The following is a 55,838-nucleotide window of genomic DNA, read 5'->3' as shown; positions in this document are numbered from 1 at the left end:
GATTCCTGGCGGGATTTCGAGAGCGGCAAGGTCGACGTGATCGTCGAGAATTGGGGCCACCCGCACCTGAAGAAGGAGTTCATCGACGAGAAGAAGGTCGCCCTGTCGGCCGGCCTCACGGGGAACAAGGGCGTGATCGGCTGGTACGTCCCCGAGTGGATGACGGAGAAATATCCCGGCATTACGGACTACCGAAACCTCAACAAGTACGCCCACCTTTTCCGGACCGAAAAGACGGGGAACGCCGGCCAGATCCTGGACGGCGATCCGACGTTCGTCACCAATGACGAGGCTCTCGTCAAGAACCTCGGCCTCAATTACAAGGTCGTCTACTCGGGCAGCGAGGATGCGTTGATCAAGGCCGCCCAGGCGGCGACGAAGAATCGGACGCCGCTGCTCATGTATTTCTACGAGCCGCAATGGCTGTTCACCAAGGTCAAACTCGTGAAGGTGGCGCTGCCCCCGTACGCCATCGGCTGCGACGCGGACCCGGCCAAGGTCGCCTGCGACTACCCGCCGTACCTGCTGGACAAGATCGTCAGCAAGACGTTCGCCGAGACCGGCGGCAAGGCGTACGAACTGGTCCGCAACTTCAGCTGGACCAACGACGACCAGAACGCGGTCGCCAGCGACATGATCAACGAGAAGATGACCGCCGAGGAGGCCGCCGCCCGGTGGGTGGCGGAGAACAAGATCGTATGGGAGGACTGGATCCCCCGCTGAGGCGGGAAAACGGGCCTAGCGGTCGAGGCGCTGGTAGCGGCGGACCGACAGGACGAAGAAGACGGCGGTGATCGCCAGCGGCCAGAGCACGGCCAGCAGGATCGCGTGCCGCGCCGCCCACGAGTCCCCTCCCCAGCCCGGGTTGCCGAACAACTCCCTGGCCGCGGCCACCGTGGAGGACAGCGGGTTCCATTCGGAGATCGCGCCCAGCCAGCCCGGCATCGTGTCCGGGGCGACGAAGGCGTTCGACAGGAACCCGATGGGGAACTCCAGCGTCTGGAGCGCCACCACGCTGCCCGGGTCCCTGGTCAGCAGCCCGAGGTACATCCCCAGCCACAGCAGCGAGAAGCGCAGGAGCAGCAGCAGCCCCACCGCGCCCAGCGCGCCCGGCACCGTGGCCGGGCGCCAGCCGACGGCCAGCCCGCACGCCAGGAGAGCGGCCAGGACGAGCACCGAGTGGAGCAGGTCGGCGATGCAGCGGCCGACGAGCACGGCCGACGGCGCCATGGGCATCGAGCGGAAGCGGTCGGTGACGCCCTTGGCCGCGTCGGTGGTGACAGCGATCATGGTGGCGCTCAGCCCGAAGAGCATCGTCATGCCGTACATGCCGGGCATGAGGAACGTGAAGTAGTCCGTCCCCTCCGGCACCTTGACGGCGCCACCGAACAGATAGCCGAAGGCCAGCGTGATCATCACTGGGAAGATCACCCCGAAGACCACGGTCGCCGGCTGGTTCCCCCAGTGGATCAGGTCGCGGCGGGCCACCGTCCAGCCGTCGGCCAGCGCCCACCGCAGCCGCCCCTCTGTCATCGAGATCTCGGTCATTTCGCGTCGCCTCCGGTAGCGGTGAGGGAGAGGAAGACTTCGTCCAGCGTCGGCCGTCGCACCGCGACGTCCTCGGCCTCGATCCCGGCGGCCGACAGCGCCGCGAGCACCTCCGTGAGCGCCTGCACCCGCTCGCTCACCGGAGCGGACACGTGCCGGGTGTCGTGGTCGACCTCGGGCGGCCCCGACGTCACCCGGCGCACGATCCCGGCGGCCTCCCCGAGCCGCTCCGGGTCGTGGATGACCACGTCGAGCCGGTCGCCGCCGAGCTTGGACTTGAGCTCGTCGGGCGTGCCCTCGGCCACCACCCGGCCCGCGTCGATCACCGAGATCCGGTCGGCCAGCTGGTCGGCCTCCTCCAGGTATTGGGTGGTCAGCACCACGGTGGTGCCGTCGGCCACCAGGTCGCGGACCGCCCGCCAGATCTCCGCGCGGCTGCGGGGGTCGAGCCCCGTGGTCGGCTCGTCCAGGAAGAGCACGGGCGGCGCCAGGATCAGGCTCGCGGCCATGTCGAGCCGGCGCCGCATGCCGCCCGAATACTCCTTCGCCGGGCCCTGATGCTCCAGTCCGAAGCGTTCGAGCAGCTCGTCCGCCCTGGCCCGGGCGGCCGCCGCGCCCAGGTGGTGGAGGCGGCCGAACAGCTCCAGGTTCTGCCGCCCGGTCAGCAGCTCGTCCACGGCCGTGTGCTGGCCGACGAGGCCGATGTTGCGGCGCACCTGGCGCGGCTGGGTCGCCACGTCGAACCCGGCCACCTCCGCGCGCCCGCCGGAGGCCCGCAGGAGCGTGGTGAGGATCCGGACGGTGGTGGTCTTGCCGGCGCCGTTGGGCCCGAGCAGGCCGAAGACCGTGCCCCGGCGCACGTCCAGGTCGACGCCGTCGAGCGCCGCGTGCTCGCCGTACGTCTTGCGCAGTCCTTGCGCGAGTACTGCTGACATATCGCTCTCCCTGATGTCGTACGCCGTACCGTACAGTATACGGCCCAAGTGGGCAACCGTACGGTGTACCGTACGAGAGTGACCGTCGAATACTCGGGAAGAGGCGACCCCGCGCGCAGCCTCGCGCTGCTCTGGCGCACCAGCGAGCGGGCCAGTCGCAAGGGAAAGCCGGAGCTGAGCGTCGACCGCATCGTGCGCGCGGCCATCGAGGTGGCCGACGCGGAGGGGTTGCAGGCGCTGTCCATGCGCCGCGTGGCCGAGCGGCTGGGCGTGGGGACGATGTCCCTCTACACGTACGTGCCGGGCAAGCCGGAGCTGTTCGACGTCATGCTCGACACGGTCTACGGCGAGACCGCCAGGCCGGCGGACGTCCCCGGCGGCTGGCGGGGCAGGCTGGAGCAGATCGCCAGGGAGAACTGGGCTCTCTACCTGCGCCATCCCTGGCTGCTGCAGGTGGCGGCGAGCCGGCCGGTGCTCGGCCCTAACGTCACGGCCAAATACGACTACGAGCTGAGCGCCGTGGACGGCATCGGCCTGACCGATCTGGAGATGGACTCGGTGATCACGCTGATCACCGGATTCGTGCACGGCGCCGCGAGAGGCGCGGTGGAGGCCGCGCAGGCCGAGAGCCAGACGGGCATGAGCGACCAGGAGTGGTGGGCCGCGCACGCGCCCTTCCTGAGCCGGATCGTCGACCCCCGGCGTTTCCCGACGGCGTCCAGGGTGGGCCAGTCGGCGGGCGAGGCGCTCAACGCGGCCTACAGCCCGGAGCACGCCTTCGAGTTCGGCCTGCAGCGCGTGCTCGACGGCATCGAGGCCCTGGTGAAGAGCCGGGCCCCGGACACGGGGTCCTAGTGACGTCCTGGTGACGTCCTGATGACGGGGGCCCGCGGCTAGACGGCGGCGCGCAGGCGGACGACGTGCTCGACGAGCGCGATCAGCGTCGCCTTGACCGACTCGCGGTTGCGGGCGTCCGTACGCACGACCGGCACGTGCGACGGGAGGGCGAGCGCCTCCCTGACCTCGTGGTCGGAGTGCGGGAACTGCCCGTCCCAGCCGTTGATGCCGATCACGAAGGGCAGCTTGGCCTCTTCGAAGTAGTCGATCGCGGGGAAGCTGTCGGCCAGGCGGCGGGTGTCGGTCAGCACCACCGCGCCGATCGCGCCCCGCACCAGGTCGTCCCACATGAACCAGAACCGGTGCTGCCCCGGCGTGCCGAACAGGTAGAGGATCAGGTCCCGGTCGAGGGAGAGGCGGCCGAAGTCCATGGCCACGGTCGTGGTCTGCTTGTTGGGGGTCATCCCGAGGTCGTCGATGCCCGCGGACGCGTCGGTCATCACCGCTTCCGTGGTGAGCGGAAGGATCTCCGACACCGCCCCCACGAACGTCGTCTTGCCGACGCCGAAGCCCCCGGCCACGACGATCTTCGTCGAGGTCAGCCCGGGGCTAGAGCCTGCGTAGTCCACTGAGCACCCTTTCGAGCATGTTGAGGTCTGGCTGTCCCTGGTTGAGGCGTGGCTGGTGCAGGCGGACAAGCCCTTCGTCGGACATGTCCGCCACGAGCACCCGGGCCACGCCCAGCGGGACGCGGAGCAGGGCCGAGATCTCGGCGACCGACCGGAACGTTCTGCACAGCTGCATGATGGCCTCCTGCTCGGGGGTGAGCAGGGCCATCTCGTCGTCCGGGATCGACATGGACGAGACCAGCGTCTCCATCGCGAGTGGATAACGCGGCTCGGAACGGCCGCCGGTGACCGCGTAAGGACGGAACAGGGGCTCGTCGTCCCCGATCCCGTCAGCGCCGTACACGGCCCTCTCCCATCAGTTCCATCACATCACCGCGCCCTGGCGGCCTGGAGTTCCGCGCGCAGGGCCGGTGTGAGCGCCTGCCCCGCTCTGTCTACCAGCAGCGTCATCTGATACGCCACCAACCCCATGTCACAATCAGGACCCGCCAGCACCGTCAGCACCGAGCCGTCGCTGATCGCCATGACCAGCAGCAGACCCCGCTGCATCTCGACGACGGTCTGCGTCACGGCGCCGCCCTCGAACACCCTGGACGCGCCCACGGTCAGGCTCAGCAGACCGGCGGAGACCGCCGCCAGCTGGTCGGCCCGGTCCGGTGGGAACCCCTCGGAGGCGGCCAGGCAGAGGCCGTCGGCGGAGACGACGACGGCGTGCGCGACTCCCGGAGTGTTCCGGACGAAGTCGGTGATCAGCCAGTCGAACCTGTGCGCCTCATGGCTAAGGGTTGTCACGCATCCTCCCCGGCGGGACGCTTACTCACTCTTGTCCTCCTGTCCACGTACTTCCTGGCGAGCCCGGCGCACACCCTGCTGGTAGCTCGCCATCCGGCTGCGTAGCCGGTCGGCGGAGACCGGAGGCGGCGCCGGCCGCTGCGGCTGCTGTTGCGGCGCAGACTGGCCGGCCGTGCCCGGCACGAGGTTCGCCTTGGGGGTGCGCTTCGGAAGCCCGGCGGCGGTGATGCCGCCGAGGCTGGGCTCGCTGGCTTTGGCCGCCGCCTGCCATCCGGCATCTGCGGCCGTTCGCCACGTTTCCTCCCCAGAGGGTACGGCGTGCGCGGGCGTAACCTCTCCACCACCCTCCGCGTGGGCGGGCGTCGCCGGCGGCGCCTGCTCGCCCGGCGGCCGCCGGAACCAGGCGGACTCCACCGACGCGAAGATCGGCAGGTACTCCTCCTGCTCCGGCTCCATCGGCGAGACCTCGACCGACGGCGTGGGGTCTGACCTGCGCACATCGTTCGTCGCGTACGACGGCGGCGGCGTCTGGAACGCGCCATTTCCGGAGGGGTGCGAAGGGTAGGCCCCCGAGTCGAACGAGGGCGTCGGCCTGCGGTACGAGCCGCCGTCGGTGTCGGCCGTGAATCCTGTCACAGCGGGCTCCGAGCCGAACGGGCCGAAGGCGGGCCGGGGCGTGCCGGGCGTGCTGTCGTACGGGCCGGGGCGGGCGGGACCGCGGTCCACGGAGTCGAAGCTGCCGAACGAGCGGAACGTCCCGTTCGGCGCCGTGGGCTGGCTGGGCACGCCGCCGGGGCCCGGCGTCCCGCCGAACGCCGGGGTGGGAACAGTGCCACCGCCGAACGCCGGGCGCTGTGGCAGCGGCTGCTGCGTGCCGTCGGCGATCAGCGCGGGCGGCAGCAGCACCATCGCGATGAGACCGGCGCCCTCGCCCCTCCTGAGCTGCACCCTGATGCCGTGGCGCAGCGCCAGGCGGCCGACCACGAACAGGCCCATGCGCCGCGACACCGACACGTCCACGACGGGGGGCTCGGCCAGACGGCGGTTGGCGTCGGCCAGCTCCTCCTCGGTCATGCTGATGCCGGTGTCGCTCACCGACAGCAGCGCGCCGCCGCCTTCGATGAGGCTGCTGGTGACCACGACCTCAGCGGTGTTCGGGGAGAACTGGATGGCGTTCTCGACCAGCTCGGCGACGAGGTGGACGAGGTCGTTGGCGCAGCTGCCGAGCACCGACGTGGCACGGTGGACCCGGACCTGGACGCGCTCGTAGCCCTCGACCTCCGACAGCGCGGCGCGGACCACGTCGACGAGCTTGGCGGGCTGGGTGCGCCGGCGGGTGGCCTCGTGACCGGCGAGGACCAGGAGGTTCTCGGAGTTGCGGCGCATGCGGGTGGCCAGGTGGTCGAGCTTGAACAGGTCGGCCAGGCGGGCGCCGTCCTGCTCGCCCTTCTCCAGGCCGTCGATCAGCGAGATCTGCCGCTCGACCAGCGTCTGGGTGCGGCGCGAGAGGTTGACGAACATCGAGCTGATGTTGCCGCGCAGCTCGGCCTCCTCGCCCGCCAGGCGCACGGCCTGCCGGTGCACCTGGTCGAAGGCCCGGGCCACGTCGCCGATCTCGTCGTTGCCCTCGACCTCGATCGGTCGCACGTCGCCCACGGCCGCGTCGCCGCTGACGCGCAGCTGGCGCACCACGTCGGGCAGACGGAAGCCGGCGATCTCCAGTGCCTCGGTACGCAGCCGGCGCAGCGGGCCGACCATCGACCGGGCGATGACCACGGTCAGGAGCAGGACCGCCAGCAGCAGCGCGAGGATCAGCGCCCCCGTGATGACCGCGTTGCGGGTCTCTGCCCCGCGCAGCTCCTGGCTTCGCAGGTTCACCCGGTCGGCGAGCTCCCTCTCGATGCCGTGCAGGACGTCGACGACGATGCTGTTGTCCTGGAACCACTCCTGGCGGGTGGCCCTGGCCGAGATCAGGTTCTCGGTGATCCGCACGCCCGGCGCCCGGCCGCTGACCAGCGTGATCGCGCGCGACTTGGTGAGCTGGACCCTGACGTACTCGGTCCTGGCGGTCAGCGACTTGGACACTTCCAGGCCGATGTCGACGCCGGCCTCGGCGCCCACGGTCGAGATCTCGCTCTGCTGGCGGGCGTTGGAGGCGATGAACTGCTCGACGGTCTTGGCGTCCACGTCGCCGGAGTTGTAGGAGGCCTGGAGGAGCTGGACGCGCTGCCGGGAGACCTCCTCCTTCGCCCGCGCGAGCGCGCTCAACGCGCGGAACTGGCCGACGATCTGCGAGTCGTCGGACATGAGGCTCAGCTCGTCGTGCAGGGTGAGGAGGCTGTCGGTCAGGAAGTCGTACTCGACGGTGCGGGTCTGGCCCTCGGCCCTGATCCTTGACAGCCGGCTCAGGTCGCCCCGCGCCTCGTCGGCGGCCTTGACCACGCGCGGGCCGTAGGAGTCGTCGATCGTGTCGAGGTCGGCGCGGACGGTCGCGGCCAGCTTGTCGACTGCGGCCTTGCGCTCGGCGAACGGCGCGGCGAGCGTCTTGCGCATCGCCCGGGCGGCGCCGATCCAGCCGCCTGTGTCACGCTCCAGCCCGATGGCCTGGAGCAGGTCGCGGATGTGGCTGGCCTGCTGGGCGGCGGTGGCCGTGCGCTCGTGGTCGGAGATGCTCTGGATCGAGCGGACCACGTCGGCGCCGCCCAGGACGACGGTCGCGATGGTCGGCACCAGGATGAGCGCGGTCAGACGCCACCGGACGCGCCAATTACGCAGGCTCAGGCGCGACAGCGACCGCTTCCCGCGGTACTGCTTCGCGACGAAGCCGCTGTCGGAGTTCCCCGTAGTCACTGCTCCCAGTACCCCTCAATCGTCCCGCTCGGCAAACGGGCCTTCAAACCGCCCACAAGGTATCCGCAGCAACTGACTGAACCGGCATTTCGGACACAATTGTTACAAAGGTGACCGGCCAGCAGGTGCTGTTGGTTATCGCAGTGCGGCAAGCACGTGATCGCGGACTTGTGCCCTCTGCGCTTCGTCGCTGAGGGGGCGACCGGCGCGATCTACCACATAGAAGACGTCCACCGCCTCTGCGCCGAGAGTCTCTACGCGAGCAGCCCTCACGTCAAGACCACACTCGCCGAACGCCCGTCCTATACGCCACAGAAGTCCCGGTCTGTCATGGGCCCTGACTTCCACCACGGTGGCGGTCGCGGAGGCGTCGTCGACCAGTGTCACCCGAGGTGGGGCCACGGGTACGCGAGGCGGCCGCAGGCCGCGGGTGCGACGGGCCAGCCGCTGCTCGATGTCAAGACGGCCGGCAAGGACGAGACGGAGATCGGACTCCAGGGTGGCGGGGTCGGGCGGGGTGCCGTACTCGGGGATGACGGAGAACTCGATCACCGCCGTCGAGCCCGCGGAGGCGGACGAGGCGGAGCGCACGATGAGCCGGTGCGCGGAGAGCACCCCGGCGGCGTGCCAGAGCAGCCCCACCCGGTCGGGGGCCACGACCGTGACGTTCCCTCCGTTGACGCGCACCGCGCCGCCGCCGTGTCTGGCCAGCGCGGCCTGCTCCGTCGACAGGGTGGGCGGCTTGGGCGGCGGCGAGCCGGCCAGCACGGACCTGACCCGGCGCACGAGGTCGGCGACGAGCCCGGCCTTCCAGCTGTTCCAGGCCGCCGGACCGGTCGCGTGGCCGTCGGCGACCGCCAGCGCCGCCAGCAGGTCGAGGACCTCCCGCGAGCCGACGGTGGCGGCGACCTTCTCGATCGTGACGGGGTCGTCGAGGTCCCTGCGGGTGGCGGTCTCGGGGAGCAGCAGGTGGTGACGCACGACCGTGGCGAGCGTGTCCACGTCCGGCGCCGGCAGGCCGATGCGGGTGGCGATGTCGCGCACCACGACCTCGCCGGTCGCCGAGTGGTCGCCGGGCCAGCCCTTGCCGACGTCGTGGAAGAGCGCCGCGATCAGCAGCAGGTCGGGACGGGAGACGTCGCGGGTGTGGCTGGCGGCGTTCGCGGCGGCCTCGATCAGATGCCGGTCGACCGTGAAGCGGTGGATCGGGTTGCGCTGGGGGCGGTGGCGCACGCGCTCCCAGTCAGGAAGCAGTTTGACAAGGATGCCGGCCTGGTCGAGCTCCTCCCACACGGGCACGGCGGCGCGGCCCGCACCGAGGATCGACACGAGCGCGTCACGCGCCTCTTCGGGCCACGGCACCGGCATGGGAGCCGACTGAGCTGCGAGAACGGACACCGTGGCGGGCGCGAGCGGCAACCCGGAGTCGGCCGCGGCGGCCGCCGCGCGCAGGACGAGAACGGGGTCCTTGCGGGGATCGACCCCACGGGCGAGCACCACTTCGCCGCCGTGCTCGACCACGCCGTCCGCCAGCGGGCGGCGGCCTCGGGGAGCGGGGCCTGACAGGAGCCTGTCAACGGTGCGCCAGGTGGCGTCGAAGGCATGGGAGATCGTGCGGCCCGCCTCGGCGAGCCGGCGCATGAGCGCCTCGGCGTCGAGCAGGCCGAGCAGCCCGGCCACGGCGTCCTGCTCCTGCAGGACCAGCCGGTCGGTGCCGCGGGCGGTGACGACGTGGAGCGCGTGGCGCACGTCGAGGATGAACTCGTACGCCTCCCGCGCCCGGGGACCCGGCGCGGAGGCGACCCAGGCCGCTGCCACGGCCTGCATGGCCTGGACGTCGCGGAGCCCGCCGCGGCCGTCCTTCAGATCGGGTTCGAGGAGGAAGGCCAGCTCGCCGCTGACCTGGGCCCGCTTGTCGGCCGCGTCCCGCAGCTCGCCGAGCCTGCGCCGGGAGTCGGCCCGCCATTCGGCCAGCACCGCCTCCCTGGCCTTCCTGGTCAGCTCGGGGTCGCCGGCCACGTGCCTGGCCTGGATGAGTCCGAGCACGGCCTTGAGGTCCTGCCTGGCGACGGCCACCGCCTCTTCGACCGTGCGCACGGAGTGGTCGAGGTTGACGGCCGAGTCCCAGACCGGATACCAGATGCGGTCGGCGATCCTCGCCACGTCGGGCCGCCCGTTGTGCAGCAGGACCAGGTCGAGGTCGCTGCCCGGGGCCAGCTCGCCCCTTCCCAGACTGCCGACGGCGACCAGCGAGACGTGGTCGCCGTCGCTCGCCGTGCGGAAGAGATCCTTGAGCCAGCGGTCGGTGTCCGCGGTCCGCTCCTTGCGTGCCGCGGCGTACGAACGGGCCTCTCCCCTCACTGCTGTGCCCCCTTGCCGAGCTCGGCCCGGACACCGTCGTCCGGGCCTCGCCGCTTCGTGGAAACCCTGCCGTGCTCCACCCGGACACCGTCGTCCGGGCGGTGCTGCGGATCCATCACAGGGCCTCCGGACCCCGCTCTCCCGTTCGTACGCGGATGACGGTGTCCACGGGCACGGACCAGACCTTGCCGTCACCGATCTTGCCGGTGTGCGCGGCCTTGACGATGACGTCGATCACGTCCTCGGCGTCATCCTCTTCGGCGAGGACCTCGAGCCGGACCTTCGGCACCAGGTCGACCTGGTACTCCGCACCGCGGTAGACCTCGGTGTGGCCGCGCTGGCGGCCGTAGCCGCTCGCCTCGCTGACGGTCATTCCCTTGATGCCGAACTGCTCGAGCGCGGCCTTCACGTCATCCAGCTTGAAGGGCTTGATGATCGCTGTGATGAGCCTCATGCGTCCACCTTCTTAGGAGCGGGGGCGGGGCCGTTGGAGGACGTCACGCCGGAGGCGTGGAAGGTGCCGATGTCGTAGCCGGTCTCGGCGTGGGTGGTGATGTCGACGCCGGTGACCTCGGCCTCTTCGGGGATCCTGAAGCCCATCGTCTTGTCGATGATCTTACCGAGGATCCAGGAGATCACGAAGGAGTAAAGGCCGACCACGACCGGGCCGAGCACCTGGAGGCCGAGCTGGCTGATCTGCCCGCCCTCGATCAGGATGCCCTTGTTCTGGCCGGGCAGGAACGGGTAGGCCGCCACGAAGCCCAGGGAGACGGCGCCGATCACACCGCCGACCAGGTGCACGCCGACCACGTCGAGGGAGTCGTCGTAGCCGAGCTTGTACTTCAGGCCAACGGCGTACGCGCAGCCCACGCCGGCCAGCAGGCCGATGACCACGGCCGCCCACGGGTCGACGAAACCACAGGCGGGCGTGATGGCGACCAGACCGGCCACCGCGCCGGAGGCGACGCCGAGCGTGGTCGCGTGACCGTCGCGCAGCTTCTCCACCACGAGCCAGGCGCCGGCGGCGACGGCCGTGGCGACCTGGGTGTTCATGAAGGCCAGGCCGGCGGTCTGGTCGGGGGCCAGCTCCGAGCCGGCGTTGAAGCCGAACCAGCCGAACCACAGGAGCCCGGTGCCGAGCAGCACCAGCGTCAGGTTGTGCGGCCGCATGGGCTCCTTCTGCCAGCCCTTGCGCTTGCCCAGGACGAGCGCGAGCGCGAGCGCCGCGGCACCGGCGTTGATGTGGACGACCGTACCGCCGGCGAAGTCCTCGATGCCGAGCTGGCCGAGCCAGCCGCCGCCCCAGACCCAGTGAGCGACGGGGAAGTAGACCAGCGTGGCCCACAGCAGGGAGAACAGCACCCACGCGCCGAACTTGGCCCGGTCGGCGATCGCGCCGCTGATCAGCGCCACGGTGATGATGGCGAAGGTCAGCTGGAAGGCGGAGAACACCATGAGCGGGAAGTTGTCCGCCGCCGCGGCCTCGGCCGTGACGTTGCCGCCCTCGACGATCAGACCCTCGTAGACGGCGTTGAAGACACCGCTCAGGCCGATGTAGTCGAGTCCTCCGACGATCTTGTTGATGAAGCCGGAGCCGTCCCCGGCGGCGTCGAACGCGAGGGAGTAGCCGTACAGCACCCAGGCGACGGTGACGACGATGATGCTGACGAACGACATCATCATCATGTTCAGGACACTCTTGGCCCTGGTCATGCCCCCGTAGAAGAACGCGAGGCCCGGAGTCATCAGCAGCACCAGGGCGGTGCATACGAGCATCCAGGCAGTAGTGCCGCTGTCGATCATCGAAGCGACCCTCCTTACATGTGACGTGTGGCCACAGCGTGTTCTCCTGGGGTTTCGTGGCGCGACCAGGTGTGTTTCACATTCGTGAATCTCGCCGCACCGGTGTTTCGCGTACGTTTCGGACGTCTCACACATACGATTACGGCACGGCAATACCAGGCATGCGATACTTAGGGTCGCCTTACCTAAGCGATCAAGGACTGCCCATGCGTCTCCGCCTGGCCGCCATCGCGGCCGTGCTCCCCCTCCTCGCCCTCGCCTCCTGCGGCACCACCACGTCCTCCCAGGAGGCGGGTCCCACCAGGACCGTCAAACACGCCATGGGCGAGACCAAGGTGCCCATGGCCCCGAAGCGGGTCGTGGTGCTCGACACGGACAAGCTCGACACGATGGTCACCCTCGGCCTCGCGCCCGTCGGCGCGGCGCAGGCCCAGGAGAACCAGAAGTGGCCGGCGTACCTCGGCTCGGCCCTGTCGGCCACCAAGGCCGTCGGCACCCTCCAGGCCCCGAACATCGAGGCCATCATCGCGCTCAAGCCGGACCTCATCCTCGGCTCCAAGTTCCGGCAGCAGGCCTTCTACGACAAGCTCAGCAAGATCGCACCGACCGTGTTCACCGAGAAGGTCGGCATCACCTGGAAGGAGAACTTCCTCCTCGACGCCGAGGCGCTGGGCAAGAAGGACCAGGCCCAGCAGCTGCTGTCCGCCTACGAGACGCGGGCCGAGGAGGTCGGCGCGAAGTTCTCGAAGGTGAAGGTGAGCATCGTGCGGTTCATGCCGACCGAGATCCGCATGTACGGCCCGGAGTCGTTCAGCGGCATCGTCGTCGGCGACGCCGGCATCCCCAGGCCCGAGGTCCAGATGCTCGCCGAGCAGCAGGACAAGCGCTTCGGTAAGCTGAGCCAGGAGAACATCGCCCAGGCCGACGGCGACGCGATCTTCTACAGCGCGTACGGCGAGGCCGCGGCCAAGTCGCAGGCGGAGGTGACCGGCGGGCCGCTGTGGAAGAAGCTGAAGGCGGTCGAGTCGGGCAACGCCCACAACGTGGACGACGAGATCTGGATGCTCGGCATCGGCGTCACGGCCGCCGGCAAGATCCTCGACGACCTGCAGAAGTATCTCACGCCGCTGGCCTCCTGAGCCGTCAGGCCAGCCGTACGGGGTCGCCCTTCCTGATCCTGCCGGGCCGCGCCACGCGGGCGTACACCCCCGCGCACGGCTGCGGCCCCAGGTCGAACACCGGCACCCGGTTGTGCCTGGCCACCGTGCGCAGCGCGTCGGTGTCGCGGCCGAGCGCCCCGTGCGCCAGCGTCGGCACGGCGCAGCGGGGGCTGGTCACGATCACCTCCAGCACGACGTCGGCGCCGACGTGCAACTCCCTGCCCACCCACGCATTCTCGGGGAAGCCCTCCTCGTCCGTCGCGACCACCAGGTTGGGCCGGTAGCGGAGGGCCTCGACGTGCCCGCGGGGACCGAGCGCGCCGATCCGCCGGACGGCGGCGGTGGTGATCAGGTGGACCGGCGCGAAGTCGAAGAACGTGCCCGCGGGCGAGGCCGCCCCGAGCGTGCCGACGGTGTGAGGCACCTCGGCCTCGATCCCTTCGGCCAGCACCCGCTCGGGGACGGAGCGCTCGAACTCGGCCCCCTCCGGCGGCGTGCCGATCAGCCGCACCTCGCGTCCGAGCAGCCGGGACAACTCCTCGTCCCCCGGGACGCGCGCCCCCTCGATGGTCAGCAGGCCCCGCCAGAGCCGCGGATTCTTCGCGCTGGCGATCTTCCCGGTGGCGACGTCGAGCACCGCCCGCGCACGGTCCCCGGCCAGCCCGCGCTCGGTCACCTCGCTCTCGGAGACCTCCTCCCCGAGCAGCGATTTGACCGGGTAGCGATGCAACGTCTCGACATGCACACCCGCAGCCTATAACTCCTGGGCCCAGAAACGCCGGAGATGCGGCACCAGCTCACCGGCCCGCTCATCGGGGAAGAACAACCGCCCGCCCTCGATCTCCACGATCTCCCTGACGCCGGGGATCGTGTCGCGCAGCCACCGGGCCCAGCTCACGTCGAAGAACCCGTCGCCCGTGCCCCACACGACGAGCGTCGGCACGGTCAGCACGGTGAGCTGCGGCTCGATGGCGATCATGTCCTTGGCGTCGATGGAGGTCAGCAGGCGCTCGAAGGCCCGGCCGCCGTCGGGCTTGGCGAGGATGGGCCGCACGTACGCGTCCACGAGCTCCACCGGGTCGTCGATCCGCTCGTAGCCGTCGCCGTAGGCGGTCTTGGCCAGCAGCTCCGGCTGGTCGAGCAGGGCGGCGATGAGGGGGGCCAGCTCGCCTCTGGCGGCCAGCTCGACCGTGGGCTTGAACGGCTCGGGCGGGGTGTTGGTGTGCACGTCGCAGTTGGTGAGCGTGAGCGTGCGCAGGCGGTGGCGATGGCGTACCGCGAACACCTGCGCCACCGCGCCGCCCGTGTCGTTGGCGACGAGATCCACGTCGGTGAGGCCGAGCCCGTCGCACAGCTCCTCCACGGCCTCGGCGAGCGCGGGGATCGACAGGTCGTCGCGCGGCGCGCTGCCGCCGTGCAGCGGCAGGTCGACGGCGACGCAGCGGCGCTCGTCGCGGAGCTCGGCGATGACGTTGCGCCACAGGTACGAGCTGGTGCCGACCCCGTGCACGAACAACGCGACGGGCCCCTGCGCCTGCCCCACGTCCGTGTAGCTGATGCCTTCCATGGATGGCCACTCTCCTCTTGATTACAGACCGACCGTCGGTCTAGGAGATTACCGACTGACGGTCGGTGTGTCTATGGTGGGAGCCATGAACCTCAAGGCGGAGCGCGGCGCGGCAACCCGCGACAGGGTCCTGGCGATCGCCACGCGGCTGTTCGCCGAGCGGGGCTACGACGACACGTCGATCGAGACGGTCCTACAGGAGACCGGGTTGAGCAAGGGGGCGCTCTACCACCACTACGCGGGCAAGGAGGCACTGTTCGAGGCGGTGCTGGAGGCCACGGAGTCGGCCGTCGGAGTCAAGATCATGGAAGCGGTGCGCGGCATCACGGACCCTGCCGCGTCACTGAAGGCCGGGGTGCTGGCCTGGATCAGGCTGGCCGGCGACCCGGTCATCAAGCAGATCGTCCTCATCGACGCCCCGGCGGTGCTGGGATGGGAGCGGTGGCGGGCGATGGAGGAGCGCTATTCGTTCGGCATGCTCAAGTCGGCGCTCAAGGCCACCGGAGCGGTGCCGCCCGAGTTCCTGGACCTCCACGCCCACATGCTGCTCGCGGCCGTCAACGAGAGCGTCCTGCTGGTGGCCCGGGGCGGCGACCAGCCGTCCGCCGAGTCCGCCGTCGAAGACTTCCTCCGCCGCCTCCTCCACCGTCCCTGACCCACACCACGCCATCAGCACCCGATCCGGACCCACACCACGCCATCACCCCGGACCGCGCCCTCCACCAGCACACCGCACGGACGCCTCACGCCACGGCACAGCTCCCCGCCCCTCCGCGCCGCCGTCGCCCCAGCCACCACCCGGCGCCGCGTCGGCGAGCACGTGTGCGGTGGAGGCCGGCGCCCTGCCACAGCGCCCAGCCACCGATGGGAGGCAACGAGCCACTGCTCAAAGTGCACAGGTGCCCGGCAACCGGTGGGACGCGCCGAGCCACCGGTCAGGGAGCACGCCGTGCCCGGCCGCCGAGGGGACGCGCGACAGGCGCCTGCCTGAGCGCCGTGCCCGGGAAGCCGGGAACCCGGGAGCCGGAAGCCCGGGCGCCCGGGTAGGGTCAGGCGGCGGCGGTGGCCATCTTGCGGAGCCGGGCCAGCGCGTCGCGTTCGATACGGCGGGCCCGGTCACGGCCGATGCCGTACCGCTCCCCCACCTCCGTCAGCGTGTGCTCACGCCCGTCCACCAGCCCGTACCGCCACCGCAGCATCTCGCTGGTCGACCCCTCGAGCCCGGTCAGCCACTGGTCCAGCCGCTCCCGCTCCAGGATGTCGATGGCCTGCTGCTCGGGATCGGCCCACGTCTCGTCGGCGATCATGTCGCCGAGCTCGGTCTCGTCCTCGTCCCCGACCCCCAGTTGGAGCGAGACGGGATCGGAGGCCCACCGCCGCAGCTCCCGCACCCGCTCGATCGGCAGGTCGAGGATCTCGGCGAGGTCGTCGTCGGTCGGCTCGGCGTCGAACTCGGCCAGCATGTCCCGGCGCACCCGCATCAGCCGGGTCATCTGCTCCCCCGCGTGCGTGGGCAGCCGCACGGGCCGCGCCTGCTCGTGGATGGCCCGCCCCACCGACTGCCTGATCCACCACGTCGCGTACGTGGAGAACTTGTAGCCCCGCCGGTAGTCGAACTTCTCCACTGCACGAACAAGGCCCAGGTTCCCCTCCTGGACCAGATCGATGAGCGGCATCCCCCGGCCCGAATATTTCCTGGCCACCGCCACCACCAGGCGCAGGTTGGCCTGGATGAACTCGTCCTTGGCCCGCTGGCCCGAAATGGCCAGGCGCTCCAGCTCCTCGTCGGCCGCGTCCCCGATACGCGGCTCCGAGCCCCCACTGTCGAGCAACTGCTCTGCGAAGAGGCCCGCCTCGATGCGCTTGGCGAGCTCCACTTCTTCCTCCGCCGTGAGCAGCGGGACGCGGCCGATCTCAGCCAGATACGTCCCCAGCAGATCGCGATCCGCGACGTGCTGCTCCTGCGTGCGACTCCCCGTAGGCCTTGCCATCCCCAGGCACCTCGTTCCGCAGCTGCGTTCTATACCCGGCCAACGTCCGGCCAGATGCAAAGATTCCCTAAACAACTACGACCGGGGAAGGGTTCTGGATGTCCTCCTAAAGGAGGAGACCGCGCTGAAACACCTGGTGAACGAGGGGCACGCCGGGCCGGTAGGCCAGATGGACGTAGGACGGGGCGTCGAGCACGACAAGATCGGCACGGGCGCCGGGCCGCAGCCACCCTACGTCCGTGCGCCGCAACGCGCGCGCCCCGCCGTACGTCGCCGCCCTGATCGCCTCCAGCGGCGTCATCCGCATCTCGCGTACGGCCAGCGCCACGCAGAACGCCATCGACGACGTGTACGACGACCCGGGGTTGCAGTCGGTGGCCAGGGCCACGGTGACCCCCGCGTCGATGAGCCGCCTGGCGTCCGGGTACGGCGAGCGCGTCGAGAACTCGGCCCCGGGCAGCAGCGTCGCCACCGTCCCCGAGGAGGCCAGCGCGTCCACGTCGGCCGCCGTGAGATGGGTGCAGTGGTCGGCCGAGGCCGCGCCCAGCTCGCAGGCGATCCGCACCCCCGGCCCCTCGGTGAGCTGGTTGGCGTGCACCCGCGCCCCCAGCCCCGCCTTCAGCCCGGCGCCGAGGATCTCCCGCGTCTGGTCCCCGTCGAAGGCCCCGCGCTCGCAGAACACGTCCACCCACTTCGCGTACGGGGCGCACGCCTCCAGCATCTCCCCGGCCACGAGCCGCACGTAGGAGTCGGCGTCCATGTCGGCGGGCACCACGTGCGCCCCCAGGAAGGTGGTCTCCTCGGTCAGCCCGGCGGCGATCTCCAGCGAGCGCCGCTCGTCCGCGACGGACAGCCCGTACCCGCTCTTGATCTCGACCGTGGTGGTGCCCTGGGCGCGCATCTCGTCGACCAGCGCCCGCGCGCGGGCGGCCAGCTCGGCGTCGCCGGCCTGCCGGGTGGCGGCGACCGTGGTCCTGATGCCGCCCCCGGTGTAGGGCTCGCCGGACATGCGGGCCTGGAACTCGGCCGTACGGTCGCCGGCGAAGATCAGGTGGGCGTGGCTGTCGACGAAGCCGGGGATGACGGCGCGGCCCTCCACGTCCACCCGCTCGTCGGCGCCGGGCGCCCGGCCCGCCGGCCCGGCCCAGGCGACCAGGCCGTCCTCCAGGACCAGCGCCGCGTCCGCGATCTCCTCGCGCTCGGGGTCGCCTGTGTAGAGCAGCCCGATCCCGTCGATCAACGTGCTCATCGCAGGGCTCCGATCGCCTCGGCCAGCAGGGATCCGACGTCGCCGAGCACGTGCCGCCCGTCTGCGACCACGCGGCGCCCGCCGGAGATCACCGAATGCACGTCCGCCGCCGCAGCCGCGAACACCACGGCCTCCACCCCCTTCGCGCCGGCCGTCCGCACGGAGTCGAGGCGTACCGACACCAGGTCGGCCCACGCGCCCGGCACCAGCAGGCCCGCGTCGGGGAAGCCGAGCGAGGTGTGGCCGGTGGAGGTGGCGGCGGCGAGCAGGTCGGCGGGGGCCCAGTGGCCGCGTCTGCCGGTGGCCAGGCGCTCGTCCAGCTCGACCGCCCTGGCCTCCTCGAACAGGTCGATCACGGCGTGGCTGTCGGAGCCGAGGGTGATCGGCGCGCCCCGGTCGGCGAGCGTCCTGGCCGGGCCGATGCCGTCGGCGAGGTCGCGTTCGGTGGTGGGGCACATGCAGACGAACGTGCCCGAGTGCGCGAGCAGCTCGATGTCCACCTCGGCCAGGTGGGTGGCGTGCACGGCGGTCGAGCGCGGGCCCAGCACACCGTGTTCGTGCAGGAGCTGGACGGGCGTGGCGGCGTACATCTCCACGCAGGCGGCGTTCTCGGCCCGCTGCTCGGAGACGTGCGCGTGGAGGGGGGCGGCGTGGTGGTGCGAGAACTCGGCGACCACCGGCATCTGCTCGGGCGGCACCGCGCGTACGGAGTGGATGGCCGCGCCGATCTCCACGTCCGGCTGGCCCTCGTAGGCGGCGGCCAGGTCGGCGGCGCGGGCGGCCCAGCGGTCGGCGGTCCCGTCGCCGAAGCGCACCTGGGCGCCGGACAGCGGCTTGCCCATGCCGCCGTAGAGGTAACAGGTGTCGAGCAGGGCGATGCGCAGCCCCGCGTCGCGGGCGGCCTGGACGAGGGCGTGGCCCATGGTGTTCGGGTCGTCGTACGGACGGCCGCCCGAGGCGTGGTGCAGGTAGTGGAACTCACCCACGCACGTCACCCCGGCAAGCGCCATCTCGGCGTACACGGCCCGGGCCAGGCGCAGGTAGTCGTCGGGGTCGAGGCGGGCGGCCACCTCGTACATCCGGTCGCGCCAGGTCCAGAAGTCTCCTTTGCCCCCCTGGGTGGCACCCCTGAGCGCGCGGTGGAAGGCATGGGAGTGGGCGTTGGCCAGGCCGGGGATCGTGAGACCCGGCAGGCGCTCGGCGGACGCGGGCGGCGGGCCCTGGCCGATCTTGACGATCCTGTCGCCGTCGACCACGACGAGGACGTCGTCCGCGACGCCGTCGGGCAGCCAGGCCTGTTCGCACCAGTACGTCAGCGACACAGATCCTCCAGCACGTCCGCCAGCGCCACTACTCCCGCCTCGCAGTCTGCCTGCTCGGCGTGCTCGGCGGGGGAATGGGACACGCCGGTCGGGTTCCTGACGAACAACATTCCGGCCGGCACGCCCGCGGCGGCCAGGATTCCCGCATCATGCCCGGCTCCGGTCGGCAGGATCGGCGCGGGCGCGTCGCCGCCGGCCGCCCTGGCCAGCCGGTCCCTGAGCGCCGGGTCGAAGCCGACCACCGGCGTCCACGACTCCTCGCGCACGTCCAGTCCTTCGGAGAGCTCGGCCACCAGGTCGCGGACGTCCCGCTCGTCAGGGCCGCGGGCGTCCAGCCAGGCCGTGACGAGGCCGGGGATGGCGTTGGCGTTGCCGGGCGAGACGCGTACCTTGCCGACCGTGGCCACCGCGCCGCGCCGCTCCGCGGCCTCGCGGGCGGCCAGCACCATGCGGGCGAACGGCAGCATCGGGTCGTCCCGGTCGGCCAGCCTGGTGGTGCCCGCGTGGTCGGCCCGGCCGCGGAAGTCGAACCGCCAGCGCCCGTGCGGCCAGATCGCGCTGGCCACGCCCACCGAGCGGCCGTGCTCGGCGAGCCCGCGGCCCTGCTCGACGTGGAGCTCCACGAACGCGCCGACGGTGGCCAGCGTCTCGTCGTCGCGTCCGATCCCGTACGGCCGCCGCCCGGCCTTCGTCATGACGTCGGCCAGCGTGTCGCCGGCGTCGTCGGTGAGCGCGAGGGCCCGGTCCGGCTGGATAGCGCCCGTGAGCAGGCGCGACCCCATGCAGGGCACGCCGAACCTGGCGCCCTCCTCGTCGGTGAAGCAGACGACGCCCACGGGCCTGGCCGGTGTCACGCCGCGGTTCTTCAGGAGGTCGAGGGCCGCGAAGGCGGACACGACGCCGAGGGGTCCGTCGTACGCGCCGCCCTGCCGTACGGAGTCGAGGTGGCTGCCGGTCACGACGCCCGGATGCCGGGACGGGTCGCCCCACCAGGCCCAGAGGTTGCCGTTGCGGTCTTCTCGCAGGTCGAGGCCCCGTCGCGCGGCCTCGCCCGCGAACCACTCCCGTAGCTCCATGTCGGCCTCCGACCAGGCGTCCCTGACGTAGCCGCCGGTCGCCGGGTCCCGTCCTATGTGCGCGAGTGGTTCCAGCATGGCCCCACTGTAGTGAATGGGTCCATTCAGCGTTGGTGCCGGGCCGAAGGCCCGGGAGAGCTGATCAGTTGACGGGCCCGGCGGCCGGCCGGAGGGTGAGCTCGGTGAGGTGGGCGTCGGCCCCGGCGTTGAGCACGGCCAGCACGGCCCGCGCCACGCTCTCCGGCCGCAGGTACTTCTCCGGCTCGAACGGGCCGCCCTCGTACTTGCGCACCTCGTGCTGCATGTCGGTGGCCGTCCGGCCCGGGTAGACGGTGGTGACCCTGAGGTCTCGCTCCTCCAGCCGGAGCGCGTCGGCGAACGCCTTCAGCGCGAACTTGCTGGCCGCGTAGGCGGACCAGTCGGGGTTGGCGCGCTGGCCGGAGCCGGAGTTGACGCACACGACGTGGCCGCGGGCGCGCCGGAGCGCGGGCAGGAGCAGCCTGGTGAGCTCGGCGACCGCGACGACGTTCACCTCCATCATCCGGCGCCAAGCGTCGGCGGGGAGGTCGGCGATCCGGCCGAGCCTGGTGATGCCCGCGCTGTGCACGAGCACGTCGAGCCGCTCGACGCCCGCGACGTCCGCCTCGGTGACCCGCGTCAGCTCCACCGGCCAGGGTCGCGCGTCGGGCAGCTCCGCGGCCACCTCGGCCAGCGATTTTTCGTCCCTGCCACCGAGGATCACGTGATGCGTCGGCCCCAAAGCCCGCGCGATGGCCGCGCCGACACCTCGCGAAGCGCCGGTGACCAGCGCCGTCGGTCGTTCAGTCATGGGGTCAGCTTATTGAGGTTGACCCGCTACTCAAATTTGAGTACAAATTTGAGTATGTCCTCGACCCGCATTCTGATCCTCGGCGTCCTCCTCAACGGCCCCATGAACGGATATGGGGTCCGCAGGAAACTGGAGGCGATGAACGCCGACGTCTGGGCCACCATCGCCTACGGCTCGATCTACCACGGGCTGGGCAAGATGGCCGACGAGGGCCTGCTGGAGATCGTCGAGGGGGGCAAGGGCGGCAAGGGCGTCTACGCGATCACGGAGGCGGGCCGCGAGGAGTTCCACCGGCTGCTGCTGAAGGCGTGGCACGAGGTCAAGCCCATCATCGACCCGTTCCAGGTGGCGCTGACGTTCATGGACAAGCTGGAAAAGCAGCAGCTTTTGAGCGCGCTCCATGGCAGGATGGCGCAGCTCAGGATGGGCGTCGAGACCATGGGCCACATCGTGGACCTCAAGCGCCACCACGACGCCCCCGACCACATCCGCGAAAACCTCCTGCTGACGCGGGCCATGCTCCAGGCCCAGCTCGACTGGCTCGAAAACGCGCTCCCGCGGGTCGAGGCGGATGAACTGCCGTGAATTTTCACAAAGGAGCCTGATGATCATTGAGGTGCACGACTTAAAGAAGACCTTCACCACGCGCAGCCGCAAGGGCACGCAGACCGTCGAGGCCGTGCGCGGCATCGACATGGAGGTCAGGAAGGGAGAGATCTTCGGTGTGCTCGGGCCCAACGGCGCGGGCAAGACGACCACGATCAGGATGCTCGCCACGCTGATCACGCCTGACGCGGGCACGGCGACCGTCGCGGGCCACGACCTGCTCAAGGAGCCCGCCGCCGTCCGGCGCAAGCTCGGGTACGTCAGCCAGGCAGGCGGGGTCGAGGACACCACGTCCGCCAGGGCCCAGATCATGATGGCCGCCAAGATCCACGCCATCGCCGATCCGCAGCGGGCTACGGCCGACGTGCTGACGCGTTTCGACCTGACCGAGATCGCCGACCGCCCCGGCCGTACGCTCTCCGGCGGCCAGAAGCGGCGGGTCGCCATCGCGATCGGGCTGGTGCACAACCCTCCGCTGCTGTTCCTGGACGAGCCGACCACCGGCCTGGACCCGCAGAACCGGGCGAACCTGTGGGACCGCATCGCCGAGCTGCGCGAGTCCGGCACGAGCGTGCTGCTCAGCACCCACTACCTGGACGAGGCCGACGCGCTGTGCGACCGGCTGATGATCGTCGACCACGGCCGGGTCGTGGCCGAGGGCACGCCCGCCGAGCTCAAGCGCGAGGTCTCCGGCGACGTGATCACGCTCAGGGTCGACGAGCCCGAGCGGGCCGCCGAGACGCTTCGGCCGCTGGCCCGTGAGACCCGGATCGACGACGACCTGCTGCGCGTCTACGCGGACGACGGCGAGCACACGCTGCCCGCGCTGCTGCGGGCCCTGGAGGAGCGGGGCGTCAAGCTGAGCTCCATCGCGCTCGACCGCTCCACGCTGGACGACGTGTTCCTGGCCAAGACCGGCCGTTCCCTGCGCGACACCGGAGCCGACGCATGATCCGCCACACCGCCCTCTTCACCGGCTACGAGCTGAAGAAATCGTTCAGCAACCCGATCTGGCCGTTGTTCGGCATCCTGCAGCCGGTGCTCTACCTGGTGATGTTCGCACCGCTGCTCAAGGACATGACACCGGGCCGCACGACGACAGAGGCGCTGCTCATGTTCACCCCGGCCGCGATGATGATGATCGCGGTCTTCGGATCGTTGTTCTCCGGTTTCGGCCTGATCGCCGACCTGCGCAACGGCTCGCTCGAACGCTACGCGGTCAGCCCCGCGTGGCGGCCGGCCATCGTCCTCGGGCGGGTGGCCAAGGACATGGTCGTGCTGGTCTGCCAGGCCATCATGGTGCTGATCGTGGCGATCGCGATGGGCGTGCGCATCGGGGCCGTCGAGCTGGTGCTCGTGCTGCTGCTCATGGCCGCCACCGGGCTGTTCGCCTCAGGGCTCTCCCAAGGGCTGGCGCTGACCGTGCGCGACGAGAACGGCATGTCGCAGTCGCTCAACCTGTTCATGCTGCCGATCATGCTGCTCGCCGGGTTGTTCGTGCCGATCTCCTTCGCGCCCGAATGGATGAAGGCGATCGCACCGGTCAACCCGCTCTACCACGCCGTCGAGGCGGGGCGGGCGCTGTTCGCCGGGCAGCTGGGGGACTCCTCGATCCCGATCGCGTTCGCGCTGTTCATCGTGCTCGCGGTGCTGACCACGATCTGGTCGATGCGGTCGCTAAGCAAGATCGCCGGGTAGCCCGGGGACGAAGGCGCCGGTCTCGTCGGTCATCCGCTCGTACTCCTCGAGTCGCGCCTGCGTACGCAGCGGCGCCGCGTCCGCCATGGCCTCGACCAGGGCCATGGCGAGGGCCAGCGGCGCCGCGTGCGAGTCGAACACGAGCCGGTCGCCGACGGGCGCGTCCAGCACCACCTCAGCCGGGAAGTCCGGCTTATCCGTTATCGCCGCCACCCTGAGCCCCAGCTTCTCCGCGTACTCCAGCGCCTGCACCGCCTCCCGCGGATAACGCGGCAGCACCACGGCCACCAGCCACTCCGCCCCCGCCCTGCGCGCCGCGTGCAGCCCGTCCACCAGCTCGGACCCGCCGTGCGTGAGCAGGCGCACGTCGGGGTGGATGCGGCGGGCGTAGTAGGCGAACGTGGTGGCCAGACCGCACGACACGCGCAGTCCGAGCACGGGCAGGGGCTCGGTCGCGGCCAGCTGCTCGCCCAGCTCCTTGAGCGGGAACGCCGCGAGGCGCTCCCGCACCACGGCCAGGTTGCGGATCTCGCAGTCGATGGCCCCGCGCAGCAGGCTCTCCTGCGGCTGCCCGGCCCCTCCGCCGCCCAGCACCAGCGGGCGCAGCGCCTGCCGGAGCTCGGGGTATCCGGCGAACCCCAGCACCATGGCGAACCTGGTCACGGACGGCTGGCTGACCCCCGCGCGCTCGGCCAGCTCCACGCTGGACAGGAAGATCGCCTCGTCGAGGTGCTCACTGAGATAGTGCGCGATCCTCCGCTGCACGGGCGACAGCCTCCGGCCATCCAGCAGCACATTCAGCCCACCGTGATATCCGTCCGCCACGCCACCTCCAACGCCGTCACCCCGCCATTCTCATCCCTCACGCGCCCCCGAGGCCTCCCCCGCTGGACGAGCACCCGCACTTCCGGCACCGCGCCGCCGGGCCGGCGAGGCGGTGTACGGCACGCGTCGGGGAGGCGACGGCGACCATCCTTTGCCACCGCGCCCGCCGTCACCGCGCCCTCCCACTCCCCCCGGCGCCGGGTCGGCGAGAGGGTGTACGGCGCAGTCCGGCGCAACACGCACGGCGACCAACCCTCGGCGCCGCGTCGGCCGAGAGGGCCGCCCACGCCCCCTGAGGCCAACAGGAAAGGGCTGGGGATCAGGGTCAGGACTCGCGCATGGGGATGCGGACCCCGCGGGCGGCGGCGACCTCGGCGGCCCGGTCGTACCCGGCGTCCACGTGCCGCATCACCCCCGTCCCCGGGTCGTTCGTCAGCACCCGGTTCAGCTTCTCCCGCCCCAGCGCGGTCCCGTCGGCCACCGTCACCTGGCCGGCGTGGACGGATCGCCCGATCCCGACCCCGCCCCCATGGTGGATCGACACCCAGGCGGCCCCAGAGGCGGTGTTGAGCATGGCGTTCAGCAGCGGCCAGTCGGCGATCGCGTCCGACCCGTCCGCCATGGCCTCCGTCTCCCGGTACGGCGACGCCACCGACCCGCTGTCCAGATGATCCCGCCCGATCACGATCGGCGCCCGCAGCTCCCCGGACGCCACCATGTCGTTGAAGCGCTCACCGGCGACGTTCCGCTCGCCGTACCCGAGCCAGCAGATCCGCGCCGGCAGCCCTTGGAAGTGCACCTTCTCGCCGGCCTTCCTGATCCACCGCGCGAGCGCCTCGTTCTCGGGGAAGAGCTCCAGGATCGCCCGGTCGGTGGCGGCGATGTCGGCGGGGTCGCCGCTGAGCGCGGCCCACCGGAACGGCCCCTTCCCTTCGCAGAACAGCGGCCTGATGTACGCGGGCACGAACCCGGGGAAGTCGAACGCCCGCGCGTACCCCGCCAGCTGCGCCTCGCCCCTGATCGAGTTCCCGTAGTCGAACACCTCGGCCCCCGCGTCCAGGAACCCGACCATGGCCTCCACGTGCCGCGCCATCGAGGCCCGCGCCCGCTCCGTGAACCCCGCCGGGTCCTTGTCCCGCTCGGCGGCCATGTCCTCGAAGGCCACGCCCAGCGGCAGGTACATCAGGGGATCGTGGGCGGACGTCTGGTCGGTGACGATGTCGATCTCGGCCCCGCGGGCCAGCAGCCCGGGCACGACCTCGGCCGCGTTGCCCACGAGCCCGATCGACAGGGCCCGCCGCGCGTCGCGCGCCTCGTACGCCAGCCGCAGCGCCTCCTCCACGGACGCGGCCTCCACGTCGAGGTAGCGGTGCTCGATGCGGCGGGCGACCGAGCGCGGGTCGCAGTCGACGCAGATGGCCACCCCGCCGTTCATGGTCACGGCCAGCGGCTGGGCGCCGCCCATCCCGCCCAGCCCCGCCGTCAGCGTGATCGTCCCGGCCAGCGACCCGCCGAAGCGCTTGGCGGCGACGGCCGCGAACGTCTCGTACGTGCCCTGCAGGATGCCCTGCGTGCCGATGTAGATCCACGACCCGGCGGTCATCTGCCCGTACATGGTGAGCCCGGCGGCCTCCAGCCGCCGGAACTCCTCCCAGCTCGCCCAGTCGGGCACCAGGTTGGAGTTGGCGATCAGCACGCGCGGCGCCCACTCGTGGGTGCGGAACACGCCGACGGGCCGCCCGGACTGCACGAGGAGGGTCTCGTCGCCCTCCAGGGTCGTCAGCGTCCTGACGATCGCGTCGAAGGAGGGCCAGTCGCGCGCCGCCTTGCCCGATCCCCCGTACACGACGAGTTGCTCGGGGTGCTCGGCGACCTCGGGATCGAGGTTGTTCTGGATCATGCGGAGGGCGGCCTCCTGCGGCCAGCCCTTGGCGGTGATCGTGGTGCCTCGCGGCGCGCGGACGGTCCTGGTCATGGCGGCCCCTTCGTGAATGGGTTCATTCACGAAGAGACTACCCCGGCCGCTCGCCGACGCCAGGCAAGCGGCCGCTCAATCAGCTGTCAGCCGGGTTGCTGTAGCCGGCAAGATCTTCAACTCACCAGGAACTGCGTGGCCGCCAGTTCCCGGTACAACGAGTCCATGCCGACGAGCTCGTCATGAGTGCCGACCGCCCGTACGCCGCCCGCCTCCATGACCACGATGCGGTCGGCGTTGGTCACCGTGGACAGCCGGTGCGCGATGACCAGCACGGTCGTCTCCTTGGCGACCTCGGCGATGACCTCGCGCAGCCGCAGCTCGTTGACCGCGTCGAGCTGCGAGGTGGCCTCGTCGAGCAGCAGCAGCCTCGGCTTGCGCAGCAGCGCCCGCGCGATGGCGACGCGCTGGCGCTCGCCGCCCGACAGCAGCACCCCGCGGTGCCCGACCGGCGTCTCCAGGCCGTCGGGCAGCCTGGCCACCAGGTCGTCCAGCCTGGTGCGGGCGATGGCGTGGCGCAGCTCGTCCTCGGTGGCGTCCTGGGCGGCGAACAGGAGGTTCTCCCGCAGGGTGCCGGCCAGCACGGGGGCGTCCTGCTCGACGTACCCGAGCGCGGCCCGCAGCTCGCCCAGCGGCCAGTCGCGGATGTCCCGCCCGCCGATCGCGATCGTGCCGCTCTGGTGGTCGTAGAAGCGTTCGAGCAGGCCGAACACCGTGGACTTGCCCGCTCCGGACGGCCCCACCAGCGCGGTCAGGCCGCCGGGCGGCACCTCGAAGCTGACCCCGTCGTGGACGAGCGGCCGGTCCTCGCCGTACCGGAACACCACATCATCGAACGTCACCCCCACCGGCTCGGCGCTCTCCGCGACCGCGACCGGCTCGGCGGGCTCGGCCGGCAGTTCCTCGATCTCCTTGATCCGCTTCATCGCGGCCAGGCCCTGCTGCAACTGGACGCCGCCCTGGACGAGCTGTCCGATCGGCGGCACCAGGTAGAACAGGTACAGCAGGAACGCGATCAGCGACGAGACCTCCAGCGTGCCGGAGGCGACCCTGGCGCCGCCGACGGCGAGCACGCACAGGAACGCGATCTGCACCGCCATCCAGGTCGCCACCCCGGCCAGCGAGGTCCATCCGGCGACCTGCAGCCCCCTGTCGCGGGCGCGCACGGCCGCGTCGCCGACCACGGCGATCTCGCGCTCCTCGGCGCCGCTCGCCTTGACGGTCCGGTACGCCTGCAGCGCCCGGTCGAGGACGGCCCCCATCTCGCCCACGGCCTCCTGGGCCTGCTCCTGCGCCCGTTGGATCTTCGGCATGATGAGCGCCACCAGTCCGCCGATCACCACGACCACGAGCAGCGTGACCAGCAGCAGCACGCCGTCCATGGTCGCCATCATGACGATGGCCCCGACCAGCATGAACGCCGCGCTCACCGACTCCACGATGCCGTTGGTGAGCACCGCCCGCAGCAGCGTCGTGTCACCGGTCACCCGCGACAGCAGGTCGCCGGGCTTGAGCCGGTCCACGTCCGCGACCTTGAGCCGGAGCATCCGGTCCACGAGTTTGCGCCGGGCGCCGAGCACGATGCCCTCGCCGGTGCGCTCCATCAGGTAGCTGCCGGCGGCGGACACGGCAGCGCCGATCAGCACGGCGGCGGTCAGTCCTAACAACGGCCCCGCCATGGATCCGGCACCGCCGAAGGCGTCCACCACATACTTGGCCAGCAACGGCATCGCGAGCCCCGCCGCCGAGCCGATCAAACCCAGCAGGCCGCCCAGGAAAAGGATCTTCCGGTGCGGACGGACATAGGCGAGCAACTCTTTGAGCACCACATCCCCTTTCACGACATTGCGTGACTTGCTCTCCAACGAACGGGACCGCGCGATCCGCACCACGTCGACAGGGTCAACCTAAATTGACGACCTAAGTATGTCAACTTTGATTGACTTCTCCTTCTCGAGGATGAGACGACATCCGGCGTCGGCCGCCGGACGAATAGGGCGTCGAGGAACCCGGCCGGAACCTCGCACCAACGATCAGCACCTCGAAAGGACCCAGAATGGAGCTCCGGATCAACCGGCGCGCTCTAGCCGGGCTCGGTCTCGCCGCCGCGGTCGCCGCGTCGTCGCTGGCCGTGCTCCGCATAGACTCCGGCACCGCTTCCTCGCACCGCGAGGCTCCCAAGATCGCGGGCGACCCCCGCAACGACAACACCGACGTGTACGCGTTCGTCAGCCCCGACAAGGCCGGCACGGTGACGCTGCTGGCGAACTGGATCCCGTTCCAGGAGCCCAACGGCGGCCCGAACTTCTACACGTTCGACACGAACTCGCGGTACAACATCAAGATCGACAACGACGGCGACGCCCAGCCCGACGTCACCTACCAGTGGACCTTCCGCCACGAGGACAAGCGCGGCACCACCACGTTCCTGTACAACAACGGACCCGTCACCTCGCTGAACGACCCAGACCTGCTCTTCCGCCAGCGCTACACGCTCAAGCGCATCACGCCGGGCGGCTCCAGGACGCTGATCCCGGACGGCGTCGTCGCACCGAGCAACGTCGGCCCGGCCTCCATGCCGGACTACGGCACCCTCCGCGCCCAGTCCATCAGGGGCCTGCCCGGCGGCGGCAAGGCGTTCGCCGGGCAGTCGGACGAGGCGTTCTTCCTGGACCTGCGGGTGTTCGACCTGCTCTACGGCGGCAACCTCTCCGAGGTCGGCCAGGACACCACCAAGGGCTACAACGTCAACACGCTGGCCGTGCAGGTCCCCCAGTCCGACCTGGCCGCCAAGGGCGACCCGAAGCGGAACCCGGTGATCGGCGTCTGGTCCACCACGGACAAGTTCAACGGCAGCAAGTACGTCCAGGTCTCGCGCCTGGGCAACCCGCTGGTCAACGAGGTCGTCGCGCCCGCCGGGCTCAAGGACGCGTTCAACGCGCTGCCCCCGGAGCGGGACGCGGACGTGGCCGCGCTGGTCAAGCGGGTGACCGACCCCGAGGTCGCCAGGCTGCTCGAGGCCGTCTACGGCATCAAGGCGCCCGCGACGCCCCGCGACGACCTGGTCGAGATCTTCCTGACCGGCATCGCGAAGCAGAACGGCCCGATCAAGGCCGACCTCAACTCCCAGGTGCTCAACAAGGACGCCGCCAAGCTCCGGCCCTCGGAGATGCTGCGGCTCAACATGGCGGTCCCGCCGTCGAAGGACCCGAACCGGCTCGGCGTGCTCGCCGGCGACCTGCAGGGCTTCCCGAACGGCCGCCGCCTCACCGACGACGTCGTGGACATCGAGCTGCAGGCCGTGGCGGGCGCCGCGCTGACCGGCAAGCTCGTCCCCGGCCTCACGGACAAGGTGGACAGGAACGACAAACCGTTCCTCCAGTCGTTCCCGTACATCCCGCTGCCCAGCAACGTCGCTGTGAAGCAGCGCTGATGCCCCGACCGGCCGGTTCCCTCTCCAGACCGGCCGGTCTCCCCGGGCGGCAGACCTCCCGTCTCCCATCGTCTGCCGCCAGAGAGAGGGCCGGCCGGCCGTGTTCCCCGTCGCGGCCGGCCGGCCCGACGTCCAGCTCCTGGAGCCTTCGCCATGCGCACCCTCGCGATCTTCGCCGGACTCGCCCTCCTCGTGGCGATGGTCTTCACGATCGCCTTCTCCGCCGCGCCCGCCGAGCGGCGGGCCGCGGCGGTCCTGCCCGTCACCGAGACGCTGCAGCAGCGTCTCAAGCGTCTGCCCGGCGACTACCGCGGCTGGGCCGAGCTCGCCGTCCAATACGTCGACCAGGCCAGGATCACCGGCGACCCGTCGTACTACGCCAAGGCCGAAGGCGCGCTCGACGCCGCCGCGAGGCTCAAGGTGGACGACGACGCGGTCCTCACCGGTCAGGCGGCGCTGGCCGCGGGCCGCCACGACTTCTCCGCCGCGGTACGGCTGGCCGAGCGGGCCATCGCGGCCAACCCGTACTCCGCGGCGGCCCACGGCGTGCTGGCCGACGCGAAGACCCAGCTCGGCGACCTGCGCGGCGCCGAGCGGGCGGTGGCGAAGATGATGGACCTGCGGCCCGGGGTGGCGGCGTTCGCCCGGGCCTCCTACGCGGCCGAGCTGCACGGCGACCTCGACCGCGCCCGCCGGTACCTCGAGTACGCGCACGAGGACGCCTGGCTGCCGGCCGACCTCGCCTACGCCCGCTACTACCTGGGCGAGCTGGCCCTCCACTCCGGCGACCTGACCACGGCCCAGGACTGGTACGCCAAGGCCCTGCAGGCCTACCCCGCCTACACGCCGGCCCTCGCGGGCCAGGCCAGGGCGGCGGCGCTCGGCGGCCGCCTGACCGAGGCGCTCGCGCTCTACGACGAGGTGGTCGAACGGCTGCCGCTCCCCCAGTACCTCATCGAGCAGGGCGAGACGCGGCTGAAGGCCGGGAGGCAGCCTGACTGGACGCTGCTCAAGGCCCAGCGCCGGCTGTTCCAGGACGCGGGCGTCCGCGACGACCTGACGTGGGCCGAGTTCGAGGCCGACCACGGAGATCCGGCGCTGGCCGTGAAGCACGCCAGGGCCGAGTACGCCCGCAACCCCAACCTCGTCGCCGCCGACGCCCTGGCGTGGGCGCTGTACAAGGCCGGCAAACCGGCAGAGGCGCTCCCGTACACCAGGAAGGCCACCTCCACCGGCTGGCGGAACCCGCTGCTCGCCTACCACCGAGCGAAGATCGAGCAGGCCCTGGGCGAGCCGGCCCGCGTGGACCCCGCCTTCGACCCGTCCCTGCCCGCCCTGGCGAGGTTCTCATGAGAACGGTCCGGCTCAGCCTGATGTCCGCCCTGGCGGCCTCCCTGCTGTCACTCGTGCTCGCGGGGCAGGCGCAGGCGTCGGCGGGGCCAGCGCAGGCGTCGATGGGCCCGGCGCAGGCGTCGGCGGCGATGCACCCGCTCGGCAGGTTCACCGTCAACCACTACAACGGCCTGCGGATCACCCCTGCCGCGATACACAACCTCGCCGTCGTGGACCTGGCCGAGTTGCCGACGCTGCAGGCCAAGCCCCAGGTCGACGCCGGGTACGCGGCCCGCCGCTGCGCCGGCCTCGCGACGGCGCAGCGCCTCGTGGTCGCCGGCGCGGCGGTGCCGTGGCGGGTGGCGGGCGCCGAGTTCGCCTACGCCCCCGGCGAAGGGGGTCTCCAGACCAGCCGCCTGTCCTGCCGGCTCGTGGCCGATGTCCGCGCCGCGGGGGCCGTGGAGTTCACCGACGGGTTCGAGCAGGACAGAATCGGCTGGCGGGAGATCACCGCCGTCGGCGACGGGGTACGCCTGACCGGTTCCTCGGTGCCCGCCGTGAGTGTGAGCCGGGAGCTGCGGGCGTACCCCGACGACCTGCTGGCCGATCCGCTCGACCGGCGCACCGCCACGATGACCGTGTCCGGGCCCGGCGGCCTTCCCGCCTCCGGCGGCTCGGGCGCCGGAGGCGCCGCGGCGCCCGGCGGGATCGGGATCGGCGGGCCCGTCGGGGACGCGCTGACCGCCCTGGACAGGACGTTCACGGAGCTGGTCGGCTCGGACTCGCTGACGGTGCCGCTCGGGCTGCTGGCCGTCGGGCTGGCTGTGGTGCTGGGGGCCGGGCACGCGCTGATCCCCGGGCACGGCAAGACCATCATGGCCGCGTACCTGGCCGGGCGGCGCGGCCGCCCCCGCGACGCGCTCGTGGTGGGCGCGACGGTGACGGCCACCCACACGGCCGGGGTGCTGGTGGTGGGGTTGCTGCTGACGGTCTTCACGGCGCTGGCCGGGGAGTCGGTGCTGGCCTGGCTGGGCGTGGCCAGCGGCGCCCTGATCGCCGTCATCGGCCTCCGCCTCCTCCTGACCACCCGCCGCAACCCCCTCCACGGGCACGGGCACGGACAGGAGCATGGGCACGGAGACGGACACGGGCATGGACACGGGCGTGGGCATGGACACGGACATGGACACGGACATGGACACGGGCATGGGCACGGGCATGACGGCGCCGAAGTCGCGGGCGCCGACGGCACGGACAAGGGCAGGCGGGCCGGTCTGGTGGGGCTCGGCGTCGCGGGCGGCCTCGTCCCCAGCCCCTCGGCCCTGATCGTCCTCCTCGGCGCCATCGCACTCGGCCGCACCTGGTTCGGCGTGGCCCTGGTGACCGCCTACGGCATCGGCATGGCCGCGACCCTCACCGTCACGGGCCTGCTCCTCGTCAAGCTGGTCGACCGCCTGGAACGGCGCGCCTCGGCGGGCCGCCGCCTGGCCGCGCGCGTGTCGGGCCTGGCCCCGCTCGGCACGGCCGCGATGGTCGTACTCCTCGGCACGGGCCTGGCGCTCCGCTCGGTGGCCGCCCTCTAGCGCGACCTGCCACCCCCGCCTATAGTCATGCCCGTGACTACTCATGGACATGACTAGCACATGGCTCTCCGACACGCGGTCCTCGCGGCCCTCCTCGACGGCGAATACAGCGGCTACCAGCTCACCAAGATCTTCGACGTGGGCGTCTCCAACTTCTGGTACGCCAGCCCTCAGCAGCTGTACGCCGAGCTGACCAGACTGGAGGCCGACGGCCTGGTGGCGGGACGCGAGGTCGTCCAGCAAGGCCGCCCCAACAAGCGGGTGTTCACGGTCACCGAGGCCGGCATGGCCGAGCTTGCCGCCTTCGCCGCGGCGCCGCCCAAACCGCTGCTCATCCGCGACGACCTGGCCGTCAGAGTGCACGCCGTCGACCGGCTCGACCCCGCCCCCGTGATCGCCCAGCTCCACGAGCGGGCGGAGGAGGCCGCGGCCAAGCTGGCCCTGTTCGAGAAGATGCTCGTCCGCCTGCGCGGCGACCTGGACGAGGAGACGTTCCTCCGCCAGGGCGAACGCGTCGGCCCCTACCTGACCTGCCTCGGCGGATGCCGCCTGGAACGGGAGGTCCGTGACTGGTGCCTGCGGACCGCACGGACACTGAGCGAACGCGCCGCATATACCCGAAGGGAGCTGCCCTGATGTACAGCCGTTACGTCGCGCTCGGCGACAGCCAGACCGAGGGCCTGGGCGACGGCGACGACGTCCGCGGCCACCGCGGCTGGGCCGACCGCTTGGCCGAGCACCTGGCCCGCGCCAATCCGGGCCTCCTCTACGCCAACCTCGCCGTCCGCGGCCGGCGGGCCGCCCAGATCCGCGACGAGCAGTTGCCGATCGCGCTGGAGCTGCGTCCCGACCTGGCCACGGTCATGGCGGGCATGAACGACATCATCCGCCCCGGCTATGACGCCGCCGCGGTCGTCGGCGTCCTGGAGGACATGTTCGCCGCCCTGACCGGCGCGGGCGCCCACGTGATCACCATGACCTTCCCCGACTTCGCCAAGGTCGCACCGCTGGCCCGGCCGATACAGCCCAGGCTCCTCGACTACAACGCCCGCGTCCGCGACGCCGCCGCCCGCCACGGAGTCACGCTGATCGACACGTTTCCGCTGGCGTTCACCACCGACGCCAGGATGTGGAGCGTGGACCGGCTGCACGCCAGCCCTGAGGGGCACGCCCGGTTCGCCGCCGCGGTCGCGCACACCCTGGGCCTGCCGGGCAGCGACGACGCGTGGATGTCGCCGCTCCCGCCGTTGCCCGTACCGCCTGCCTGGCGGGCGGCGGCGACGGAGGTGAGGTGGCTGGCCACGTTCATGGGGCCGTGGATCGGGCGCCGCCTGCGGGGCCGATCCTCAGGCGACGGCCGCACCGCCAAGCGCCCCCTGCTCACGCCGGTGATCAGTGGAGATCAGTCGATATCGGGCACATCGTCGGCGTCGTAATCCACGTCACCGTCATCGGCCCGCCGCAGCTTGATGTCCTCCACCCACCCCTGGGCGAACCGGCGGATCTCCCTTGTCCGTTCCTCGTCCAGGCCATAGGCCTCGAAGGCCTCGTCGGCCATGCTGTCCACGAACTCCAGCCGTGAGAGGAGCTCGTGCACCGAGAAGGTGTCGTTGTGGACGACGGCGAGTTGCTCGAGCGCGCGGTAGGAGTACAGGTGCGCCGCCGCCGCGACGTCGATGATGTCGCGCGCGAGGCCGCGCTCGTGCACGGCACGCATCTTCAGCCCGATCGCGTCCTCCAGGCCGAGCACCTTGAGGCCGCCACATGTGATCGGCCGCTCCTGCAGCGCCTCGCGCAGGAGGTCGAACGCGCAGGTCTCGCCGGTCGTCGGGTCCTCAACCATCAGCCGGCCCATCCGAGGCGTCACCTCGATGACCGAGGCACGCAAGCCGGCCTCGTGGAATGCTTCCGTCACACCGCCGACCACGTCGGACAGAGGCATTTCCGTGGCGAAATCGAGGTCCTTGCTCAGGCGATCGGTGAGGCCGTGGCCTCGCATCGCATAGCCGCCCGCGAGCACCAGCCCGTAGCGCTCGCAGACCGGTGACACGGCGTCCAGCATGCGTGCCTGGAAAGGCGGGAAGTCCATCAGACGGCTCGCCGCAGCGGGAGCTTCCTCTCCCAGGCGTCTCGGTATCCGGGCCCCAGCCCTCTCCGCAGCAGCGGCCAGTCGGCGGCGAGGTGATCCGCGTTCAAGTACGACTCGTAGTCGACCCGCCGGCCGGTGGTGATCACGGTGCGATACATCTCCATCCGGATCCCGGGCTTCGACACGTCGAACTCGGTCAGCCCCGACCACGCCAGATGCGGCGGCAGAGCCACGACGCCCTCGGCCGGTCCGCGTAGATCGTCCAGGGAGTCGGGGATCTTGTCTTCCAGCCCCTCGTACCACGAAGGAAGCGTCATGACGTCAAGTATGCCGACGGCTACGCCGCGTGGAAGGCAGATCATGACGCCCGGAGAGGAACTCCTGGAAGGCGATCTTGGCCCGGATCACCGGCCGCCGCCAGCGTTCCTCCCGGTGGATCGCCCGCGCCATCTTCCGCGGCGACCGCTTGGCGAAGAACCAGTGGGCCCACGGCGAGCCGGGGCGCGCCAGCCGGATGGCGCCGACCAGGAGCATGGGCGGCACGAACAACCCGGCCATGCCGGTCCAGATCTTGCCCTTGAGCAGCGTGATCACGGCCAGCACCAGGTTGGCCACGATCAGCGCGGCCGGGCTGACCCAGGTGCCGTAGTCCCACGTCAGAGGGCGTAGCCCGATGAGGAGCAGGCCCGTGACGGCGATCGCGATGAAGACCGCGTCGACCGACGTGCGCCCCTCCTCCTCCCAGTACACGTCGTGCAGGTGCAGGATCAGCGCGAACTCGTCCAGCACCAGCGCCGACCCGACGCCGAAGATGCAGGCCGCGACCGCGTACGCGACCTGCGAAGCGGACGAGACGATGAGGCCGGTCACGCCGCCGACCAGCATCAGCACCACGCCGAACACCACGTGGTGGATGTGCATCTCGCCCACGTTCACGTTCCTGAACCAGCCGATCTTCGCCCGGATCAGGCGGACGTTGATGCGCGTGGCGATGAACGCCACGATGAGCGTGACGAAGTAACAGAACAGCGGCAGCCGTCCTGTTGCGACGATGTTGTGCTGAAACCAACTCCCCATGACCCCAAAACGATGGTACGGGGCGCATGCCGGGATCGCGTCAGGACAGGAACGCCCGCAGCAGGGCGGCCGTGCCCTCAAGGTGTTCGGTCATCGCACGGCGTGCCGCGTCCGGGTCGCCCGCGAGAATGGCGTCCACGATGGCCTGGTGCTGCACGGCGGCGTGGTCCAGATTGACCTGCAGCATGGGGATCGCGTTCAGCAGGTCGCTCACGCGCGACCGGGCGTCCGCGCATGTCGTGGCCAGCAGGGTCGAGCCGGTCAGCTCGGCGATGGACAGGTGGAAGGCCGTGTCGAGGCGGCGGTAGTCCTCCAGCGACGCCTCGTTGAGCTCCGCCAGCCTGCGGCAGAGCACGGACCGCTGCTCCTCCGTGAGCTCGGACGTGGCCAGCACCTGGGCCGCGCCGCACTCCACCGCCAGCCGGAACGTGAGGGCGTCCGCGAGGTCGTCCATGCCCATCTCGGCCACGGCCTGCCGCAGGTCGCCGGCGTCGGGCTCGGGCGGCACGTAGGTCACGAAGGCGCCTCCGTACCGGCCTCGCCGTACGTCGAGGTAGCCCGCGTCCGACAGGGCGCGGATCGCCTCGCGGAGCGTCACCCTGCTGATGCCGAGCTGGACCGCCAGCTCCCGCTCGGGGGGCAGCTTGTCGCCGGGCGGCACCACGCCCAGCTTGATGGCCTGGAGGAGGCGCTCCACGGTCTCCTCGAAGGCGTTGCCCGCTCGCACCGGACGCAACACCGTCATCAAACGCGCCGACTCGTCCAACGTGTCCTCAGGTCTTGACAAGGGATCCCGCCATGCACATCAATGGTCTGAGACTAGCCCAATCAACGGGAAAGCGCGCTATGCCAGATCGGAGCGACGTCACGTGAGAGCTGGGTTCCTGACCGTCGGCGAGCTGCGCGACGAGGTGACGGCCGGGCGCATTGACACCGTTCTGCTGGCGATCGCCGACATGCAGGGCCGGTTGCAGGGCAAGAGGCTGTCAGCGCGCTACTTTCTCGACGAGGTGGTGAACCACGGCTCTGAGGGCTGCAACTACCTGCTCGCGGTCGACATCGACATGAACACCGTCTCGGGGTACGCGATGTCGTCCTGGGAACGCGGATACGGCGACTTCGTGATGAAGCCGGATCTCGGCACCCTGCGCCGGGTGCCGTGGCAGGAGGGCACGGCGATGCTGATGGCGGATCTGGCCTGGGAGGGCGGCGGCGACGTGACCGCCTCGCCCCGCCAGATCCTGCGCAGGCAGCTCGCACGCCTCGCCGAGCGCGGCCTGGTCGCGTACGTCGGCACCGAGTTGGAGTTCATCGTCTACGAGGACAGCTACGAGGACGCATGGAAGCGGGCATACCGCGATATGTCGCCCGCGAACCTCTACAACGTCGACTACTCCCTCCTCGGCACCGCCCGCATCGAGCCGCTGCTGCGCCGCATCAGGCTCGGCATGGAGGGCGCGGGCCTGTACGTCGAGTCCGCCAAGGGCGAGTGCAACCTCGGCCAGCACGAGATCGCCTTCCGCTACGACGAGGCCCTGCGGACCTGCGACAACCACGCCATCTACAAGAACGGCGCCAAGGAGATCGCCGCCCAGGAAGGCAAGTCGATCACCTTCATGGCCAAGCCCAACCAGCGCGAGGGCAACTCCTGCCATATCCACATCTCCGTCCGCAGCCAGGACGGAGACCCCGTGATGGCCGGCGAGGGGCCGTACGGGCTCTCGCCGCTCGGCGCCCGCTTCATCGCCGGTCAGCAGGCCTGCCTGCGCGAGCTCACCCTGATGTACGCCCCCAACGTCAACTCCTACAAGCGCTACGTCCCCGGCAGCTTCGCCCCCACGGCCGTCAAGTGGGGCGTCGACAACCGCACCTGCGCCCTCCGGCTCGTCGGCCACGGCCATTCGCTGCGCGTGGAGAACCGCGTGCCGGGCGGCGACGTCAACCCGTACCTGGCGGTGTCGGCGCTGGTGGCGGCCGGGCTGCACGGCATCGACAACGAGCTGCCGCTGGAGGACCCGTACGAGGGCAACGCCTACGCCTCCGGCGCCGAGACCGTGCCGCACACGCTGCGTGACGCGCTCGCCCTCTTCGAGGGGTCGAAGCTGGCCCGCGAGGCGTTCGGCGAGGACGTGGTCGAGCACTACGCGAACAACGCGCGGGTGGAGCTGGCCGCGTTCGACGCGGCGGTGACGGACTGGGAGTTGTTCCGTGGTTTCGAACGGATGTGAGCATGAAGATCGTTAATCCGGCGACCGAGGACGTTCTCGCCGACGTCGAGCTCGCCGACGCCGCCGAGGTCGACCGGGCCGTGGAGCGTGCCAGGAAGGCGTACCCAGCCTGGCGCGACGTGGCCCCCGGCGACCGGGCCCGGCTGCTGCGGCGCTTCGCCGACCTGGTGGACGAGCACGGCGAGGAGCTGGCTGGGCTGGAGCTGGCCAACGCCGGGCACCCGATCGGGAGCGCCCGCTGGGAGGCCGGCGCCGTCCGCGACGTGCTGCACTTCTACGCCGCCGCCCCCGAGCGCAACCACGGCAAGCAGATCCCGGTGCCCGGCGGCGTGGACATCACGTTCCAGGAGCCCCTGGGCGTGGTGGGCGTCATCGTGCCGTGGAACTTCCCCATGTTGATCATGTCATGGGGCGTGGCCCCCGCGCTTGCGGCCGGTAACACCGTGATCGTCAAGCCCGCGGAATGGACTCCGCTGACCGCGCTGAGGCTGGCCGAGCTGGCCTTGGCGGCGGGCCTCCCCGAGGGGGTGCTCCAGGTCCTGCCTGGGGCAGGGGAGGTCGCGGGGGCCCGGCTGGTCGAGCACCCCGACGTGGCCAAGATCGTGTTCACCGGCTCCACCGAGGTCGGCAAGGAGATCGCCGCCAAGGCGGCGGCGCACGTCAAGCGCATCACGCTGGAGCTGGGCGGCAAGTCGGCAAATATTGTGTTCGCGGACGCGGACCTGGAGAAGGCCGCCAAAGCCGCCCCCTATGCGGTGTTCGACAACGCCGGCCAAGACTGCTGCGCCCGCTCCAGGCTGCTGGTCCAGGCCGACGTGTACGACGACTTCATGGCACTGCTCGCCCCCGCCGTCCAGGCCGTCAAGGTCGGCGACCCACTCGACGAGAGCACCGAGATGGGCCCGCTGATCAGCGCCGAGCACCTGGAACGCGTACGCGGCTTCGTCCGCGACCCCTACCTGCAGGGATCCTGCCCGCAGGGGAAGGGCTACTGGTTCCCGGCGACCGTGCTGACACCCGACGTCACCGACCCGGCGTTCACCGAGGAGATCTTCGGGCCCGTGGTGTCGGTGGCGTCGTTCAAGGACGAGGCCGACGCCGTGCGGGTCGCCAACGACACCCCGTACGGGCTGAGCGGGTCCATCTGGACCCGCGACGTCGGGCGGGCGCTGCGCGTGGTCAGGGCGGTCGAGTCGGGCGCCCTCTCGGTGAACTCGAACTCGTCGGTGCGCTACTGGACCCCGTTCGGCGGTTTCAAGCAGTCCGGCCTCGGCAGGGAACTCGGCCCGGACGCCCTGGCGGCGTTCACCGAGACCAAGAACGTCTTCATCTCCTGGGAGTGAGATCAGGTGCAGCGGTTGCAGGATCGGGTGGCGGTCATCACCGGCGCGGGCAGCGGGATCGGGCTGGCCACGGCGCGCCGGTTCGCCGAGGAGGGCGCCAAGGTCGTCTGCGTGGACGTCGACGAGGAGGCGGGCGCCAAGGCCGCGAACGAGGTCGGCGGCCTGTTCGTCAAGGCCGACGTGACCAGCGAGGACGACGTCGTCCGGATGTACGAGACGGCGCACGCCACGTACGGCGGCGTCGACATCGCCTTCAACAACGCCGGCATCTCGCCGCCCGACGACGACTCGATCCTGGAGACCGGCATCGACGCCTGGCGCCGCGTCCAGGAGGTCAACCTGACCAGCGTCTATCTGTGCTGCAAGCACGTCATCCCGTACATGCGGCGGCAGGGCAAGGGCTCGATCATCAACACCGCGTCCTTCGTGGCCGTCATGGGCTCGGCGACGTCGCAGATCTCCTACACCGCCTCCAAGGGCGGGGTGCTGGCGATGTCACGCGAGCTGGGCGTGCAGTTCGCCCGGGAGGGCATACGCGTCAACGCGCTGTGCCCCGGACCGGTGAACACGCCGCTGCTGCGGGAGCTGTTCGCCAAGGACCCGGAGCGGGCGCAGCGGCGGCTGGTGCACGTTCCCGTGGGGCGCTTCGCCGAGGCGTCCGAGATCGCGGCGGCGGTGGCGTTCCTGGCCAGCGACGACGCGTCGTTCATCACGGCCAGCGAGTTCCTGGTGGACGGCGGCATCTCCGGCGCCTACGTGACGCCGCTCTAGGAGGCCTTCCGTGCGTCCCGTCATCGGCATCACCTGTTACGTCGAGCCCGCCGCGTTCACGGTGTGGACGGACATGACCGTCGCGTTGCTGCCGTACATGTACGTGGAGCAGGTCGTACGCGCCGGCGGGCAGCCCGTCGTGCTGCCGCCGGCGGGCGAGCCGGCGCGGCTGGTGGAGCGGCTGGACGGGCTCATCCTGGCCGGGGGCGGCGACATCGACCCGGGGCGGTACGGGGAGACGGCGGAGGCCAAGACCGGCTACATCCGGAAATTTCGAGATGACGCGGAGTTTGACCTGCTCGCCGCGGCCCTCGACGCCGAGCTGCCGTTCCTCGGGATCTGCCGCGGCCTGCAGGTGCTCAACGTCGCCCTCGGCGGCACCCTGCACCAGCATCTCCCCGACGCGGTGGGGCACGAGGGCCACTCCCCCGCGCCCGGCCGCTTCGGCCCGCTGCCCGTCACTCCGGTGCCCGGCACGCGCCTGGCCAAGACGCTGGGCACGGACCCGGTGACGGTCCCGCACTACCACCACCAGGCCATCGACCGCCTCGCCGCAGACCTCACGGTCTCCGCCACCGCCGAGGACGGCACGATCGAGGCGGTGGAGCTCGACTCGGGGCCGTTCACGCTGGCCGTCCAGTGGCACCCGGAGGCCGCCGACGACTGCGCCCTCTTCGAGGCCCTGGTCGCCGCCTGCTAACGCTCGCCGACCGCCCTCGCGACCCGCCACCACCTCCGAGGCCCCGCGACCACCTCCCCGACCTGACCGCCGCACCTTCCCGCACCCGCCTTCCCAACGCCCGACCGACCGCTCCCCACGCCCCTCCCGGCGCCCCACCGGCCGCTCCCCATGCCCTCAGGCGCCCCACCGCAGGCTCGCCACCTGCCCCCTTCCGGCGCCGGGTCGGCGAGACGATGTGCGGTGCAGTTCGGCGCAACACGCACGGCGCCCAGCCATTCGCCCGCCCCGCAGCCCACGCACGCCCACACCGGCACCCGCACCAGTACCAGCACCCCGACGGCTATCGGACCGGCTCCAGCACACCCGTCACCATGACGGCACCCGCGCCGTACTTGTCGTCCATCCTCCTCCGCAGATCATCGGTCGCCACCCACACGGCCACCTCCACCCGGTTCCGCGTCACGCTGGAGGACACCGCGGTGAACCCGCCCTCCCCCAACTCCCCCTCGACCTGCCGCTGAATCTCCCGCAACTCGGCCTCGCTGCGCTGCGCACCGCTGACGCAGAGCGCGCCGCCCCAAACCTCCCGGATCCACTTCTCACGGCCGGCCAGATCCCCGGTGAACCTCAGGTTCAGCACCAGCCGCTTCGGGTCGTTGCCCTGCTTCTCCATCTCCTCGGGAGTAGTAGGCGCCGGATCAGGAAAGTTCTGGTCGATCCACGCCCCCGCGAACTCCTCGGCCGTCGCGGCCCGCGCCATCGCCTTCTCCAGCGACTCCTGCGTCGCCTTGGCGGGGTCGACCGGCCGCCAGCCGCCCTCGGGCTCCGGGCAAGGGCTGGCGAAGTCGTCCTCCGTCGCCGGGTCCCGCCGCTCCGCCACGGGCTCGCCCGGCGGCTCCGTGAGCGTCAGCCTGGCGCCGTCCCAGGTGCCCACGACGCGGTACTCGCCCCACTTCACGCCGCCACGCGACTCGTGCTCGACCTTGCTCCAGTCCCACCCCACGACGTCCGGGCCGCCGCACTGCGGCGGGTCCGACTCGAGGACCGCCTGGCACAGCTGGGGCCCGTGCCCGCCGCCTTCCAGCACGGTAAGACTGGCCTGGTAGCGCGTCGGCGGCGTCGGAGGTGCGTGGGACGTGACCTCCTGGGCGCCACAGGACGTGATGGTGAGGGCGGCCGCCAGGCCGAGAGCCGCCATTCGCCGATTCATACCCCTTTCCACGTCATCGCTCCCCAAGCGGTTCACGGGAGTCGCCACGCGACAACACCCCCATAACACCACTAGGCTGGCGGGCATCACCGACGAAACCGTGCGGGAGAGTGCCCTGACAGCCGGTCAGGGCCCCTGAAGGAGCAAGCCCTCCCCGCGAACCTCTCAAGGCAAAGGACCGCACGGCATACGAAGAAGAAATCTGCCAAGTGGGCTGGCGCTACGGCCGTACCGGGCACGACGCAGGGCGACAGTCCGCTTGAGTCAGGTTTCTTGTTCGACGGTGTCCTCTGGAAAGCAGGCCTGTGGGGCCTCGCCGAAGGTGAAAGTCCGGCAAAAACCGGGCGAAGCTCTCAGGCATCGATGACAGAGGGGGAGGATGCTGGCATCCGATCCTGTCCTGAGGTGCGAACATGTCCCGACCGACACCGCTACGAGACGTTCATGAGAGCCTCGGCGCCACGCTCACCGACTTCGCGGGGTGGCTCATGCCCTTGCGATACGGCAGTGAGTCCGCCGAGCACAACGCCGTCCGCAACGCGGCCGGGCTGTTCGACCTCTCTCACATGGGCGAGATCTTCCTGACGGGACCGCAGGCCGGCGAGGCCCTGGACTACGCGCTGGTCGGCCACCTGTCGGCGCTGGCGCCCGGCAGGGCCAGATACACCATGATCGTCAACGAGCGGGGCGGAGTGCTCGACGACCTCATCGTCTACCGGCTCGGGGACGAGGAGTTCATGGTGGTGGCGAACGCCTCAAACTACGAAAAAGTCAGTGATGAGCTGAAAAATCGCGCGAAGTCGTACAACGTGGTGGTGGAAGATCGCTCCGACCAGTACGCGCTGATCGCCGTCCAGGGCCCGCGTTCCCAGGAGATCCTCGCCACGCTCACCGACGCCGACCTGGACGGACTCAAGTACTACGCCGGCCTGCCCGGCCTGGTGGACGGCCGGCGGGCGCTCATCGCCCGCACCGGCTACACCGGCGAGGACGGCTTCGAGCTCTTCGTCGCCAACCAGGACGCGGTGCCGCTCTGGAACGCCGTCATGGCGGCCGGCGAGCCGTACGGGCTCAAGCCCGCGGGCCTGTCCGCCCGCGACACGCTCCGGCTCGAGGCCGGAATGCCGCTGTACGGCAACGAGCTAAACGCCGAACTCACCCCGTTCGACGCGGGGCTGGGCAGGGTGGTGAAATTCGACAAGCCCGGCGACTTCGTCGGCAGGTCGGCGCTCGAGGCGGTCAAGGACGACCCGCCGCGGCGCCGCCTGGTCGGCCTGGTCGCGCGGGGCCGCCGGGTGCCGCGCCACGGCTACCCGGTCACCAAAGACGGCGCCGTCGTCGGCGAGGTCACCAGCGGTGCGCCCTCCCAGACCCTGGGCAAGCCCATCGCGATGGCCTACGTGGACACCGGCGTCGCAGAAGGCCTGGCTGTGGACATCCGGGGCAGCCAAGAACCTATGGACCTGGTAGAGCTGCCCTTTTACAGGAGGAAGAAGTGAGCAACATCCCTGACGAGCTGAGCTACACCAAGGAGCACGAGTGGGTGGCCGGGGTCGAGGACGGGTTGACCGTGACCGTCGGCATCACCGACTACGCCGCCGAGGCTCTTGGTGACGTCGTCTACGTGCAGCTCCCCGAGGTCGGTTCGATCGTCGAGGCCGGCGACTCCGTCGGTGAGGTGGAGTCCACCAAGTCCGTGAGCGAGATCTACACGCCTGTCGGCGGTGAGGTCGTCGAGGTCAACCAGTCCGTTGCGGACGACCCGTCGCTGGTCAACAGCGACCCGTACGGCGAGGGCTGGATGTTCCGCGTGCGCATGGAGGGCGACCCCGAGGACCTTTTGTCCGCCGAGGAGTATGCGGCACTCACCTCAGGCGACTCCTGAAGTTTCCCGCCGGGGCTCGGCACCGGGCCCCGGCCTTCGCGATGAAAGGCGCACATCAATGGCGATCAGCGTCTTCGACCTCTTCAAGATAGGCATCGGCCCCTCCAGCTCCCACACGGGCGGCCCGATGGCGGCCGCACACAAGTTCGCCCGCGGCCTGCATGACGACGGCCTCCTGGCGCAGGTGGAGCGCGTCGAGGCGATCCTGTACGGCTCACTGGGCCTCACCGGCAAGGGCCACGGCAGCGACAAGGCCGTCCTGCTGGGGCTGTCGGGCGAGAAGCCCGAGCTCGTGGACGTGGACACGGTCGAGGACCGCCTGGCCGCGATGCGCGCGTCGGGCACGGTCAAGCTGTACGGCACCCACGAGATCCCCTTCGTGGTCGGCCAGGACCTCGTCTTCGAGCGCAAGATCTCGCTCCCCGAGCACCCCAACGGCATGCGCTTCACCGCGTACACCGCCGAGGGCGAGCCACTGCGGGAGAAGGTCTACTTCTCGGTCGGCGGCGGCTTCGTCGTGGACGAGAACGCCACCGGCGCCGACCGCATCAAGCCGGACGACACCGTCCTCCCCTACCCCTTCACCACGGGGGAAGAGCTCCTCAAGCACTGCACCAACACGGGTCTGTCGATCTCCGCTCTGATGCTGGAGAACGAGAAGGCCTTCGGCCGCACCGAGGAGGAGATCCGCGCGGGCGTCCTCAACCTGTGGCGCGTCATGTCCGAGTGCGTGCGCCGCGGCATCTCCAAGGAAGGCGTCCTCCCCGGCGGACTCAAGGTCAAGCGCCGCGCCAACCAGCTCCACCGCCGCCTGCAGTCGGAGCCACCCGAGAAGGACCCGCTGCAGGCGATGGACTGGGTGACGTTGTTCGCGCTGGCGGTCAACGAGGAGAACGCCGCCGGCGGCCGCATCGTCACCGCCCCCACCAACGGCGCCGCCGGCATCATCCCGGCCGTCCTCACCTACTACACCCGCTTCGTCCCCCACGCCGACGACGACGGCGTGGTCCGCTTCCTCCTGACGGCCGCCGCGATCGGCGTCCTGTTCAAGGAGAACGCCTCGATCTCGGGCGCCGAGGTGGGCTGCCAGGGCGAGGTCGGCTCGGCCTGCTCGATGGCCGCCGCCGGCCTCACGGAGGTCCTCGGCGGCACTCCGGAGCAGGTGGAGAACGCCGCCGAGATCGGCATCGAGCACAACCTGGGCCTGACCTGCGACCCGATCGGCGGCCTGGTGCAGATCCCGTGCATCGAACGCAACGCGGTCGCCTCCAACAAGGCCATCACGGCGGCCAGAATCGCCCTACGTGGCGACGGCCGCCATTACGTGGCCCTGGACAAGGCCATCAAGACGATGCGGGACACGGGCCGGGACATGCTGGACAAGTACAAGGAGACGTCGCGCGGAGGCCTGGCCGTCAACGTGATCGAGTGCTGAAGCCTGTACCAGGGATGGGGCAGTCCGTCCCTGGTACAGGCCTCGGCAGCTCCGAGCCGCTCAAATGCGCATTTAGCGGGTACGCGGTGCAGCGCATCACATCACCGCCAGCTGTCGACGTGATCGAGTACACACGCAAGCAGCCCACCGCGTCCCTCAAGGACATTTCACCTTCATGCTGCTCTCCCTGCCCGCGCGGAGCGCTAAACTGTTTCAGGCCCGCTTTGGCGGGAGCAACGCGGGCGTGGCGAAATGGCATACGCGGCAGGTTTAGGTCCTGTTGGTGGAGACACTGTGGGGGTTCGAGTCCCCCCGCCCGCACATCTACGCACCGGGCCGACGCTTGTTTCGCTCGGTGAATGTCGCCGTTTGCGAGTGACAGTTCGGACACAGGAGTCGCAGGTTTTCCCGGCGATTGTCCAGCGGATTACCGTTGACGTGGTCCACCTCCAGTGTCAGCGGTGCCCCTTGCCAGACTGCTCCGATCCCGCACTCCACACACGCGACCGGAACGCCGATCTCAGCCAGCGCACGCCGCAGGACCGCGCCAGGGGTGCGGCGCGCGCCGGAAGGACGCTGCACGAGAACGGCTCTGGGGTCTCGGCGTGGTTTGGCCATCACCGCACTGGTGAACGTGCGTGTCTCGCCGACCGGCAGTCCGAGATAGCGCATCATGGACGCCGACGAACGCGACTCCTCAGCCGCGAGCCCGACCTCGTCCTAGGGTTACATGGGAAAAGTGCGATATATCTATGCCAAGGGCCTTGATGCGGCGACTGATATGTGAATGCGCTCCACCGCGTCGCGGGATTTCGAGGTGGTCGAGAACCCATAGACGCTCATGGAAGCCGCCACGGCCGCAGACAGTAGCTCATGTGTATATTTGCTTCTTGATGTACGTCGAAACTGGCTGGTGTCGATGCCGAACTCGACCGATGCCAGCCTACTCGGGATCGGGAAGCACGCCCTCCACACCGGGCCTCTGCGGGCAAAAGACGACTTCATCCGGAAGGTCATAGCACGACACTGCGGGGCGATCGGGGATGACGAAGGGACGCTGCGGCCCCCATTCGCTGTATTCCCAATACATCCTGTGATGATCGTGCCGGTCGGCCAGGTTGCTCACCACGGCCACCGCAGTGCCGCCGAGCAGTGCGCCCAGGATGAGACCGATCAACCCCGCCCCGGCGATCTGCGCCGGCTTCCGCCGGACGAAGTCGCGGAAGGAGTCGGAGCGCGGTGGCGGTTGCTGGGACGAGCCCATTCCGGCCGAGCCGGGCATCGCATGCGCCGTCGTGGTGTAGTCAGGGGGCCCTGGGGGGATCTCGCCGTATTTCAGGCCCGACTGCGTGGGGTAGACATCCGTGTCGCGTCCGCTCGAAGAGGCAGCGGTCTCGTCCGAGGTCGGGTCGCGCGGTGCTTCCTCTTCACCGCGCGACCCGGCGTCGCGATCATGATCCGCCATCACGATCTCCCTTTACTCGCCCTAAGGGCGCTCCCAGGAAAGAGAATGCCCAATCGACCGTAAGCCCCGCGTAAGCGCCTGGTCATGTGCGACCTGGGTCGTAGTCGTACTTCCGCCTGGAGACGGACCTATACCGGATCCGCGCTGCATATCGTGATGATGTGTTCGGCAGGGTACGGGCGTGGTCCAGACGCCACGAGAAGCTGGCGGGCGTCCTCCGGGTCGCTCCTCTCGCCGCGCTGTGCGCCATCCTGGCGGTGCCGTACTCGGCCAACAGCCCGCCCGGCGGCGGATACCCGACCGTGGCCGGATACCTGGCCCTGTCGGCCATGCTGCTGGCGCCGCTGCTCTGGCGCGACCGGCCGGTCGTCGCCTTCGCCGTCGTATCGCTGGTCAGCTTCGGCCAGTGGCTGGCGGACGTCCAGGTGCTGCCGGCCAACTTCGCGGTGCTGGTCGCGCTCTGGGCGGTGGCCTACCAGTGCTCGTTCCGCTGGGCGGTGGCGGCCGGACTGGTGGCCGAGCTCGGGATCTTCCTGGCGCTGGTCAACTGGGACACGCCCACGTTCGGCATGTTCTTCAGCGGCTCGATCTTCGTGGTCACCATCTGGCTGACCGGCCTGTACGCCAACACCCGCAGACGCTACCTGGAGGGCCTTGAGGAGCGCGCCGAGCGGGCCGAACGCGAGCGCGACCAGCAGGCCAGGATGGCCGCCGCGGCCGAGCGCGCCAGGATCGCCAGGGAGCTCCACGACGTCGTCGCCCACAACGTCAGCGTGATGGTGGTGCAGGCCGACGGCGCCGGATACGCCCTGGACAGCGACCCGGAGCAGGCCCGCCAGGCCGTCAGGAACATCTCCAAGACGGGCCGTGCCGCGCTCGCCGAGATGCGCAGGCTGGTCGGCGTGCTACGCGACGACGAGCACGGCGACACCGACTACACCCCGCAGCCCGGGCTGGCCCAGCTGGAGGAGCTGGTGCGCGGCTCGGCCGTGCCCGCCCGGCTGCGCGTCGCCGGGGCGCCCCGCGAGCTTCCCGAGGGCCAGCAGCTGGCGATCTACCGCATCGTCCAGGAGGCCCTCACGAACGCGCTCAAACACGGCGGCCCGGACGTCCAGGCGGTCGTGGAGATCGAGTACGGCGGTCCGGAGCTGGTGGTGCGCGTGACCGACGACGGCAGGGGCGCCGCGGCGCCGAGGAGCCCCGACGGCCACGGGCTGATCGGCATGCGCGAGCGGGTCGGCATGTACGGGGGCGCGGTGTGGGCCGGGCCCAGGCAGGGCGGCGGCTTCGAGGTGCTGGCCAGGTTGCCCCTGGTCAAGGCGGCGTAGAGGAGGCGGCCTGGTGATACGGGTGATGCTGGTCGACGACCAGGAGCTGTTGCGTGCCGGGTTCCGTATGGTGCTCGGCGCGCAGCCGGACATCGAGGTGGTGGCGGAGGCCGGCAACGGGGTCGCGGCCCTGGAGCTGCTGAAGACCACCGAGGTGGACGTCGTGCTCATGGACGTGCGCATGCCGGCCATGGACGGCGTCGAGGCGACCAGGCGGATCGACGGCCCGAAGGTGCTGATCCTGACCACGTTCGACCTGGACGAGTACGCCTTCGCGGCCATCAAGGCGGGCGCGGCCGGGTTCCTGCTGAAGGACGTGCCTCCGGACGATCTGATCGACGCCATCCGGCACGTGCACGCGGGCGACGCCGTGGTGTCACCGAGCACGTTACGGCGCATGCTCGACAAGTTCGCCGCGCAGCTGTCGTCGGAGGAGCCGGTGGCGGCGGCGGCCGACCTGACGCCGCGCGAGCGGGAGGTGCTGCTCATGGTGGCGCGCGGCCTGTCCAACATGGAGATCGCGAACCGCCTGGAGGTCGCCGAGGCGACCGTGAAGACGCATCTGGGGCGGGTGCTGGCCAAGCTGGGGCTGCGGGACCGGGCCCAGGTGGTGGTGTACGCGTACGAGAGCGGGCTCGTCGTGCCGTCCCATCGACCGAAAGTCTGACCGGGGTCATCTGGAGTCCTACGAGAAGTCCCTCCTCAGGGCCCATGGATCGGGACTTTTCCACTCCTAGCGTGAGTCGCGTATTTCGAGCATCCGCGACAAGGAGTGAATGTGACGCTCACCCAGGCCCCGCCCGCCGTGGTGGCCACGAATCTGACCAAGGTGTACGGCCAGGGCGACGCCGCCGTGCACGCCCTCCGCGGGGTGGACGTGGCCTTCCAGACCGGGGCGTTCACCGCCATCATGGGCCCGTCCGGCTCGGGCAAGTCCACGTTGATGCACTGCCTGGCCGGGCTCGACACCGCCACCTCGGGCACCGTGCGCATCGGCGACGTGGAGCTGACCGGGCTCAACGACCGGCAGCTCACGCTGCTGCGCCGTGAACGGATCGGATTCGTCTTCCAGGCGTTCAACCTGCTGCCCACGCTGACCGCCGAGCAGAACATCCGCCTGCCGCTGGACATCTCCGCCCGCCAGGCCGACCCGGCGCTCTTCGACCTGGTCGTCGACACGGTGGGGCTGCGGGACCGGCTCGCGCACCGGCCGACCGAGCTGTCCGGCGGACAGCAGCAGCGCGTGGCCGTGGCCAGGGCGCTGATCAGCAAGCCCCAGGTGATCTTCGCCGACGAGCCGACGGGCAACCTGGACTCGCGCAGCGGCGCCGAGGTCCTCTCCTTCCTGCGCACGTCGGTACGCGAGCTGCACCAGACCATCGTCATGGTCACGCACGACCCGGTGGCGGCCTCGTACGCCGACCGCGTGATATTCCTGCGCGACGGCGAGCTGGTCACCGAGATCACGGCGCCGACGCCGCAATCCGTGCTGGACACGCTCGTGAAGCTGGAAAGGGCGTGAGGACGTGCTGAAGACGGCGCTGGCCGGGCTGCGCGCACACCGCCTCCGGCTGCTGCTCACCTCAGTGGCGATCATGCTGGGGGTGGGGTTCATCGCGGGCACGTTCGTGCTCAACGACACCATTCAGGCGGGGTTCACCGAGCGGGTCACGGCCGATGCGGACAAGGTCGACGTGGCCGTGCTGCCGAAGGACCCCGACGGCGTCCTGTCCGAGGAGATCCTGGCACGCGTACGCGCCGTCGCGGGCGTGACCGAGGCGCAGGGCCTGGTCCGGGCGCCCGCGCCACTGCTCGGCAAGGACGGCAAGGCCGTCGGCAGCGTGCCCACCACGGCCGTCTCCATCGTCCGCGGGCCGCTGGACCGCAGCACGATCGTCGCCGGCAGCGGCCCGGGCACCGACGACCAGGCCGCCGTGCTCGACGAGAACACCGCCAAGAGGGAGGGCTTCCGGCTCGGCGACACGATCACCGTGCTCGACGGCAGGCAGCGCGAGCACACGTTCACGCTCGTCGGGCTGCTCGACCCCGGCGTCGACCAGGAGCTGGCCTACACCGGCGTGGTGGGCTTCACCACGGCGACCGCGCAGCGGATGACCGGCGTGAAGGGGTACGACGAGATCGACGTCGCGGGAGCCGCCCCCGGGCTGAAGCAGGCCGTGGCGGCGGCCGCCGGGGGCGCGGCCGTGGTCAAGACCGGTGAGGAGCTGGCCGCCGACCTGGCCAAGGCGGCGGGGTTCGAGATGCGGTCGCTGACCATGGGACTGCTGATGTTCGGCGTCGTGGCGATGATGGTGGCCGCGCTGGTCATCTACAACACGTTCGGCATCCTCGTCGCGCAACGCACCAGGGAGATGGCGCTGCTGCGGTGTATCGGCGCCACGCGGGGGCAGGTGTTCGGCTCCGTCCTGCTGGAGTCGGTCGTGGTCGGGCTGATCGCCGCCGGGCTCGGCGTGGCCATCGGGTACGGCCTGGCGGCCCTCGCGCTCGCCGTCCTCGGCGCGCTCGACGTCCAGTTGCCCACCGACGCGGCCGTCACGCCGGAGCCCGTCACGATCGCCATCGGCCTGGCCGTCGGACTGGTGGTCACCGTGGGCGCTGCGCTGCTGCCGGCCCGGTCGGCCACGCGGGTCCCGCCGGTGGCGGCACTGCGTACGCAGGCGGAGGAGCAGACGTTCCGCACGGGGGCGCTGCGCTGGAGCTTCGCGGCGCTGTTCCTGCTGGCCGGGATGGGGACGACCGGCTTCGGCGTGTGGGGGATGCCGCCCGGCGCGCCGCCCACGATGTTCGTGGTGATGGCCGGTGGCGCGCTGACGTTCCTGTCCGTGCTGATCCTCGGGCCGGTGCTGGTCAGGCCGCTGAGCGCGGCGGTGGGCCGGATCCCGGCGCGGCTGTTCGGCGTGCCGGGGCGCCTGGCGCTGGACAACTCCGCGCGCAACCCCAGGCGGGCCGCGACCACGACCGTGGCGCTCACGATCGGGGTGACGCTGATGACGCTGATCTCGGTGCTCAGCGCCTCCACCAGGGTGACCGTGTGGACCAAGCTCGACGAGCAGTTCCCCGTGGACTACATGCTGGCCGCGCAGGGGCGCGAGGCCGGGGTGCCCCGCTCGGTCGCCGATGAGCTGCGCGGCGAACCGGAGCTGGCCTCGGTCCTGCAGATCCGCGAGACCCCGGCCAAGGTGGCGGGCCACGGCTACGACATCGGCACCTTCCACGGAACGGTCACCCCTGAGGTCGTCGCCGGGTCCATGTCCGGGCTGGCCGAGGGCCAGGTGGCGCTGCTCGACCACGCGGCAGAAAAACTGGGGGTGAGGGTCGGCGACACCGTGCGGGTCACGACGGAGCGGGCCGGGACCGTGCCGCTGCGGGTGGTCGCCGTGCTGAACGGGACCAACTCCTCGCTGCCCGCTCTTACCGTGGCCGAGCGGCCGTTCGACACGTACTTCGACGAGGTGCCCGACACCACCGTGTTGATCAACATCCGGGACGGCGTGCCACCCGACCGGGCCCGCCAGGTGGTGGAGGCGGCCATCGCCGCCTATCCGACGGTCCAGCTGGCCAGCTCCACCGAGGTACGCGGCCAGTTCGACGAGACCCTGGACATGCTGCTCATGATCATCACCGGGCTGCTGGGACTGGCGATCCTGATCTCGTTGCTGGGCATCGCGAACACGCTGTCGCTGTCGGTCCACGAACGCACCAGGGAGTCCGCGTTGCTGCGGGCGCTCGGGCTGACCCGGCCGCAGCTGCGCCGGATGTTGTCGATCGAGGCGCTGGTGCTGGGGCTGATCGGGGCGCTGGTCGGGGTGGTGCTCGGACTGGCGTACGGGTGGGCGGCCGTGATGTCGATGCTGGACGGGGCCGTGCTGTCGGTGCCGGTGCCGCAGGTCGTGCTGTTCGTGGCGCTGTCGGGAGTGGCCGGCGTGGTGGCCGCCGTGCTGCCGGCCCGGCGTGCGGCGCGGGCCTCGATCGTCGGTGCCCTCGCCATCGGGTGAGCCGGACGAAGGGCTCCCAAGACGCATAAATCCGAAAAACGCGGATAGAGGGAGCGCAACCCGGCGGCGCGAGCTGCCCCGGACTGTCACCCCCGCAGCCCGCACGCCGTGCCAGGGCGGTCGGGCGTCTTATGGGGGCGACGCCCGGCCCTCCGTCATCGGCCGACGGCCCCGCCTTATGAGATGCCACCGTCAGAGGGCGCAGGGCCCGCCTAGAGGACGGCACCGTCATGAGGGCGCAGGGCCCGGCATAGAGGACGGCACCGTCATCGCGGCATGGGGCCCGGCCACAGCTCGGCGACCGTCTCCGGGTCGAGGAGCGGCCGGGCCACCACCTCGCCGGTGGCCCTGTCGATCACGATGCACCCGCCGCCCACCGTCTCCGGCAGCGTGCCGGGATCGTCGGCATCGAGCTCCCGCACCCAGGCGACATATCCGTCATGGAACCCGAAGACACCTACCGGCAGCGCCTCGTGCGGCGGCCGCACCCCGTTGAAGTATTCCTCAGCCAGCGCCCTCGCCTGATCCAGGTTCATCGCGGCCGCCCCTGCCGGTCGAGTATCACGCAGAACACCCCGGTCACCGTCGTGTAGGGAGGCTCGACGGACATGTGCCCCCGCTGCGCGTCGATCCAGATCACCTCGCCGTCGGCGTTGACGGCGTTCCAGGCGTGGGTGCCGCCGCCCGGCCAGCGCACCACGAGCACCGCGCCCGCCCCGTGCCCGGCCTCGAGCAGCCGCCGCGCGATCATCGGGTACGCGTGCCGCCCCTGCCCGGCGTACTCCAGGCGCTGGCCCACCCACCGCTCGATCCTGGCCGTGCTGCCCCGCTCACCGGTGAGCAGCGGCCGGCCGATCCTGTCGTACTCCGGCATCCTGGGCGCAGCCGTCGCGGGCTCGCCGTGCCAGGTGGACAGCACGGCCAGCGCGCAGTCGGCGGCATTGGAGGACCTGAACGGGTCGTCCGCGGGCCCGCCGCCGTTGATCAGCCGGATCCACGTGCCGCGCGGGTCGGGGAAACGTGAGCCCGGCGGCAACGCCTCGATCAGGTCCCGCTCCGCCTGCGGATCCGGGTGCGCGAGCCCGCCCGGCACCCCGTACGGCCGGCATTCGGCAAGCCGGGGCGGCCGGTGTGGCCAGTCGAACCAGTCACCCTCGGCGACCCGCTCGGCAGGCGCGTCGAGCACGTCGAACCACCGCTCGGAGGCCAAGGCAGCACTGTCGTCCTCGCTCAACGGCGCGGGGCTCGATCCGGCCGGTGGCGCCGCGTCGCCGGACCTTCCCCTGTCAGGCGCGTCCACGGGCTCCGGCACGTCCAGGGGCTCTAAGGTCGTCGTGGCGTCGGGAGCCCCGCGGTCCTGCACGGACGCGGTGTCCCTCTCGGCGGCCCGCTCGTAGTCGAGCCACCGCACCCCATCGCCGACGACGGGGTTGTACTGCCCCTCTGGAAGGACCCACCGGACACTCGGCTTGCGCTCGCGGAACACGGCTTGCCTCCTGTCATCCTCGACGACCGATCGTAGAGGCGTCGTCACTCACAGGAGGCGAAGTCGGGAAGATTCACCGCAGGAAACAGCGCCCTTACCTGCACAAAAAGGCCAGATCAGTCAGTCCAGGCCCAGCTTTTTCTTCAGCGAGGCCACGTGCCCCGTCGCCTTCACGTTGTACAGAGCGTGCTCGATCTTCCCGTCCCCGTCGATGACGAACGTCGAGCGGAGGACCCCCACGACCTCCTTGCCGTACAACTTCTTCGTGCCGTACGCGCCGTAGGCCCGATGGACGGCCAGCTCGGGGTCCGACAGCAACGGAAAGGTCAGCGCGTCGCGCTCGGCGAACTTCGCCAGCTTCTCCGGCTTGTCCTTCGACACGCCGAGCACCACGAAACCCTCGGCCGTGAGCCGGCTCAGGTTGTCGCGGAAATCACAGGCCTGCTTGGTGCAGCCGGGCGTCATGGCGGCAGGGTAGAAATAGAGGATCACCCGCTTGCCGCGGTAGGTGTCGAGGGAGACGGTGCCGCCGTCGGCGGTGGGGAGCGTGAACTCGGGCGCGGCGTCGCCGGGCGCGAGCTTGGTCTCTGGGTGCTTGGTTTCGGTCACGGGGCCCTCCTGAGTTCTTCCCGCAAACTTACCGGCCCTGCCGCCGTGCCGTGCGGTAGGACGACCTGACAGACTGATCACGACCAGAGCGGGCAGTGCGGCCACGCGAAACGGTCGAGAGGAGAGCCATGGCTGACACCGATCCCGACGAGCTGGAGCGGCGGATCGCGCGCACGCGCGCGGAGTTGGCGCAGACGGTCGACGCCATTGCCGACCGGGTGAGCCCCAAACGGGTCGCCGAGCGTACGGTGGCCGACGTCAAGACCAGGGCCGGGCACTTCGTGGCGTCCGTGGGCGATGCCCTCGGGGTCACGCCCAAGCCGGTCGACTACGGCCCCGACACCGAGCGGGTGTGGGAGGAGGAGCGGCCCGACCTGGCGCCCGTGCTGATCACGGTGGGCGCGGTGCTGGCCGTGGGGGCGGCCATCGTGCTCTGGCGGCGCCGCCGGCGCCGCTGACGACTGGCCGGCCTCACAGGAAGGTCTTGCCCTCGCCTCGGTACGTGGGCGCCGACTCCACGAGGGTGTCGCCCTCGACGAGGTGCAGGGCGTCGAAGCGCTCGCACAGCTCGCCCGCCTTGGCGTGCCTGAACCACACGCGGTCGCCGATCCGCAGGTCCTGGGCCGCCTGGCCGAGCAGCGGCGTCTGCACCTCGCCCGCGCCCTCCTCGGGCGCGTAGCGCAGGCCGACGGGCAGGTATGGCTGCGGCAGCCGGCTCGGCACGGCCGGCCCGGAGGCCAGATAGCCGCCGCCGAGGACGGTCACGGTGTCCGGGTTCGGCCGGCGCACCACCGGCAGCGCGAACAACGCGGCCGGGTGACCGGAGAAGCGGCGGTAGAAGTCGAACAGCCGGGGATGGAACAGGCCGGAGCCCGCGGCCACCTCCGTGATCGCCTTCTCGCGCACGGTCCCCTCGATGGAGCCGGTGCCGCCGCCGTTGACGAACTCCAGGTCCGTGATCTGGCGGACGGCGTTCACGATGCGGCCGCGCCGGACCACGAGCTCGCGTGCGGACCGCGACTGCATGAGGCGGACGGCGCGGGCGTAGGCGGGGTTCGCCTGCGGGGCGTCGCCGACCCCGGCGATCTGGGCCTCGTACGCCAGCAGCCCCACCAGCCGGAAGCCGGGCCGCTTGGCGATGGCCGCGGCCAGGTCGGCGGCCTGGTCGGGCTCGCGGATGGGCGACCGGAGGGCGCCCGCCCGAAATCTCCCACCGAAGGCGACATATCCGGCGTCGAGGTCCATGCAGACCCGGATCTCGGCGCGTGAGCGCGCCGAGGCCACGGCCGCCTCGATGAAGTCCAGGTGGGCTGTGGAGTCGACGGTCACCGTGACCTGCCCGGCCGCGGCCGGGTCGCCGGCCAGCGCCGCGAGGGCGTGCCGGTCGGCCGTCGGATAGGCCACCAGGATGTCGGTGAAGCCGTGGCCGGACAGCCACAGCGCCTCGGGGAGCGTGAAGGCCATGATCCCGCGGAAGCCGTCCGTGGCGAGGACGCGTTCGAGCACCGGGCGGCAGCGTACCGACTTGCTCGCCACCCGGATCGGCTTGCCCGCGGCCCGCCGTACGAGCTCGGCCGCGTTGGCGCGCATGGCCGCCAGATCGAGGATCGCGAACGGCGGCTCCAGGGCCGCTGTGGCGCGGTCGTAGCGCTGGCGGTCGTCCATATGAGCAGGGTAACGGCATACGGGGCAAATGAATATGAGCGGGGTTCACATTAGTTCGACTCCCCGTAATGTTCGGGCAAACGGCGGCGAGGGCGGGCTCAGGCCCGGCGGGACCCATGTACGTCTGTCGTTGTGATGACCATGCTTC

The 55,838-nt window shown here is 70.8% G+C and carries 55 protein-coding genes, 1 tRNA gene and 2 riboswitches (2 of these 58 running past the window's edge); of the genes, 26 read left to right on the top strand and 30 right to left on the bottom strand.

The features are described from left to right. Positions 1-723, top strand: partial view of an ABC transporter substrate-binding protein gene (locus ID574_RS21665; RefSeq protein ID WP_188190744.1) — the 3' portion only. Its footprint begins 210 nt before the window's first position; the window shows 723 of its 933 coding nt (coding positions 211-933); its start codon lies off the left edge, out of view; it ends in the stop codon at positions 721-723. A 15-nt stretch (positions 724-738) separates the two neighbouring features. On the opposite strand, the gene ID574_RS21660 is transcribed toward ID574_RS21665, so the two are convergent. Beyond that, complete coding sequence (locus tag ID574_RS21660; RefSeq protein ID WP_188190743.1) at positions 739-1,548, bottom strand: ABC transporter permease; 810 nt, start codon at positions 1,546-1,548, stop codon at positions 739-741. After that, positions 1,545-2,483, bottom strand: coding sequence for an ATP-binding cassette domain-containing protein (locus tag ID574_RS21655; RefSeq protein WP_270094302.1), 939 nt, complete (start codon positions 2,481-2,483; stop codon positions 1,545-1,547). Before ID574_RS21655 ends, ID574_RS21660 begins: the two co-directional genes overlap by 4 nt. A gap of 78 nt (positions 2,484-2,561) precedes the next feature. On the opposite strand from ID574_RS21655, the gene ID574_RS21650 reads away from it, so the two are divergent. Then, positions 2,562-3,338: a TetR/AcrR family transcriptional regulator gene (locus tag ID574_RS21650; RefSeq protein WP_188190742.1), complete on the top strand. Its 777-nt coding sequence runs from the start codon at positions 2,562-2,564 to the stop codon at positions 3,336-3,338. 38 nt (positions 3,339-3,376) lie between these two features. Here ID574_RS21650 and ID574_RS21645 read toward each other — a convergent pair whose 3' ends face one another. The 7 genes from ID574_RS21645 to ID574_RS21615 form a co-directional block, all read right to left on the bottom strand. Next, complete coding sequence (locus ID574_RS21645) at positions 3,377-3,949, bottom strand: GTP-binding protein (RefSeq protein ID WP_188190741.1); 573 nt, start codon at positions 3,947-3,949, stop codon at positions 3,377-3,379. Next, the gene (locus ID574_RS21640; protein ID WP_188190740.1) at positions 3,930-4,292 is read right to left on the bottom strand and encodes a DUF742 domain-containing protein; all 363 of its coding nucleotides are present in this window, start codon (positions 4,290-4,292) and stop codon (positions 3,930-3,932) included. The genes ID574_RS21645 and ID574_RS21640 overlap by 20 nt, the downstream gene beginning before the upstream one ends. Before the next feature lie 26 nt (positions 4,293-4,318). Then, complete coding sequence (locus ID574_RS21635; RefSeq protein ID WP_188190739.1) at positions 4,319-4,741, bottom strand: roadblock/LC7 domain-containing protein; 423 nt, start codon at positions 4,739-4,741, stop codon at positions 4,319-4,321. Between the two features lie 21 nt (positions 4,742-4,762). Then, complete coding sequence (locus ID574_RS21630) at positions 4,763-7,591, bottom strand: sensor histidine kinase (protein WP_188190738.1); 2,829 nt, start codon at positions 7,589-7,591, stop codon at positions 4,763-4,765. Between the two features lie 135 nt (positions 7,592-7,726). Further along, positions 7,727-9,952: a [protein-PII] uridylyltransferase gene (locus tag ID574_RS21625; protein ID WP_188190737.1), complete on the bottom strand. Its 2,226-nt coding sequence runs from the start codon at positions 9,950-9,952 to the stop codon at positions 7,727-7,729. Positions 9,953-10,067: 115 nt separating this feature from the next. Next, entirely contained in the window at positions 10,068-10,406 is a 339-nt protein-coding gene (locus ID574_RS21620) for a P-II family nitrogen regulator (RefSeq protein WP_043616024.1), read from the bottom strand. Continuing rightward, positions 10,403-11,755 (bottom strand): ammonium transporter, encoded by a 1,353-nt coding sequence (locus ID574_RS21615; RefSeq protein ID WP_188190736.1) that lies wholly within the window; start codon positions 11,753-11,755, stop codon positions 10,403-10,405. Before ID574_RS21615 ends, ID574_RS21620 begins: the two co-directional genes overlap by 4 nt. A 206-nt stretch (positions 11,756-11,961) precedes the next feature. Here ID574_RS21615 and ID574_RS21610 point away from each other — a divergent pair, with 206 nt between their 5' ends. Beyond that, positions 11,962-12,894, top strand: a complete 933-nt coding sequence (locus ID574_RS21610) for an ABC transporter substrate-binding protein (RefSeq protein ID WP_188190735.1) — start codon at positions 11,962-11,964, stop codon at positions 12,892-12,894. 4 nt (positions 12,895-12,898) lie between these two features. On the opposite strand, the gene ID574_RS21605 is transcribed toward ID574_RS21610, so the two are convergent. Both ID574_RS21605 and ID574_RS21600 read right to left on the bottom strand, forming a co-directional pair. Further along, entirely contained in the window at positions 12,899-13,660 is a 762-nt protein-coding gene (locus tag ID574_RS21605) for an MOSC domain-containing protein (RefSeq protein WP_223166928.1), read from the bottom strand. 9 nt (positions 13,661-13,669) lie between these two features. Next, on the bottom strand, positions 13,670-14,482 hold the full coding sequence (locus ID574_RS21600) for an alpha/beta fold hydrolase (protein WP_188190734.1): 813 nt from the start codon (positions 14,480-14,482) through the stop codon (positions 13,670-13,672). A gap of 85 nt (positions 14,483-14,567) precedes the next feature. Here ID574_RS21600 and ID574_RS21595 point away from each other — a divergent pair, with 85 nt between their 5' ends. After that, complete coding sequence (locus ID574_RS21595; RefSeq protein WP_188190733.1) at positions 14,568-15,137, top strand: TetR/AcrR family transcriptional regulator; 570 nt, start codon at positions 14,568-14,570, stop codon at positions 15,135-15,137. Between the two features lie 394 nt (positions 15,138-15,531). Here the strand turns inward: ID574_RS21595 and ID574_RS21590 are convergent, their stop codons facing one another. From ID574_RS21590 to ID574_RS21570, 5 genes are all read right to left on the bottom strand, one after another. After that, complete coding sequence (locus ID574_RS21590; RefSeq protein WP_188190732.1) at positions 15,532-16,473, bottom strand: sigma-70 family RNA polymerase sigma factor; 942 nt, start codon at positions 16,471-16,473, stop codon at positions 15,532-15,534. A 106-nt stretch (positions 16,474-16,579) separates the two neighbouring features. Continuing rightward, positions 16,580-17,722 carry an imidazolonepropionase gene (gene hutI, locus ID574_RS21585; RefSeq protein ID WP_188190731.1) on the bottom strand — a complete coding sequence of 381 codons (1,143 nt, stop codon included), beginning with the start codon at positions 17,720-17,722 and terminating at the stop codon, positions 16,580-16,582. Then, positions 17,719-19,044 (bottom strand): formimidoylglutamate deiminase, encoded by a 1,326-nt coding sequence (locus ID574_RS21580; protein ID WP_188190730.1) that lies wholly within the window; start codon positions 19,042-19,044, stop codon positions 17,719-17,721. Before ID574_RS21580 ends, hutI begins: the two co-directional genes overlap by 4 nt. Further along, positions 19,035-20,198 carry an allantoate amidohydrolase gene (locus ID574_RS21575; protein WP_188190729.1) on the bottom strand — a complete coding sequence of 388 codons (1,164 nt, stop codon included), beginning with the start codon at positions 20,196-20,198 and terminating at the stop codon, positions 19,035-19,037. The genes ID574_RS21580 and ID574_RS21575 overlap by 10 nt, the downstream gene beginning before the upstream one ends. Positions 20,199-20,262: 64 nt before the next feature. Further along, a complete protein-coding gene (locus tag ID574_RS21570; RefSeq protein ID WP_188190728.1) occupies positions 20,263-20,949 on the bottom strand; it encodes an SDR family oxidoreductase in 687 nt (228 codons plus the stop codon). A gap of 54 nt (positions 20,950-21,003) precedes the next feature. Here ID574_RS21570 and ID574_RS21565 point away from each other — a divergent pair, with 54 nt between their 5' ends. The 3 genes from ID574_RS21565 to ID574_RS21555 are packed head-to-tail and all read left to right on the top strand — an operon-like array spanning position 21,004 to position 23,253. After that, the gene (locus ID574_RS21565; RefSeq protein ID WP_188190727.1) at positions 21,004-21,534 is read left to right on the top strand and encodes a PadR family transcriptional regulator; all 531 of its coding nucleotides are present in this window, start codon (positions 21,004-21,006) and stop codon (positions 21,532-21,534) included. 19 nt (positions 21,535-21,553) lie between these two features. Next, a complete protein-coding gene (locus ID574_RS21560) occupies positions 21,554-22,507 on the top strand; it encodes an ATP-binding cassette domain-containing protein (protein ID WP_223166927.1) in 954 nt (317 codons plus the stop codon). Beyond that, entirely contained in the window at positions 22,504-23,253 is a 750-nt protein-coding gene (locus ID574_RS21555) for an ABC transporter permease (protein ID WP_188190726.1), read from the top strand. Before ID574_RS21560 ends, ID574_RS21555 begins: the two co-directional genes overlap by 4 nt. Here the strand turns inward: ID574_RS21555 and ID574_RS21550 are convergent. From ID574_RS21550 to ID574_RS21540, 3 genes are all read right to left on the bottom strand, one after another. Next, positions 23,233-24,078 (bottom strand): MurR/RpiR family transcriptional regulator, encoded by an 846-nt coding sequence (locus ID574_RS21550; protein ID WP_188190725.1) that lies wholly within the window; start codon positions 24,076-24,078, stop codon positions 23,233-23,235. The genes ID574_RS21555 and ID574_RS21550 overlap by 21 nt on opposite strands. 325 nt (positions 24,079-24,403) lie before the next feature. After that, the gene (gene hutU, locus ID574_RS21545) at positions 24,404-26,053 is read right to left on the bottom strand and encodes a urocanate hydratase (RefSeq protein WP_188190724.1); all 1,650 of its coding nucleotides are present in this window, start codon (positions 26,051-26,053) and stop codon (positions 24,404-24,406) included. 116 nt (positions 26,054-26,169) lie between these two features. Continuing rightward, the gene (locus tag ID574_RS21540; protein WP_188190723.1) at positions 26,170-27,879 is read right to left on the bottom strand and encodes an ABC transporter ATP-binding protein; all 1,710 of its coding nucleotides are present in this window, start codon (positions 27,877-27,879) and stop codon (positions 26,170-26,172) included. Between the two features lie 230 nt (positions 27,880-28,109). On the opposite strand from ID574_RS21540, the gene ID574_RS21535 reads away from it, so the two are divergent. The 5 genes from ID574_RS21535 to ID574_RS21515 all read left to right on the top strand — a co-directional run bounded on the left by ID574_RS21535 (position 28,110) and on the right by ID574_RS21515 (position 33,837). Further along, a complete protein-coding gene (locus ID574_RS21535; protein ID WP_188190722.1) occupies positions 28,110-29,486 on the top strand; it encodes a DUF4331 domain-containing protein in 1,377 nt (458 codons plus the stop codon). Between the two features lie 153 nt (positions 29,487-29,639). After that, the gene (locus ID574_RS21530) at positions 29,640-30,839 is read left to right on the top strand and encodes a tetratricopeptide repeat protein (protein WP_188190721.1); all 1,200 of its coding nucleotides are present in this window, start codon (positions 29,640-29,642) and stop codon (positions 30,837-30,839) included. Next, on the top strand, positions 30,836-32,401 hold the full coding sequence (locus ID574_RS21525; RefSeq protein WP_223166926.1) for a nickel/cobalt transporter: 1,566 nt from the start codon (positions 30,836-30,838) through the stop codon (positions 32,399-32,401). The genes ID574_RS21530 and ID574_RS21525 overlap by 4 nt, the downstream gene beginning before the upstream one ends. Positions 32,402-32,461: 60 nt before the next feature. After that, positions 32,462-33,037, top strand: coding sequence for a PadR family transcriptional regulator (locus ID574_RS21520; RefSeq protein ID WP_188190720.1), 576 nt, complete (start codon positions 32,462-32,464; stop codon positions 33,035-33,037). Continuing rightward, positions 33,037-33,837 carry an SGNH/GDSL hydrolase family protein gene (locus ID574_RS21515; protein WP_188190719.1) on the top strand — a complete coding sequence of 267 codons (801 nt, stop codon included), beginning with the start codon at positions 33,037-33,039 and terminating at the stop codon, positions 33,835-33,837. Before ID574_RS21520 ends, ID574_RS21515 begins: the two co-directional genes overlap by 1 nt. Here ID574_RS21515 and ID574_RS21510 read toward each other — a convergent pair. From ID574_RS21510 to ID574_RS21495, 4 genes are read right to left on the bottom strand one after another with little or no spacing between them, the layout of a single operon-like run. Continuing rightward, positions 33,804-34,463: a nucleotidyl transferase AbiEii/AbiGii toxin family protein gene (locus ID574_RS21510; protein ID WP_223166925.1), complete on the bottom strand. Its 660-nt coding sequence runs from the start codon at positions 34,461-34,463 to the stop codon at positions 33,804-33,806. The genes ID574_RS21515 and ID574_RS21510 overlap by 34 nt on opposite strands. 26 nt (positions 34,464-34,489) lie before the next feature. Continuing rightward, positions 34,490-34,807 (bottom strand): hypothetical protein, encoded by a 318-nt coding sequence (locus ID574_RS21505; RefSeq protein WP_188190717.1) that lies wholly within the window; start codon positions 34,805-34,807, stop codon positions 34,490-34,492. A gap of 4 nt (positions 34,808-34,811) precedes the next feature. Next, the gene (locus ID574_RS21500) at positions 34,812-35,567 is read right to left on the bottom strand and encodes a hypothetical protein (RefSeq protein ID WP_188190716.1); all 756 of its coding nucleotides are present in this window, start codon (positions 35,565-35,567) and stop codon (positions 34,812-34,814) included. Between the two features lie 40 nt (positions 35,568-35,607). Beyond that, on the bottom strand, positions 35,608-36,312 hold the full coding sequence (locus ID574_RS21495; RefSeq protein ID WP_188190715.1) for a FadR/GntR family transcriptional regulator: 705 nt from the start codon (positions 36,310-36,312) through the stop codon (positions 35,608-35,610). A 124-nt stretch (positions 36,313-36,436) separates the two neighbouring features. On the opposite strand from ID574_RS21495, the gene ID574_RS21490 reads away from it, so the two are divergent. The 4 genes from ID574_RS21490 to ID574_RS21475 are packed head-to-tail and all read left to right on the top strand — an operon-like array spanning position 36,437 to position 40,609. Further along, positions 36,437-37,795, top strand: a complete 1,359-nt coding sequence (locus ID574_RS21490) for a glutamine synthetase family protein (protein WP_188190714.1) — start codon at positions 36,437-36,439, stop codon at positions 37,793-37,795. A gap of 2 nt (positions 37,796-37,797) precedes the next feature. Continuing rightward, entirely contained in the window at positions 37,798-39,138 is a 1,341-nt protein-coding gene (locus ID574_RS21485; protein ID WP_188190713.1) for an aldehyde dehydrogenase family protein, read from the top strand. A gap of 6 nt (positions 39,139-39,144) precedes the next feature. After that, a complete protein-coding gene (locus ID574_RS21480; protein WP_188190712.1) occupies positions 39,145-39,909 on the top strand; it encodes a 3-oxoacyl-ACP reductase in 765 nt (254 codons plus the stop codon). A gap of 10 nt (positions 39,910-39,919) precedes the next feature. Then, on the top strand, positions 39,920-40,609 hold the full coding sequence (locus tag ID574_RS21475) for a gamma-glutamyl-gamma-aminobutyrate hydrolase family protein (protein ID WP_188190711.1): 690 nt from the start codon (positions 39,920-39,922) through the stop codon (positions 40,607-40,609). 322 nt (positions 40,610-40,931) lie between these two features. Here the strand turns inward: ID574_RS21475 and ID574_RS61665 are convergent, their stop codons facing one another. After that, complete coding sequence (locus ID574_RS61665; RefSeq protein WP_188190710.1) at positions 40,932-41,789, bottom strand: hypothetical protein; 858 nt, start codon at positions 41,787-41,789, stop codon at positions 40,932-40,934. A gap of 105 nt (positions 41,790-41,894) precedes the next feature. After that, a riboswitch (glycine riboswitch) is annotated at positions 41,895-41,992 on the top strand. Between the two features lie 89 nt (positions 41,993-42,081). Then, positions 42,082-42,181: riboswitch (glycine riboswitch) on the top strand. Positions 42,182-42,214: 33 nt separating this feature from the next. On the opposite strand from ID574_RS61665, the gene gcvT reads away from it, so the two are divergent. From gcvT to ID574_RS21450, 4 genes are all read left to right on the top strand, one after another. Beyond that, positions 42,215-43,300, top strand: a complete 1,086-nt coding sequence (gcvT, locus tag ID574_RS21465; protein WP_188190709.1) for a glycine cleavage system aminomethyltransferase GcvT — start codon at positions 42,215-42,217, stop codon at positions 43,298-43,300. Further along, positions 43,297-43,686: a glycine cleavage system protein GcvH gene (gene gcvH, locus ID574_RS21460; protein ID WP_188190708.1), complete on the top strand. Its 390-nt coding sequence runs from the start codon at positions 43,297-43,299 to the stop codon at positions 43,684-43,686. The genes gcvT and gcvH overlap by 4 nt, the downstream gene beginning before the upstream one ends. 58 nt (positions 43,687-43,744) lie before the next feature. Further along, positions 43,745-45,121: an L-serine ammonia-lyase gene (locus ID574_RS21455; protein ID WP_188190707.1), complete on the top strand. Its 1,377-nt coding sequence runs from the start codon at positions 43,745-43,747 to the stop codon at positions 45,119-45,121. A gap of 238 nt (positions 45,122-45,359) precedes the next feature. After that, positions 45,360-45,442 (top strand) — tRNA-Leu (locus ID574_RS21450). 3 nt (positions 45,443-45,445) lie between these two features. On the opposite strand, the gene ID574_RS21445 is transcribed toward ID574_RS21450, so the two are convergent. Beyond that, positions 45,446-45,796: an HNH endonuclease signature motif containing protein gene (locus ID574_RS21445; RefSeq protein WP_188190706.1), complete on the bottom strand. Its 351-nt coding sequence runs from the start codon at positions 45,794-45,796 to the stop codon at positions 45,446-45,448. 268 nt (positions 45,797-46,064) lie between these two features. After that, positions 46,065-46,586, bottom strand: coding sequence for a hypothetical protein (locus ID574_RS21440; RefSeq protein ID WP_188190705.1), 522 nt, complete (start codon positions 46,584-46,586; stop codon positions 46,065-46,067). 161 nt (positions 46,587-46,747) lie between these two features. Between ID574_RS21440 and ID574_RS21435 the strand changes: the two genes are divergently transcribed. The 4 genes from ID574_RS21435 to ID574_RS21420 all read left to right on the top strand — a co-directional run bounded on the left by ID574_RS21435 (position 46,748) and on the right by ID574_RS21420 (position 51,930). After that, a complete protein-coding gene (locus ID574_RS21435) occupies positions 46,748-47,914 on the top strand; it encodes a sensor histidine kinase (RefSeq protein WP_188190704.1) in 1,167 nt (388 codons plus the stop codon). Between the two features lie 13 nt (positions 47,915-47,927). Beyond that, a complete protein-coding gene (locus ID574_RS21430) occupies positions 47,928-48,581 on the top strand; it encodes a response regulator transcription factor (RefSeq protein ID WP_223166924.1) in 654 nt (217 codons plus the stop codon). Positions 48,582-48,692: 111 nt separating this feature from the next. Then, the gene (locus ID574_RS21425; RefSeq protein WP_188190703.1) at positions 48,693-49,436 is read left to right on the top strand and encodes an ABC transporter ATP-binding protein; all 744 of its coding nucleotides are present in this window, start codon (positions 48,693-48,695) and stop codon (positions 49,434-49,436) included. Positions 49,437-49,440: 4 nt separating this feature from the next. Then, the gene (locus ID574_RS21420) at positions 49,441-51,930 is read left to right on the top strand and encodes an ABC transporter permease (protein WP_188190702.1); all 2,490 of its coding nucleotides are present in this window, start codon (positions 49,441-49,443) and stop codon (positions 51,928-51,930) included. Between the two features lie 266 nt (positions 51,931-52,196). Here the strand turns inward: ID574_RS21420 and ID574_RS21415 are convergent, their stop codons facing one another. From ID574_RS21415 to bcp, 3 genes are all read right to left on the bottom strand, one after another. Continuing rightward, on the bottom strand, positions 52,197-52,466 hold the full coding sequence (locus ID574_RS21415; RefSeq protein ID WP_188190701.1) for a hypothetical protein: 270 nt from the start codon (positions 52,464-52,466) through the stop codon (positions 52,197-52,199). Then, on the bottom strand, positions 52,463-53,416 hold the full coding sequence (locus ID574_RS21410) for a toxin glutamine deamidase domain-containing protein (RefSeq protein WP_188190700.1): 954 nt from the start codon (positions 53,414-53,416) through the stop codon (positions 52,463-52,465). Before ID574_RS21410 ends, ID574_RS21415 begins: the two co-directional genes overlap by 4 nt. A 120-nt stretch (positions 53,417-53,536) precedes the next feature. Next, on the bottom strand, positions 53,537-54,025 hold the full coding sequence (bcp, locus tag ID574_RS21405) for a thioredoxin-dependent thiol peroxidase (protein WP_188190699.1): 489 nt from the start codon (positions 54,023-54,025) through the stop codon (positions 53,537-53,539). Between the two features lie 128 nt (positions 54,026-54,153). Here bcp and ID574_RS21400 point away from each other — a divergent pair, with 128 nt between their 5' ends. Continuing rightward, positions 54,154-54,483 (top strand): DUF3618 domain-containing protein, encoded by a 330-nt coding sequence (locus ID574_RS21400; protein ID WP_188190698.1) that lies wholly within the window; start codon positions 54,154-54,156, stop codon positions 54,481-54,483. A gap of 13 nt (positions 54,484-54,496) precedes the next feature. Here ID574_RS21400 and ID574_RS21395 read toward each other — a convergent pair whose 3' ends face one another. Continuing rightward, positions 54,497-55,690 carry an amino acid deaminase/aldolase gene (locus ID574_RS21395; protein WP_188190697.1) on the bottom strand — a complete coding sequence of 398 codons (1,194 nt, stop codon included), beginning with the start codon at positions 55,688-55,690 and terminating at the stop codon, positions 54,497-54,499. 141 nt (positions 55,691-55,831) lie between these two features. On the opposite strand from ID574_RS21395, the gene ID574_RS21390 reads away from it, so the two are divergent. After that, positions 55,832-55,838, top strand: partial view of a DUF6286 domain-containing protein gene (locus ID574_RS21390; protein ID WP_188190696.1) — the 5' end (the start) only. Its footprint extends 587 nt past the window's final position; 7 of the gene's 594 nt are visible here — the first part of the coding sequence; the start codon lies at positions 55,832-55,834; the stop codon falls past the right edge of the window.

Source organism: Nonomuraea sp. SYSU D8015 (assembly GCF_008065375.1).
Lineage (GTDB): Bacteria > Actinomycetota > Actinomycetes > Streptosporangiales > Streptosporangiaceae > Nonomuraea.
The sequence above is the reverse complement of the archived record's forward strand: the minus strand, read 5'-3'. Positions and strand labels throughout refer to the sequence as shown.

What these genes read in the sequence shown, in the direction of transcription:
- ID574_RS21400 (WP_188190698.1), top strand. Translation starts at nt 54,154, where the DNA reads ATGGCTGACACCGATCCCGACGAGCTGGAGCGGCGGATCGCGCGCACG.
- ID574_RS21495 (WP_188190715.1), bottom strand. Translation starts at nt 36,312, where the DNA reads ATGACGGTGTTGCGTCCGGTGCGAGCGGGCAACGCCTTCGAGGAGACC.
- ID574_RS21520 (WP_188190720.1), top strand. Translation starts at nt 32,462, where the DNA reads ATGGCTCTCCGACACGCGGTCCTCGCGGCCCTCCTCGACGGCGAATAC.
- ID574_RS21610 (WP_188190735.1), top strand. Translation starts at nt 11,962, where the DNA reads ATGCGTCTCCGCCTGGCCGCCATCGCGGCCGTGCTCCCCCTCCTCGCC.
- hutI (WP_188190731.1), bottom strand. Translation starts at nt 17,722, where the DNA reads ATGAGCACGTTGATCGACGGGATCGGGCTGCTCTACACAGGCGACCCC.
- ID574_RS21440 (WP_188190705.1), bottom strand. Translation starts at nt 46,586, where the DNA reads ATGGCGGATCATGATCGCGACGCCGGGTCGCGCGGTGAAGAGGAAGCA.
- ID574_RS21445 (WP_188190706.1), bottom strand. Translation starts at nt 45,796, where the DNA reads ATGATGCGCTATCTCGGACTGCCGGTCGGCGAGACACGCACGTTCACC.
- ID574_RS21615 (WP_188190736.1), bottom strand. Translation starts at nt 11,755, where the DNA reads ATGATCGACAGCGGCACTACTGCCTGGATGCTCGTATGCACCGCCCTG.
- ID574_RS21565 (WP_188190727.1), top strand. Translation starts at nt 21,004, where the DNA reads ATGTCCTCGACCCGCATTCTGATCCTCGGCGTCCTCCTCAACGGCCCC.
- ID574_RS21555 (WP_188190726.1), top strand. Translation starts at nt 22,504, where the DNA reads ATGATCCGCCACACCGCCCTCTTCACCGGCTACGAGCTGAAGAAATCG.
- ID574_RS21415 (WP_188190701.1), bottom strand. Translation starts at nt 52,466, where the DNA reads ATGAACCTGGATCAGGCGAGGGCGCTGGCTGAGGAATACTTCAACGGG.
- ID574_RS21525 (WP_223166926.1), top strand. Translation starts at nt 30,836, where the DNA reads ATGAGAACGGTCCGGCTCAGCCTGATGTCCGCCCTGGCGGCCTCCCTG.
- ID574_RS21395 (WP_188190697.1), bottom strand. Translation starts at nt 55,690, where the DNA reads ATGGACGACCGCCAGCGCTACGACCGCGCCACAGCGGCCCTGGAGCCG.
- ID574_RS21570 (WP_188190728.1), bottom strand. Translation starts at nt 20,949, where the DNA reads ATGACTGAACGACCGACGGCGCTGGTCACCGGCGCTTCGCGAGGTGTC.
- ID574_RS21455 (WP_188190707.1), top strand. Translation starts at nt 43,745, where the DNA reads ATGGCGATCAGCGTCTTCGACCTCTTCAAGATAGGCATCGGCCCCTCC.
- ID574_RS21485 (WP_188190713.1), top strand. Translation starts at nt 37,798, where the DNA reads ATGAAGATCGTTAATCCGGCGACCGAGGACGTTCTCGCCGACGTCGAG.
- ID574_RS21560 (WP_223166927.1), top strand. Translation starts at nt 21,554, where the DNA reads ATGATCATTGAGGTGCACGACTTAAAGAAGACCTTCACCACGCGCAGC.
- hutU (WP_188190724.1), bottom strand. Translation starts at nt 26,053, where the DNA reads ATGACCAGGACCGTCCGCGCGCCGCGAGGCACCACGATCACCGCCAAG.
- ID574_RS21660 (WP_188190743.1), bottom strand. Translation starts at nt 1,548, where the DNA reads ATGACCGAGATCTCGATGACAGAGGGGCGGCTGCGGTGGGCGCTGGCC.
- ID574_RS21590 (WP_188190732.1), bottom strand. Translation starts at nt 16,473, where the DNA reads ATGGCAAGGCCTACGGGGAGTCGCACGCAGGAGCAGCACGTCGCGGAT.
- ID574_RS21510 (WP_223166925.1), bottom strand. Translation starts at nt 34,463, where the DNA reads ATGCTGGACGCCGTGTCACCGGTCTGCGAGCGCTACGGGCTGGTGCTC.
- ID574_RS21575 (WP_188190729.1), bottom strand. Translation starts at nt 20,198, where the DNA reads ATGCTGGAACCACTCGCGCACATAGGACGGGACCCGGCGACCGGCGGC.
- ID574_RS21505 (WP_188190717.1), bottom strand. Translation starts at nt 34,807, where the DNA reads ATGACGCTTCCTTCGTGGTACGAGGGGCTGGAAGACAAGATCCCCGAC.
- gcvT (WP_188190709.1), top strand. Translation starts at nt 42,215, where the DNA reads ATGTCCCGACCGACACCGCTACGAGACGTTCATGAGAGCCTCGGCGCC.
- ID574_RS61665 (WP_188190710.1), bottom strand. Translation starts at nt 41,789, where the DNA reads ATGGCGGCTCTCGGCCTGGCGGCCGCCCTCACCATCACGTCCTGTGGC.
- ID574_RS21620 (WP_043616024.1), bottom strand. Translation starts at nt 10,406, where the DNA reads ATGAGGCTCATCACAGCGATCATCAAGCCCTTCAAGCTGGATGACGTG.
- ID574_RS21535 (WP_188190722.1), top strand. Translation starts at nt 28,110, where the DNA reads ATGGAGCTCCGGATCAACCGGCGCGCTCTAGCCGGGCTCGGTCTCGCC.
- ID574_RS21600 (WP_188190734.1), bottom strand. Translation starts at nt 14,482, where the DNA reads ATGGAAGGCATCAGCTACACGGACGTGGGGCAGGCGCAGGGGCCCGTC.
- ID574_RS21515 (WP_188190719.1), top strand. Translation starts at nt 33,037, where the DNA reads ATGTACAGCCGTTACGTCGCGCTCGGCGACAGCCAGACCGAGGGCCTG.
- ID574_RS21500 (WP_188190716.1), bottom strand. Translation starts at nt 35,567, where the DNA reads ATGGGGAGTTGGTTTCAGCACAACATCGTCGCAACAGGACGGCTGCCG.
- ID574_RS21655 (WP_270094302.1), bottom strand. Translation starts at nt 2,483, where the DNA reads ATGTCAGCAGTACTCGCGCAAGGACTGCGCAAGACGTACGGCGAGCAC.
- ID574_RS21530 (WP_188190721.1), top strand. Translation starts at nt 29,640, where the DNA reads ATGCGCACCCTCGCGATCTTCGCCGGACTCGCCCTCCTCGTGGCGATG.
- ID574_RS21595 (WP_188190733.1), top strand. Translation starts at nt 14,568, where the DNA reads ATGAACCTCAAGGCGGAGCGCGGCGCGGCAACCCGCGACAGGGTCCTG.